General features: G+C 68.6%; 45 protein-coding genes and 1 riboswitch (2 of these 46 running past the window's edge). Of the genes, 20 read left to right on the forward strand and 25 right to left on the reverse strand.

Annotated features, from left to right (window positions below):
* The 3 genes from HUA78_RS20415 to HUA78_RS20425 all read left to right on the forward strand — a co-directional run.
* Positions 1–1,109, forward strand: partial view of a hypothetical protein gene (locus HUA78_RS20415; protein WP_174455470.1) — the 3' portion only. 127 nt of this gene lie to the left of the window's left edge; the window shows 1,109 of its 1,236 coding nt (coding positions 128–1,236); its start codon lies beyond the left edge, outside the window; the stop codon is at positions 1,107–1,109.
* 15 nt (positions 1,110–1,124) lie between these two features.
* Positions 1,125–1,460 (forward strand): FmdB family zinc ribbon protein, encoded by a 336-nt coding sequence (locus HUA78_RS20420; RefSeq protein WP_174455469.1) that lies wholly within the window; start codon positions 1,125–1,127, stop codon positions 1,458–1,460.
* A gap of 309 nt (positions 1,461–1,769) precedes the next feature.
* Positions 1,770–2,516: a hypothetical protein gene (locus HUA78_RS20425; RefSeq protein ID WP_174476958.1), complete on the forward strand. Its 747-nt coding sequence runs from the start codon at positions 1,770–1,772 to the stop codon at positions 2,514–2,516.
* A gap of 12 nt (positions 2,517–2,528) precedes the next feature.
* Here the strand turns inward: HUA78_RS20425 and HUA78_RS20430 are convergent, their stop codons facing one another.
* Together HUA78_RS20430 and HUA78_RS20435 are read right to left on the reverse strand one after the other, a co-directional pair.
* Entirely contained in the window at positions 2,529–3,278 is a 750-nt protein-coding gene (locus HUA78_RS20430; protein ID WP_174476959.1) for a PHP domain-containing protein, read from the reverse strand.
* 62 nt (positions 3,279–3,340) lie between these two features.
* Positions 3,341–3,616 (reverse strand): hypothetical protein, encoded by a 276-nt coding sequence (locus tag HUA78_RS20435; protein ID WP_046713894.1) that lies wholly within the window; start codon positions 3,614–3,616, stop codon positions 3,341–3,343.
* 226 nt (positions 3,617–3,842) lie between these two features.
* On the opposite strand from HUA78_RS20435, the gene HUA78_RS20440 reads away from it, so the two are divergent.
* Positions 3,843–4,055: a hypothetical protein gene (locus HUA78_RS20440; protein ID WP_141648720.1), complete on the forward strand. Its 213-nt coding sequence runs from the start codon at positions 3,843–3,845 to the stop codon at positions 4,053–4,055.
* A gap of 60 nt (positions 4,056–4,115) precedes the next feature.
* On the opposite strand, the gene HUA78_RS20445 is transcribed toward HUA78_RS20440, so the two are convergent.
* Positions 4,116–6,272: an alpha-amylase family glycosyl hydrolase gene (locus tag HUA78_RS20445; protein ID WP_174462200.1), complete on the reverse strand. Its 2,157-nt coding sequence runs from the start codon at positions 6,270–6,272 to the stop codon at positions 4,116–4,118.
* Between the two features lie 230 nt (positions 6,273–6,502).
* On the opposite strand from HUA78_RS20445, the gene HUA78_RS20450 reads away from it, so the two are divergent.
* Both HUA78_RS20450 and HUA78_RS20455 read left to right on the forward strand, forming a co-directional pair.
* On the forward strand, positions 6,503–7,876 hold the full coding sequence (locus HUA78_RS20450; protein ID WP_174462199.1) for a DUF4331 domain-containing protein: 1,374 nt from the start codon (positions 6,503–6,505) through the stop codon (positions 7,874–7,876).
* Positions 7,877–7,887: 11 nt separating this feature from the next.
* On the forward strand, positions 7,888–9,198 hold the full coding sequence (locus tag HUA78_RS20455; protein WP_174476960.1) for a tetratricopeptide repeat protein: 1,311 nt from the start codon (positions 7,888–7,890) through the stop codon (positions 9,196–9,198).
* A 76-nt stretch (positions 9,199–9,274) separates the two neighbouring features.
* Here HUA78_RS20455 and HUA78_RS47725 read toward each other — a convergent pair whose 3' ends face one another.
* The 4 genes from HUA78_RS47725 to HUA78_RS20475 all read right to left on the reverse strand — a co-directional run bounded on the left by HUA78_RS47725 (position 9,275) and on the right by HUA78_RS20475 (position 19,096).
* The gene (locus HUA78_RS47725; RefSeq protein WP_174462197.1) at positions 9,275–11,890 is read right to left on the reverse strand and encodes a protein kinase; all 2,616 of its coding nucleotides are present in this window, start codon (positions 11,888–11,890) and stop codon (positions 9,275–9,277) included.
* A gap of 80 nt (positions 11,891–11,970) precedes the next feature.
* Positions 11,971–14,436, reverse strand: a complete 2,466-nt coding sequence (locus tag HUA78_RS20465) for a serine/threonine-protein kinase (RefSeq protein WP_174476961.1) — start codon at positions 14,434–14,436, stop codon at positions 11,971–11,973.
* Positions 14,437–14,482: 46 nt separating this feature from the next.
* On the reverse strand, positions 14,483–16,882 hold the full coding sequence (locus HUA78_RS47730; protein WP_174476962.1) for a serine/threonine-protein kinase: 2,400 nt from the start codon (positions 16,880–16,882) through the stop codon (positions 14,483–14,485).
* 42 nt (positions 16,883–16,924) lie between these two features.
* Positions 16,925–19,096 (reverse strand): serine/threonine-protein kinase, encoded by a 2,172-nt coding sequence (locus HUA78_RS20475; protein ID WP_174476963.1) that lies wholly within the window; start codon positions 19,094–19,096, stop codon positions 16,925–16,927.
* A 60-nt stretch (positions 19,097–19,156) separates the two neighbouring features.
* Here HUA78_RS20475 and HUA78_RS20480 point away from each other — a divergent pair, with 60 nt between their 5' ends.
* The gene (locus tag HUA78_RS20480) at positions 19,157–20,536 is read left to right on the forward strand and encodes a sigma 54-interacting transcriptional regulator (protein WP_174468469.1); all 1,380 of its coding nucleotides are present in this window, start codon (positions 19,157–19,159) and stop codon (positions 20,534–20,536) included.
* 213 nt (positions 20,537–20,749) lie between these two features.
* Positions 20,750–21,679 (forward strand): DUF4382 domain-containing protein, encoded by a 930-nt coding sequence (locus HUA78_RS20485; RefSeq protein WP_174468470.1) that lies wholly within the window; start codon positions 20,750–20,752, stop codon positions 21,677–21,679.
* Between the two features lie 246 nt (positions 21,680–21,925).
* Here HUA78_RS20485 and HUA78_RS20490 read toward each other — a convergent pair whose 3' ends face one another.
* From HUA78_RS20490 to HUA78_RS20500, 3 genes are all read right to left on the reverse strand, one after another.
* Entirely contained in the window at positions 21,926–22,879 is a 954-nt protein-coding gene (locus HUA78_RS20490) for a hypothetical protein (protein WP_141642340.1), read from the reverse strand.
* 11 nt (positions 22,880–22,890) lie between these two features.
* A complete protein-coding gene (locus tag HUA78_RS20495; protein WP_254614429.1) occupies positions 22,891–23,583 on the reverse strand; it encodes a hypothetical protein in 693 nt (230 codons plus the stop codon).
* A 136-nt stretch (positions 23,584–23,719) separates the two neighbouring features.
* Positions 23,720–25,675, reverse strand: coding sequence for a patatin-like phospholipase family protein (locus tag HUA78_RS20500; protein ID WP_217442535.1), 1,956 nt, complete (start codon positions 25,673–25,675; stop codon positions 23,720–23,722).
* Between the two features lie 375 nt (positions 25,676–26,050).
* Here HUA78_RS20500 and HUA78_RS20505 point away from each other — a divergent pair, with 375 nt between their 5' ends.
* Together HUA78_RS20505 and HUA78_RS20510 are read left to right on the forward strand one after the other, a co-directional pair.
* The gene (locus HUA78_RS20505; protein ID WP_141642337.1) at positions 26,051–26,404 is read left to right on the forward strand and encodes a hypothetical protein; all 354 of its coding nucleotides are present in this window, start codon (positions 26,051–26,053) and stop codon (positions 26,402–26,404) included.
* A gap of 68 nt (positions 26,405–26,472) precedes the next feature.
* Positions 26,473–28,674, forward strand: coding sequence for an SMI1/KNR4 family protein (locus HUA78_RS20510; protein ID WP_174476965.1), 2,202 nt, complete (start codon positions 26,473–26,475; stop codon positions 28,672–28,674).
* Positions 28,675–28,686: 12 nt separating this feature from the next.
* Here HUA78_RS20510 and HUA78_RS20515 read toward each other — a convergent pair whose 3' ends face one another.
* From HUA78_RS20515 to HUA78_RS20525, 3 genes are all read right to left on the reverse strand, one after another.
* Entirely contained in the window at positions 28,687–30,486 is a 1,800-nt protein-coding gene (locus HUA78_RS20515) for a sensor histidine kinase (RefSeq protein WP_371745616.1), read from the reverse strand.
* Positions 30,483–31,157: a response regulator transcription factor gene (locus tag HUA78_RS20520; protein WP_174465174.1), complete on the reverse strand. Its 675-nt coding sequence runs from the start codon at positions 31,155–31,157 to the stop codon at positions 30,483–30,485. Before HUA78_RS20520 ends, HUA78_RS20515 begins: the two co-directional genes overlap by 4 nt.
* A gap of 112 nt (positions 31,158–31,269) precedes the next feature.
* On the reverse strand, positions 31,270–31,872 hold the full coding sequence (locus HUA78_RS20525) for a sigma-70 family RNA polymerase sigma factor (RefSeq protein ID WP_174455455.1): 603 nt from the start codon (positions 31,870–31,872) through the stop codon (positions 31,270–31,272).
* A gap of 220 nt (positions 31,873–32,092) precedes the next feature.
* On the opposite strand from HUA78_RS20525, the gene HUA78_RS20530 reads away from it, so the two are divergent.
* The 5 genes from HUA78_RS20530 (at position 32,093) to HUA78_RS20550 (ending at position 40,071) form a co-directional block, all read left to right on the forward strand.
* Complete coding sequence (locus HUA78_RS20530) at positions 32,093–34,087, forward strand: alpha-1,4-glucan--maltose-1-phosphate maltosyltransferase (protein ID WP_174465175.1); 1,995 nt, start codon at positions 32,093–32,095, stop codon at positions 34,085–34,087.
* Between the two features lie 15 nt (positions 34,088–34,102).
* The gene (treS, locus tag HUA78_RS20535) at positions 34,103–35,761 is read left to right on the forward strand and encodes a maltose alpha-D-glucosyltransferase (RefSeq protein ID WP_174455453.1); all 1,659 of its coding nucleotides are present in this window, start codon (positions 34,103–34,105) and stop codon (positions 35,759–35,761) included.
* Complete coding sequence (locus tag HUA78_RS20540) at positions 35,758–37,092, forward strand: phosphotransferase (protein WP_141642331.1); 1,335 nt, start codon at positions 35,758–35,760, stop codon at positions 37,090–37,092. Before treS ends, HUA78_RS20540 begins: the two co-directional genes overlap by 4 nt.
* Positions 37,089–39,293, forward strand: coding sequence for a 1,4-alpha-glucan branching protein GlgB (gene glgB, locus HUA78_RS20545; RefSeq protein WP_174476966.1), 2,205 nt, complete (start codon positions 37,089–37,091; stop codon positions 39,291–39,293). Before HUA78_RS20540 ends, glgB begins: the two co-directional genes overlap by 4 nt.
* Positions 39,294–39,861: 568 nt before the next feature.
* Positions 39,862–40,071, forward strand: a complete 210-nt coding sequence (locus HUA78_RS20550; protein WP_141642329.1) for a hypothetical protein — start codon at positions 39,862–39,864, stop codon at positions 40,069–40,071.
* 209 nt (positions 40,072–40,280) lie between these two features.
* On the opposite strand, the gene HUA78_RS20555 is transcribed toward HUA78_RS20550, so the two are convergent.
* Genes HUA78_RS20555 through HUA78_RS20565 form a run of 3 tightly spaced genes read right to left on the reverse strand, consistent with a single transcriptional unit; the run spans position 40,281 to position 42,405 of the window.
* The gene (locus HUA78_RS20555; RefSeq protein WP_174476967.1) at positions 40,281–40,805 is read right to left on the reverse strand and encodes a gamma-glutamylcyclotransferase; all 525 of its coding nucleotides are present in this window, start codon (positions 40,803–40,805) and stop codon (positions 40,281–40,283) included.
* Positions 40,806–40,816: 11 nt separating this feature from the next.
* Positions 40,817–41,410: a GbsR/MarR family transcriptional regulator gene (locus tag HUA78_RS20560; protein ID WP_141642327.1), complete on the reverse strand. Its 594-nt coding sequence runs from the start codon at positions 41,408–41,410 to the stop codon at positions 40,817–40,819.
* Complete coding sequence (locus HUA78_RS20565) at positions 41,407–42,405, reverse strand: polyprenyl synthetase family protein (RefSeq protein WP_141642326.1); 999 nt, start codon at positions 42,403–42,405, stop codon at positions 41,407–41,409. The genes HUA78_RS20560 and HUA78_RS20565 overlap by 4 nt, the downstream gene beginning before the upstream one ends.
* A 320-nt stretch (positions 42,406–42,725) precedes the next feature.
* Between HUA78_RS20565 and HUA78_RS20570 the strand changes: the two genes are divergently transcribed.
* Positions 42,726–44,120 (forward strand): MFS transporter, encoded by a 1,395-nt coding sequence (locus HUA78_RS20570; RefSeq protein ID WP_371745619.1) that lies wholly within the window; start codon positions 42,726–42,728, stop codon positions 44,118–44,120.
* A 26-nt stretch (positions 44,121–44,146) separates the two neighbouring features.
* Here the strand turns inward: HUA78_RS20570 and HUA78_RS20575 are convergent, their stop codons facing one another.
* Positions 44,147–45,679, reverse strand: a complete 1,533-nt coding sequence (locus HUA78_RS20575; protein ID WP_174455449.1) for a methyl-accepting chemotaxis protein — start codon at positions 45,677–45,679, stop codon at positions 44,147–44,149.
* A 197-nt stretch (positions 45,680–45,876) separates the two neighbouring features.
* Here HUA78_RS20575 and HUA78_RS20580 point away from each other — a divergent pair, with 197 nt between their 5' ends.
* Positions 45,877–46,833 carry an alpha/beta fold hydrolase gene (locus HUA78_RS20580; RefSeq protein WP_174476968.1) on the forward strand — a complete coding sequence of 319 codons (957 nt, stop codon included), beginning with the start codon at positions 45,877–45,879 and terminating at the stop codon, positions 46,831–46,833.
* A 10-nt stretch (positions 46,834–46,843) separates the two neighbouring features.
* Here HUA78_RS20580 and HUA78_RS20585 read toward each other — a convergent pair whose 3' ends face one another.
* Both HUA78_RS20585 and HUA78_RS20590 read right to left on the reverse strand, forming a co-directional pair.
* A complete protein-coding gene (locus HUA78_RS20585) occupies positions 46,844–47,140 on the reverse strand; it encodes a hypothetical protein (protein WP_141642322.1) in 297 nt (98 codons plus the stop codon).
* 115 nt (positions 47,141–47,255) lie between these two features.
* Positions 47,256–48,614, reverse strand: a complete 1,359-nt coding sequence (locus tag HUA78_RS20590; RefSeq protein ID WP_174476969.1) for an amidohydrolase — start codon at positions 48,612–48,614, stop codon at positions 47,256–47,258.
* 197 nt (positions 48,615–48,811) lie between these two features.
* Here HUA78_RS20590 and HUA78_RS20595 point away from each other — a divergent pair, with 197 nt between their 5' ends.
* Positions 48,812–49,873, forward strand: coding sequence for a hypothetical protein (locus HUA78_RS20595; protein WP_174455446.1), 1,062 nt, complete (start codon positions 48,812–48,814; stop codon positions 49,871–49,873).
* Between the two features lie 16 nt (positions 49,874–49,889).
* Here HUA78_RS20595 and HUA78_RS20600 read toward each other — a convergent pair whose 3' ends face one another.
* The 6 genes from HUA78_RS20600 to HUA78_RS20620 all read right to left on the reverse strand — a co-directional run bounded on the left by HUA78_RS20600 (position 49,890) and on the right by HUA78_RS20620 (position 55,464).
* Positions 49,890–50,345 (reverse strand): SMI1/KNR4 family protein, encoded by a 456-nt coding sequence (locus HUA78_RS20600; protein ID WP_174455445.1) that lies wholly within the window; start codon positions 50,343–50,345, stop codon positions 49,890–49,892.
* 3 nt (positions 50,346–50,348) lie between these two features.
* Positions 50,349–50,993, reverse strand: a complete 645-nt coding sequence (locus HUA78_RS45955) for a hypothetical protein (RefSeq protein ID WP_217442536.1) — start codon at positions 50,991–50,993, stop codon at positions 50,349–50,351.
* Positions 50,994–51,037: 44 nt separating this feature from the next.
* Positions 51,038–51,364 (reverse strand): quaternary ammonium compound efflux SMR transporter SugE, encoded by a 327-nt coding sequence (gene sugE / locus HUA78_RS20605; RefSeq protein ID WP_141642317.1) that lies wholly within the window; start codon positions 51,362–51,364, stop codon positions 51,038–51,040.
* 18 nt (positions 51,365–51,382) lie between these two features.
* Positions 51,383–51,452: riboswitch (guanidine-III (ykkC-III) riboswitch) on the reverse strand.
* Positions 51,453–51,521: 69 nt separating this feature from the next.
* Complete coding sequence (locus HUA78_RS20610; RefSeq protein ID WP_174455444.1) at positions 51,522–52,550, reverse strand: ATP-grasp domain-containing protein; 1,029 nt, start codon at positions 52,548–52,550, stop codon at positions 51,522–51,524.
* 2 nt (positions 52,551–52,552) lie between these two features.
* Positions 52,553–53,623: a putative zinc-binding metallopeptidase gene (locus tag HUA78_RS20615; RefSeq protein WP_141642315.1), complete on the reverse strand. Its 1,071-nt coding sequence runs from the start codon at positions 53,621–53,623 to the stop codon at positions 52,553–52,555.
* Between the two features lie 92 nt (positions 53,624–53,715).
* Positions 53,716–55,464 carry a SulP family inorganic anion transporter gene (locus HUA78_RS20620; RefSeq protein ID WP_174476970.1) on the reverse strand — a complete coding sequence of 583 codons (1,749 nt, stop codon included), beginning with the start codon at positions 55,462–55,464 and terminating at the stop codon, positions 53,716–53,718.
* A gap of 214 nt (positions 55,465–55,678) precedes the next feature.
* Between HUA78_RS20620 and HUA78_RS20625 the strand changes: the two genes are divergently transcribed.
* Together HUA78_RS20625 and HUA78_RS20630 are read left to right on the forward strand one after the other, a co-directional pair.
* Complete coding sequence (locus HUA78_RS20625; protein ID WP_174455442.1) at positions 55,679–56,395, forward strand: outer membrane beta-barrel protein; 717 nt, start codon at positions 55,679–55,681, stop codon at positions 56,393–56,395.
* Positions 56,396–56,543: 148 nt separating this feature from the next.
* Positions 56,544–57,291 carry the start of an aspartate:alanine exchanger family transporter gene (locus HUA78_RS20630; protein WP_174455441.1) on the forward strand. The gene runs 1,088 nt beyond the window's last position, so only the first 748 of its 1,836 coding nucleotides appear in the window; the start codon lies at positions 56,544–56,546; its stop codon lies off the right edge, out of view.

A 57,291-nucleotide genomic window follows, 5' to 3' on the forward strand; every position in this document is an offset into this window, starting at 1 on the left:
CCCTGCTGCTCGAGGACGACGACTTCCGGGTCCGGGCACTCACCGACGCGGAGCCGGAGACCACCCCCCTGGGGCCCTTCGCCGTCGTGGACATCCTCCGAGGTACCGCCCCCGCCGTTGCCGCCCAGCGTCAGAGCTGCGGCTACTACGACGTGGCCCGCGAATTGGCCTACGTGCGGGAGGAGAAGACGCCTCCCCGCGCCGTGGCCGCGGACCCGTCCATCCCCTCCTTCGCCCTGCCCGCCGCCAAGCCCGCTGGAGAATCCTCCGGCAAGGCGAAGAAGGGCGCCAAGGCGGATGAGGCCACCGTCCTGGAGCGCATCGCCCCGAAGAAGCGCTCCACCCTGGTGGACGAGGAGACGACCTCTCCCTCCGAGCAGGAGCTGGCGGCCCTGGATGACGGGCCGAGCTTCCTGCGCCGCGACCTGCCCCGTCCCCGGGGCCGCTTCACCCGCGTGGAAGCGCCCCGCACACCCTTCGTGGAGCTGACACGGGCCTCGGGCAAGGAAGTCCTGGAGGCGTTGCTGGAGGGCTCCGAGCACCGCTTCGCCCTGCTGCGCAACATGTCGCACCGGTTCAACGGCTCGCGCGGGGATTTGACCCTGGTGGACCTGGAGACGGTGCTGCGCGATCACGGCCTGCTCGACGCGCTGAAGGAGAAGGAGCGACTCCAGCTCCTGGACGCCTACACCCAGCAGCGTGGTGCGACGGGCCGGGTCGGCTGGGCGCTGGGCGTGAGTCCTCCGGAGCTGCAGCGGCTGGTGGCCTCCTGCGGATTGACCGAGGACGTGGAGGCCCTGCGCGAGCGCTTCCGTCGCGAGGCGCTGGCCACCTCGCACCTGACGCACCGGTTGGATCTGCTGGGCCGTGAGAAGTACCTCGCGGACCTGGGCATCCAGCGCAAGTTCAACGAGTCGCTCCGCAAGGACCTGGAGCGGCTGCTGCGTGATGAACTCCCCGGCGCCACGGATCTTCACGGACTCAGTGATGCCGTGGGCCGCAAGTATGGCTCGCCCAGCGAGCTGGTCTTCCGCGCCATCGAGCGCCTGGGGCTCGCCGAGGGGCTGCGCAAGCAGCTGCACCCCGGCGTCCCTCCCTCAACTCCCTGAAAAGGCACCGCAACCATGCCCATCTACGAGTACGCCTGTCAGAGCTGTGGAAAGATCATCGACGTGCTGCAGAAGTTCTCGGATCCTCCGCCCGCCACGTGCGCCACGTGTGGCGCGGAGGGCCCGCTGACCAAGATGCTCAGCCGCTCCAGCTTCGTCCTCAAGGGCGGCGGCTGGTACTCCGACCTGTACAGCTCCACGAAGAAGGACGGCTCGTCGTCCTCCTCCTCGGGTTCGTCGTCGAGCAGCAGCTCCTCCTCGAGCAGCACGTCGTCCACTCCGTCGACGCCCGCCGCGGCCTCGACGAGCAGCGCCCCCGCGCCGGCCGCGGCGTCGGGCGACAAGAAGTAGTCGGACGCGGAGGGGCGGAAAATTCGCGCGGGGTCCGGGAGCGACGCACACTCGCTCCCCGTGCCCTTCCCTCCCTCCAAGCGTCCTCCCCGCCAATGTGCTCTGTGCGGTCACCCGGAGCTCACGGATGCGCGCGGGCTCGGCCGCTTCCTGCTCGTGCCGGACCCGGCTGGACGGGGGCCGGTGTGTCCGTCGCAGCGAGGCTGCCGTGGCGGCAAGCGGGAAGCCTCCTCCCCGTCGACGCTGACGCAGGCATCGCGCTGAGCTAAGCAGGGAGCTCCCGCGCGTGCCTGTCGCGGAGGTGCCCCGATGCTCGCTCGACGCCCCCTTCCCTCGCTGTCCCTCCTCGCGCTGGCCGCGTTCGCGGTCGGCTGTGGCAACTACACCCGCATGGCGCCAGAGGCCCGCACGTCGCTCCAGCGCACCCTCACGGGGCCGGACGCGGAGCAGTACCTGCGCGTCTCCGGCAACGTCATCCCCTTCTTCGGGGACGGCTCCAAGCGGCTGCTCACGCCCTACGCGCCGGACGACGTGCGCCTCCTGGACGACAGCAACGGCAAGCCCATCAACCCCGGCGCCGTGGAGCGCACGCTCCCCGTGGGCACGAAGCTGCGCATCACCAAGGTGGAGTTCCCCACCGCCTGGGTCGTCGCCGAGCGCGTCCTCTACACGCCGCGCACCTGGCCGTGGGTCTACCTGGCCGAGGAAGGCAAGCCGGACTCGCCGCCGCTCGTGTTGGTGCTCCCGCCCAACCTGGAGCAGCCCAACGACTTCCGCGCGGAGGTGGAGAAGTACCTCTCCGCCCAGAATCCCAAGTCCCAGCTGGAGGCCCTGGCGCCGCCCGTGCGCGATGCCGTGCGCGAGAAGCGTCTGGTGGCCAACATGTCGGCGGATGCGGTGCGCATGGCCTGGGGGCCGCCGGAGCTGGTGCGGCGCACGCTGGAGGGCACCGCGAAGAACGAGGAGTGGACGTATCCGGGAGGCCGCCGCAAGGCCTTCATCACGGATGGCCGGCTCGCTCGGGCTGAAGAGGCAGGCGCTTCCGTCCTGCCTTGACCGCTCGGAGGACTACCGACGCCCGCCGCCGCCACCGCCGCGGCGGCGCTTCCCACCGCCGCCACCACCACCACCGCCCTGCTTGCGAGCCGCCTGGGCCTCGCCCGGGCGCGTGAGGCGGGGCAGCTCCCCGGCCATCACCGGCCAGAACTCGCCCTTGAGCAGCTCGGCCACCAACTGGGCCTGCGTCGCCACGGGGCGCTTGAAGAACGTGGCGCCCCGGCCCATCTCGTCCAGGGAGCCGCGCACGTCGCTGCCACCGGTGCACGGCAGCTTGAGCGCCTCCGCGGCCTCCACGGCCAGGTCGTTGGCGGTCTGCTTCACCCGGGCGTTGTAGCCCTCCAACGCGCTCAGCATGTTGAGCGAGCGCACGTAGTCCATGGCCGGGTTGGGCGAGTCCCTGTCAAAGGGCCGCGCCGCGATGATGGCGGCACCCATCGCCTTCACCTTGGGCAGACACTCCGCGGCGCTCCAGGGCTTCTCGCGGTTGCTGCCCCACATCTGCACGGGCTCGGGGGCAAGCTCCGGCTTCGGGAAGAAGCACAGATATTGGCCACGGTCCGTCACCAGCTCCAACCCGACGAACACCTTCACCTTCGACTTGGCGCCAATCTCGAACAGCTCGTCACAGCCGTCCTGGGTATTGGTTTCCGTGAAGGCCACCCCGTCCAGGCCGAACAGCGCGGCCCGTTCCAACACGGCGCGAGGGTCCAACTCGCACCCCTTGGACAGGTGGGAATGGGCGTGCAGGTCGATGAGCATGGGCGCCGCTCCCTAACAGGCTCCCCTGGGCCTGTCGAGCCCGCGCTGCCCCCCTGCGTCCCTCAGGCGAAGGCGTAGGACTGGAAGGTCCCCTGCTTGGCCTGCGTGTTCTTCTCCTCGTAGGTGCGGATGAGGTACCCCATCAGCATCAGCGAGGACGTGTTCTCCAGCACCCGGGATGGGTCCTTGGAGATGAGATTGGCGCTGTAGTTCAGGAAGAACTGCGCCAATTCCTCCCCCGCCTCCTTGACGATGAGCGCATTCAGCGCGGTGGGCTCCATCGTCCGGATGGTGTTGATGAAATCAACCGCCAGATCCTTCTTGGTCTTCACGTCCACGGGCCTGCCCCCTTCCCCAACACGCCGCCACTCGTGGCCCCCTGCCTCGAGCGCCCCCAAACGGGTGCGACTTGGGCAAACTAAGCACGCGCTTTCGCGTGCAAACCCCCGTCACGAGGCCAGCAACGCCCTACCCTCCAGGAAGCCGGGTTTTTGACACCTCTGAACACCCCGTGCGATAACGCCCCCTTGTCCTGTGTCGGGACCGCACAAGGAGTGGCTGGCGATGTTCACGGGCGTGAAGGTCTTCTCCGCCACCAAGGCGAAGGAGCGCGAGGAGCTGGGTGAGAACGTCACCCGTTGGATGAAGAGCAACTCCGATCTGGAGATCGTGGATCGCGTGGTGGCCCAGTCGTCCGATAACGAATTCCACTGCTACACCCTCGTGCTCTTCTACAAGCACAAGACGGCGCAGCAGCCCCCTCCGCAGCAGCCGTAGTTCGCGGGGCCGCGGTGGGAAGGGGGCGGCCTCTCCCCTTCCCTCAATCCCGCGGAAGCACTACTCGGTGCGAGGCACGTACACAGCGACGCTGCGCGGCGGGACCACCATCACGGTCTCCGTCCCGGCGAGCTGGAGCGTCCGCCCACTGAAGACGTCCTCGTACGTGGCGCTGCTCGCCGCGAGGCTTCCCAGGGGCTCCACCACCAGCGGGCGCTCCACGTCGCTCCGGTTGATGGCGATCACCGCGCCCTGCCCGTCCGGCAGCGAGCGCTGGAAGATGTACAAGTCCCTTTCAATCCGCAGCGTGTGTCGGGCTCCCGTCTGGAGCGCGGGATGGGCCAGGCGCGTCTGCCCCAGCTTCTGGACGACGGCGAGCAGCTCCGCCTCCAGCGGGGTGAGCGTGGAGCCAAAGCGCATCAACCGGCGGTTGTCCGGATCCCCCGCGCCCGGCAGGCCCACCTCGTCCCCGTAATAGACGAGCGGCACGCCCGGCTGCGTCAGCACGAAGGTGAAGGCGAACTTCGCCTTCTCGAAGGCCGCCGCGTCCGTCACCGAGGCCGAGGGGCGCGAGCTGCTCCAGGGGTCTCCCCCCTCCCCGTCCAGCTGCTTCGCCGCCTGGGAGATGAAGCGCGCCACGTCGTGGTTGCCGATGAAGGGCGAGTTGATGGTGCCCGGCGCGTAGAAGACCTCGTTCTCCCGCACCGCCTGGTCCACGCGCTCCAGGCCCTGGCCGTCCGCGAAGGCCTCGCGCACCGGCCAGTACAGGGGGAAGTCGAACTGACCATCCAACTCGCGGGGGCTGATGTAGCGGGCGATCTGCGAGCGGCCATCCGCGCCGACGAAGGTCTCACCCACCAGGTAGAACTCGGTGCCCGTCATCGCGGTGATGTCCCGCAGGCGACCGCGCAGGGTGCGGCCCGCCACCTGGTCCATGTGCTTCACGGCGTCCATGCGGAAGCCGTCGAAGTCCGCCGCCTCCAGCCACCACAGCGTGTCGTCGATGAACTGGTCCACCATGTTCGACGAGCGCCAGTTGAAGTCCGGCAGGTAGTTGGTGAACTTGCACGTCAGCCGCTTCTCTTCCCAGTCACAGTCCTGGGTGCCGCACACGCAGCTGGCGGAGGTGTTGAACCAGTCGTCGTTCCGGTGGCTCACCCAGTACGGGTGCTCCTCATGGACGTGGTTGAGCACCAGGTCGGCGATGACGCGGATGCCCTTGCGATGGGCCGCGGCGGTGAGGGCGCGCAGGTCCTCGATGGAACCGAAGCGGTGCTGCGTCGCGCGCGGTTGGGAGGGCCAGTAGCCGTGGTAGCCGGCGTAGTACTTGCCGCCCGTGCCGATGAAGCGCCCCTCGGGGTTCTGGTCCACCGGGGAGATCCACAGCGTGCGCACGCCGAGCGCGTCGAAGTAGCCGTCCTCGATCTTCTGGGTGATGCCGGCGAAGTCGCCACCCTGGTAGTTGGCGATGGGGTCCACGTCCGCCACGGCTCCGTCATTCTCCGAGCGCGCGTTGAGGAAGCGGTCCGTGAAGGCGAAGTACATCAGCCCCGACTCCCACCGGAACTTCTGGGGCTCCACCCAGAACGGCAGGTAGAGCGGCGGCGCCGCGCGGCCGGACGCGTCCACGGCCACCACCTTCACGTGGTGCTTGCCCTGGGCCAGTCCCTGGACCTGCAAGCGGAAGCGCCCCGTTCCCGCGTCGAAGGCGCCGGGCTTCTCCTCCCCGTCGAGGGACAGCATCACCTTGTCGGTGGCGGGCCCCACCTCGTCGGTTCCGTCGACGTACGCGACGTCCACGTCGAGCGAGCCTTCCGGCGTCGACACGAAGCGCCGCAGCTCCAGCACGGGCTCGCGGCAGTCCGGCACCGTCAGGCGCGAGTACTCCTCCGTGCGCACCCAGCGGGAGTACGGGTTCTGCGGGTCCAACAGCTCCTGCTTGCCCACCACGAAGCGGTAGCCGTAGTCGCGCGGCTCCAGTCCTTCCAGGCGCGCGGTGAACACGCCGTCACCCCGGTCCGCCATGCGCGCGGACGTGGCGGAGAAGCCATTCCATTCGCCCGTGATGGACACCGCGCCCTGGAGTGACTGCTGGGGCGCGTACGTCAGCGTCACCTCGCAGGTCCGGACGGGAATCGAGTCCTCGGAGTCACCGCAAGCCGCGGAGAGGAGCAACACCGGAAGCGCGAGCGAACGGACGATGCGGGAGTGCGTCATGCGGCTGCCTTTCTACGGGAGGGCCCCTCGCTTTTCCAAGCCCCCCTCCGCCAGCTTTATGACTCACCGCGACATGCCGGGCTGATGCCCACCGGACACTGGAGGCCCTCCGGCACCTTGGGACAGGAGCCAGGGACCCAACCTGCCGGGTACGGAGGGGGCCCTGGCGAACGAGCCCGCAGCTTCGTCCCGCGCCCGCCCTCGTGGTTTCCCCCCTCCCAGGAAAACGAATGAGAGCTCCCAATCCGGCGTGGCATCTCCTCGCGGTTCCGCTGTTCCTCGCAGCCAGCGTCGCGGTGGCGTCCAGCCATCGCGAGGCCCCGCTCATCAGCAACGACCCGGCGGCGGACGGGACGGACATGTACACCTGGAAGCAGGGCGGCAACCTGGTGCTGGTCGCCAACTACTACCCCATTGGCATTCCCTACGGCGGCCCCAACTACTACCTGTTCGACGACAACGTCCTCTACGAAATCCAGGTCGACCAGTCGGGAGACGGCGCGCCCGACATGCGCTTCCAGTTCCGCTTCCGCACGCAGATTCGGCCCAGCCCCCTGCCCTCCGTGGGCGCGGTGGCGGGGTATGACGCGTACAAGGACTCCTTCCTCTACGCCTTCTCGGGCGTGAAGACGGCCACGGCCCCGGAGATCCTCCGCTACCAGACGTACACGCTCACCAAGGTCGTGGGCGGCTCGCAGCAGGTCGTCGTCCGGGACGCACCGGTGGCCCCCAACAACGTGGGGCGACTGACGACGCCCGCCTATCCGCAGACCGCGGGGGCCTCCGTGCTGGACCCCATCACCCAGAGCGCCATCCAGACGGGGCTGGGCACCGCGGCCAAGTACAAGATCTTCGCGGGCCCTCGGGACGACCCGTTCTTCGTCAACCTCTCGAAGACGTTCGACTTCCTCAACTACGACGGCAAGCCGAACCGCGATGACCTGGCGGGGCTCAACGTGCTGTCGCTCGTCATCGAGCTGCCGCTGACGGAGTTCAGCTCACCGCACCTGGGAATCTGGACCACGTCCAGCCGGCCGAAGGTCACGACGCGCCGTACGGATGGCGGGGTGGATACGAGCGGCTCGTGGGTCCAGGTGTCCCGCCTGGGCAATCCGCTGGTGAACGAGGTGGTCGTCCCGATGAAGTTCAAGGACTTCTTCAACGCTTCCAAGCCGCAGAACGACCTGTCCACGCCGGCCATCGTCGCCATCATCTCCAATCCGGAGCTGCCCCAGCTCCTCCAGGCCAAGGGCTTCATTCCCCTGGCCCCACCCGCGCCGCGCACGGACCTGGCCACCATCTTCACTCGCAACACCCAGGGCAAGCCCACGGGCGAGATGCTCCACATCAACACGGGCACGGACTCCACGTTCCCCAACGGGCGGCTGCTGACCGACGACGTGACGGACGTGGCGCTCAAGGCGGTGGGCGGCGCCTTCTTCACGACCTTCGCGGACGGCGGTCCCGCCATTCTTCCCGACGGAGGCGGCACCTTCGCCGCGGCGGCCGCGGGGCTCAGTGATGGCGTGGCGGCCAACGACAAGGCCTTCCTCACGACCTTCCCGTACCTGGCGCCTCCCCACTCCGGCGACCCGACCCCCTGAGCCCGCGCGCCATGGCCTCTCGACAACTGCTCGCCCTCGGCGTCGCGGTGGTGGCGATCTCCGCGGGCGGGCTCACGCGGTGGTGGCTCGCGCCCGCACGGCAGACGCCCCCGGGCTCGCGGGCGTCCGAATCCACGGGGGAGCGACTGGCTCGGATGCAGCGCGAAGCCTCGCTGGACGATGCCCCGGCCCAGGCCCGACTCGCCACGGAGTGGATGCGGGAGGGGCTCCGCTCGGGGGATGAGCAACACCTCCTGCATGCGCGTGTCGCCGCACGACGCGCGTTGCTGGTGGACCCCGAGCGCGTGGACGCCCTCAAGGTGGAGCTGCTCCTGCTCCACCACGACCATCAGTTCCAGGACCTTCGCGACGCCGCGCGGCGACTGACGGAGTTGTTCCCGCACGACGCCTTCTTCCAGGGGCTGCTCGGAGACGCGGAGCTGGAGCTGGGGCGCTACGACGAGGCGGAGACGGCCTACGCGCGGATGATGGACTTGAAGCCCTCGCATGCGACGTACACCCGCGTGGGCTACTTGCGCCTCATGCGCGGAGACGTGGACGGGGCCATCTCCGTCCTCAAGCTGGCGGCGACGTCCGCGGACCCTCGGGATGGAGACACGGTGGCTCGGGCCTTGTGTGAGCTGGGCGATGCGTACCTCGCGCGAGGCGAGCCGGACACGGCCGTCGAGTACTTCACCGTGGCGCTCTCACATGCGCCCGGCCTGGACCGCGCGCACGCGGGACGGGGGCATGTGCTGCGCATGCGAGGACTCCCCGACGCGGCGGCGGTGGAGTACCGGGCGGCGATGACCGCTCGTCCCAAGTCGGGACATCGGGCCTTCCTGGCCGACGCGCTCATGGCCGCGGGGCGCGAGCAGGAGGCCCAGGCCGAATACACCCAGGCGTTCCAGGACACGGCCCAGGACGCGAGGGAGCAGGCGCGGCTGCTCCTGGACCTGGGACGAGACGTGGCCCAGGCGGAGGTGCTCGCGCGGCGTGAGCTGACACGCCGTCAGGACGTCTTCACGCAGGCGGTGCTGGCCTATGCGCTCGTCAGCGCCGGCAAGCTGGACGAGGCGCGTCCCCTGGCGGAGGCCGCGCTGCGGCTGGGGACTCGCAACGCGAGGCTGGAGTATGTCGCGGGACTCGTGGCCTCGGCGGACGGGGCCCGGGACGAGGCCCGGCTTCACCTGGACGCGGCGCTGCGAGGTTTCCCACCGCTTCCACCGAGACAGGTGGAGCGGGCGCGGGCGCTGCTCGGCGCCCTCGCTTCCCCTTCGCCGAATGTCAGCGCCCAGACCCTCGGCCAGCCCATGAAGTGAGGCCGTGCATCTCCGCGCCGGTGTCGCGACGGCTCGGAGCATGTCCCCTGGCCCTCGAACATCCGAGCCAGTCGCGCTACGGCTCGGAAGGTGAGCCCTGCATGGACTCGTACTCCTCCAGCACGCGCAGCACCTTGCTCGCCTGCGCATGAGATGACGGGGCCAGGTCGAGGAAGAGGCGGTAGTGCTTCGCACCCTCCTCCTTGCGGCCGAGCCGCGCCGCCACCGAGCCCAGGAACAGGTGGCACTCGAAGTTCTCCGGCTCCATCGCGACGCACTCGCGCGCCCGGGTCCTCGCGGACTCGAACTGCTTTGACTTGAACAGGGCCTTGGCCTGTTCGAGCGCCAGCTCGCCTCGACTCGCTTCCGGCGACTCCTCCGGCTCCACCACGATTTCCTGCTGCTTGCCGGATGTCGCCGGCTTGCTCGTGGTCGTACGCGTCCCCGTCGATACATGTCCCCCAGGGCGCGCTCCCGCATCCTCGTGCCCGATATTGGCGGACTCGACCTCGACCTCGACGGTTTCGGCCTCGGCACGCTCGGCGGCCGCGGCGGCGCGCTCCGCGGTGGCTCGGGCCGTCTCGATGCGGACCGACACCGCGCCCTGGTTGTCCGTCGGGTCATCGTCGATGAAGCCGCAGTACAACCCGTGGACGCCGCTGAGCTTCACGTCCTCGCCCCGCGACAGGAGGAAGCGCTGCGCCCGGGCCGGAGGCGTGCTCGGACCATCACGCTCCACCGACACCTGCTGCACGCACGCCACCGTCACCACCGGCCCTTGATCTCTTCCTCGCGTGAAGGCCCCACCCTCCACCGGCTCCAGCAACAGCGTGTACACCTCCATGGGGTCCAGGCCGTCCACGAAGAGGCTCCTGCTCAGGTCCGTGGTCATCCACTCCAGATGGATGGTGTGGCGGCGCTCCTCGTTCGTCCGCGTGTTCGTCACCGTGACGATGCGCTCGGGCAGGTCATCCTGGGGCGTGGGCGCGCCCACCGTGAAGATCATCACCGCCGATGCGCCCCGGAACGGCTCCGGCTTGCGCGTCACGAGGCCCACCGCCGCGTCCGCCGCGACGTTCTTCCCCGATAGCAGGAAGAAGATGCTCGGCATGGGCTTGCCGCGATCCGCCGGGGACAAGACCCCCGACTCGGAGATGCGATAGGTCACCTCCGGGTTCAGCGTCCCCAGCGCCGCACGCCCGGACGAGACGCCGAACAGGTGCCGCCGTGCATCCAGCCGGAAGGACTCCATGGGCATGTGCACTGTGTCCATCGCCTCGGGCGGCTTGCCCGCGGCCACCTGAGCGGGCTGCTGCCGCGGAGGTGCATCCGTTGGCCTGCGGGCATCCGCGTCCTTCAGCGGAGGCGTGGGCAGCGGCGGCCGGGCCGGCCCGCTCGACGAGGGCTTCGGCGGGACCCAGTCCGACTTGAGCTTGTCGAACGCCGACCACATGAACCCCGCGAGCACCAGCAGTCCCGCGGCCACCACGACGTGGTGCGTGGAGATGCGGAAGCCGTTCTCGAAGAAGCCTCCCCGGTCCGGAGAGTTGCCGTCCTCATCCTCGTCTTCGCCGTCCAGCCCCTCCCCTCCATCGGGCAGCTCTCCTGGATGGCTCTCGATGGTCTGCGGCTCCGTGCGCAGCTCCGGCGCGGAGATCTCCGTCGGCTTGGGCAGGAGGCTGTTGGTGGCACGCCAGACGGACAGCTCCTCCACGAACGAGGGCGGAACCTTGGTGTCCTTGCCCATCTCCGTCAGGTCGGGGCGGAATAGCTCCCGCAGGAGATAGGCCGCCGACATCGCGGAGAAGCGCGGCGCGGCCTTGAAGAGAAACCCCGCCAGCGCATCCCCGAAGGCATGCGCGGACTCGAAGCGGTCCTCCTTCTTCACCGCGAGCGCCTTCTGGAGGATGGCCTCCAGTCGCACCGGCAGGTCCGGCTTGATGTCGCGCGGACGCGGCAACGGCTGACGCGTGTGCAGCTTGTGCATCACCACGTACTCCGGCCCCTCCAACGGGAGCCGGCCACACACCATCTCGAAGAGCACCACGGCCGTGGCCCAGACGTCCGTGCGCGCATCCACGTCCTCGCCCCGCGCCTGCTCCGGGGAGAAGAAGAGGTACTTGCCCTTCACGACGCCCGGCGCGGTGTCGAAGCTGCGCAGCGAGCGCGCCTTGGCGATGCCGAAGTCGACGATCTTGACCTGGCCCTCGTAGCTGATGAGGACGTTGTCGGGGGAGATGTCCCGGTGGACGATGTTCAGCGGCTCGCCCTTGTCGTCCGCGCGCGTGTGCGCGTAGTGCAGCCCCCGGCACATCTCCAGGGCGATGTACGTGGCGATGGGCACCGGAAGGCTGGCGAAGTTGGAGCGCAGCGCCCGCTTCATGATGCGGTTGAGCGGCTGCCCGTCCACGTACTCCATGGCCAGGAAGTACTCGCCATCCACCTGCCCGAAGTCGAAGACCTGCGCGATGGCCCCATGCGACAGCGTGGCGGAGATGCGCGCCTCGCTGATGAACATGGAGACGAACGCCTCATCGTTGGCGAACTCCGGCAACACCTTTTTGATGAGGACTGGCTTGGTGACGCCCGCGGCCCCCAGAAGCTGCGCCCGCCACGTCTCCGCCATCCCTCCCCGGCCAATTCGGGATTGGAGCTCGTACCGGCCAAACTGTTCGTGCTGCTCATTCGCCATTGGGGCGTAGGGTATCGCGAGGGATTCCGATCAAAAAGGGTCGTCAGTGAATGCGGGTCTCAATGTCAGGATTCCCGCCGCTAGGGGGTGGACGCGGGTCGGGTCTGCCCATGGCCCGAGAGGAGTTCCTTCACGGTGGCGGCCTTGGGGTGGCTCGGGTAGCGCCGGAGGAAGGTCCGATAGCGCTCGAGGGCGCCGTCCATCCGGCCGAGCCGCGCCTGCATGACCCCCGAGAGGACCAGGCAGTCCGGCTGTTCCGGGACGGTGGAGAGGCAATCCTCGGCCAGCAGGAAGGCATCGTAGAACTGTCCAGCACGCGCCAGCCGCTGCCCTTGTGTGGCCAGCCTCGTGGCCTCCCCCGCGCGGGCATCCTCCACCGGGGGAGCCTTGGGGCGCTTGGGGTCCCACGGCGAGATGCGCACCTCGGCCTCGCCTTCGTTGTCGAAGACGGCATCGTCGATGAATCCGCAGCGCAGGCCCTGGATGCCGCGGACCCTCACCTCGCGCCACTCCGGCAGGAGGAACTGCAGCGGCTGCTCGGCATACCCGTCGACCTTCCGGACGGGCTCGAGGGCGGAGGGGAGCTCGGACCACTCGATGCAGGCCACCTGGCTCATTGGCGCGTAGGCCCTTCCTCTCAGGAAGACACCCTCCCCGACCGGATTCAGCGACAGGGTATAGGTCTGCCGGGCATCCAGGCCTCGAATCAGAAGCCCCTTGCTGGCGGAGACGCGCATGGGCTCGGGGTGGAAGGTGAAGCGCTGCTCGACGGCCGCATCCTCTTGCTTGAGGTACACCGACTGGTAGGCGAGGTCATCCTGGGTCGGCTCTCCAAGCGTGAACAGCGCGACGGCCCGGACGCCCTCTATCGAGATGGGACGGCGACCAACGACGCCCTCGCGCACCTCCGGTCTGACCGCCTCGCCCGAGAGCAGGAAGAAGACGGGAGGCTCCCGGCGCGGCGCGGGTTCCAGGACGGCCGGGTGGGCAAACCCATCCGACGGGCTCGAGCCCCAGAGGCGGTAGGTGACGGTCGAATCCAGACGCGGGAAGGCGACCAGGTCCAGCGGTACGCGCAGGACATGTCGTCGGGAGTCCAGACGGAAGGCCGTCGCGGCGGGATACTCCGGGACGGGCTCGGACTCGACGGAGTCGTCGGAGCCGGGCTCCGGACTGGACGCGTCCAGCGCCACCTGCTGGGCGGCCCGCGGGGTCGAGGCATCTGGAGCGGAGCGCGACACCGCGCCCCCCGCGTCGCCGGGCTCCGGGTAGTGCGCGAGCCGCGAGGGATGGGAAGAACGTTCCGGTAGCTCGAGTTCCCTCGCCGGCCGCAGCCAGTGAAGGGTCCCCCAGAGCGCGAGGAGTCCTGTGCCCGCGACCAGCCCCAGTCGACCCCACTTGGGGACCTTCGAGGGACCCGCGACCGAAGGCGTGCGCACGGTGGGGGCATTGTGTGCGCCGCGCCTCGGGGAAGACACCTTGGACACGGGCGCGGGCCCTGGCGTCGGTGGCCGTGCGTGGGGACGGGGCGGAGGTGCGTCCGTTCCACGCCAGGCGGCCAGCTCCTCGAGGAACGAGGGCGGCACGGTCAGCTCGCGGCCCTCCTGGAGCAGGTCCGGCTTGAACAGTTCCCGGACGAGATACGCCAGGTTCATGGTCGAGAACCGAGGCGCGAACGGATAGAGGAACGAGGCCAGCGCGTCGCCAAACGCATTCGCCGACTCGTAGCGAATCGAGGCATCCACGGACAGCGCTCGCATCACAATCTCATTCAGCGCGGACGGCAGCTCCTTGCGCACCTCCCGGGGCGAGGAGAACTCCCCATGCACCATCCGAGACATCACCGCCGCCTGCGTGCCGGTGACGGGGAGCTGTCCACACAGCATCTCGTAGAGCACCAGGCCCGTTGCCCAGACATCCGTGCGGGCATCCACCTCGCGGCCTCGCGCCTGCTCGGGAGAGAAGTACAGGTACTTCCCTCTCACGACGCCGGGCTCGGTGTTGAAGTTGCGCAGCATGCGCGCCTTGGCGATGCCGAAGTCGACGATCTTGACCTGACCCTCGTAGCTGATGAGGACATTGTCCGGAGAGATGTCCCGGTGGACGATGTGCAGGGGCGCGCCCTTCTCGTCCGTGCGCGTGTGGGCATAGTGAAGCCCCCGGCACATCTCCAAGGCGATGTACGTCGCCAGGGGAATGGGCATCTGCTGCAGGCCCGTCTTCGCCGCGCGCCTCAGGAGTCGGTGGAGCGGCTGGCCATCCACCAGCTCCATGGCCAGGAAGTACTGTCCATCCATCCGTCCAAAGTCGAAGACCTGGGCGATGTTCCCGTGCGACAGCGTGGCGGAGATGCGCGCCTCGCTGATGAACATGGAGACGAACGCCTCGTCGTTGGCGAACTCCGGCAACACCTTCTTGATGAGGACCGGCTTGGTGACGCCCGCGGCGCCGACCAACCGCGCGCGCCACGTCTCCGCCATGCCTCCTCGACCCAACTGGGTGAGGAGCTCGTAGCGTCCAAGGTGCTCATGCGGATCGTGGGTCATGGGGGTAACCCGTGGCGGGCGCGCAAATCATGTCGCGGTGGCGCCGTCATTTCGGGGCCGAGGCGCCCTCGATTTCCATCAGGAGCCCCTCCACGATGTTCGCTTGTGTGTGTTCCGGATAGAGCTGGTGAAAGCGTTGGTACAGTCGCGCGCCCTCTTCCGTCCGGCCCGCGTAGCCCAGCGCCGTGCCTGACAGGAGCAGGCATTCGGGGTGGCTGGGAATCAAGGCCAGGCATTTCTCCCCCACGGCCACGGCCTCCTCGTACTTCTTCTCGCGAAGGTGTTGCTTCAGGTCCTTGAGCAGCTGCGTGACGTCCGGGGTGCGAGGCTTCTTGGCGGGCGGACGCTTGACGGCGGCCTCCGCGTCGATGCGCATCCGGAGCGCCCCCTCGTTGCCGTCGGCGCCGTCGTCGACGAAGCCACACACCAGTCCGAGGACGCCTCGCACGCGGCGCTCCTCGCCTTGTCGGAGCAGGAACTGGAGGGGCAAGGCCTCCTTGTCCCGGGAGACTCCGCGCGGCGAGGGGTTCTCTTCGGGCGATGGCACCCACTGGGCACAGATGACCGTGGTGGCGGGGCCCGCGCCGCGACCATGAAGGAATGCGCCCTGGGGCGTCGCCTCCAGGTTCAGCGCGTAGGTCGTCATCGGATCGAGCCCCTTGAGGACGAGTCCGCGCTTCAGCAGCAGCCCCTCCGCGTCAGGGCGGAAGACGAAGGACTTCGATGCCGCGACGCTCGCGCCGGACAGTTGGATGAGCCGCTCGGGGATCGACTCCTTGCTGCCAGGTCCGAGACGGAAGAGCGAGATATCGCGGGCCTTCTCGATGGCTTGGGGCTCGCCCGCGAGTTCCCCCAGACGGGCCCCCTCGGGGAGGAGCGAGGCGTCGCCGGACAGCAGGAAGAAGACCGTTGGAGGAAGGCCCTGGGACGGACTGAGGATGAAGGGCGCACCCCGGCCGGGCGAGGTCGTGTCGACGAGCACGAAGGAGCGCTCCGGGGCGAGCGGTCCAAACGCCTTGAAGGTCCGGGGGACGATGATGACGTCGCGGTCTGCCTCGAGCAGGAACTCCGTCACGGGGTACTGGACGAAGGTGGGCGGACGCAGGGTGCCGGAGTCCAGCCGGGGTCGGGCTTCGGGCGCGGGCATGGCACCGGACGTGGCCGGGCGCCGCGTGGAAAGGGCGAGCCCCACGCAGGCCGCGACGACCACGACGCCGCAGGCGATGCCCGCGAGCCGCTTCCAGTTTCGCTGCTGGGGGATGCTGGGGAGGAAGAGCTCCGTGGCGCTGTCGAGCAGCTGGGTGGGCCGCTCCGACAGGGGAATCACGACCTCGGAGCGCCTCCGCTTGCGAGCCGGATCCTGAGGCGCGGCGTCTCGGGCCGAAGGAAGCTCCTCGGTTTGAACGGGGGGCGGCTTCGGGGGTGGGCGGACCCTGGCGGCGTGGGAGCGCCAGACCTCGAGTTCCTCGTGGAAGGCGCTTGTCACGGACAGCGCGCGGCCCTCTTCGGCGAGGTCTTCCTGGAACAGCACCCGGACCAACTGCGCCAGGTCCATGGTCGAGAACGGTGGAGAGACCGAATACAGGAAGCCAGCCAGCGCGTCGGCGAAGGCATTCGCGGACTCGTAGCGGGTCGACAGCTCCACCGACAGCGCCTTCATGATCAGCTCATCCAGCGCGACGGGAAGATCTCCGCGCACCTGCCGTGGGGAGGGGAACTCGCCATAGGCCATGCGCAGCATCACCGAGGCCTGCGTGCCGGTGATGGGCGGCTGTCCACAGAGCATCTCGTACAGCACGAGGCCGGTGGACCAGACATCGGAGCGGGCGTCCACCTCGCGCCCCTTCGCCTGCTCCGGGGAGAAGTACAGGTACTTCCCTCTCACGATGCCGGGCTCGGTCTTGAAGCTGCGCGACATGCGCGCCTTGGCGATGCCGAAGTCGACGATCTTGACCTGGCCCTCGTAGCTGATGAGGACGTTGTCGGGGGAGATGTCCCGGTGGACGATGTTCAGCGGCGCGCCCTTGTCGTCCGTGCGCGTGTGCGCGTAGTGCAGCCCCCGGCACATCTCCAGGGCGATGTACGTGGCCAGGGGCACCGGCAACTGGGACAGGCCCAGCTTCGCCGCGCGCTTCTGGACGCGGTGGAGGGGCTGGCCATCCACCAGTTCCATGGCGAGGAAGTACTGGCCGTCCACCCGGCCGAACTCGAAGACCTGGGCGATGTTGCCGTGGGACAGCGTGGAGGAGATGCGGGCCTCGCGGACGAACATCGAGATGAAGTCCTCGTTGTTCACGTGCTCGAGGAGGACCTTCTTGATGAGGACGGGCTTGGTGACGCCCGCCGCGCCAACGAGCCTCGCGCGCCACGTCTCGGCCATGCCTCCACGCCCCAGCAGGGCCAGGAGTTCGTACCGACCGAAGCGTGCGTTGCGGTCCTGGGCCATGACTGGAGTCGTCGGATGTCCTGACGGGAGAAGGGGCTCAGGTCATTTTGATGAGTCGTACTGCTTGAGCAGGTTCTCGACGCCTGGCCGAGCCGGATGGTCGAGCGGGGCCAGACCGAGAAAGCGTCTGTAGTGCCCTGCCCCCTCTTCCAGGTTGTTCAGGCGGGCGTTGGCGATACCCATCAACAAGAAGCAGTCAGGGTTCCTTCGTGCCAGCACATGGCATTGCTCGGCCGACTGAAGCGCGGCACGGTAATCCTGCTCCTTGAGGAACTGACGTGCGCGAGTAATCAACCTGTCCGGATTGTCGTGGCTCAGGCCCGCGGCGGCATTGCTTTTCGTGGACGGAGGCGTCTTCTGACTCCTGGAGTAATGGTTGATTCTCACGGCCTGGTTCCTCGCGAGACTGGCGGACGGATGTCCCGCATACAGGATGGCCACGCTCAGATAGGCCTGGACTGCCTTGTCGAACTCCTCCAACTGCTCAAACCTCTCGGCAGTCGCCATCAGACAGTCCAGATCGTTGGGATCGACGCCTTGGCATTTCTTCGGCACGGCCGACGTCGTTCCTGATCTGCCCTGTTCGATATTCCGCTCGGCCTTCATCTCCTCCAGGAGCGTGAGAGCCGTCTCGGCAAGAGGATGATCGCGGTGCGCAGTGATGAGTCGTTTGAAGTGCATCTCGGCCTCGGGCAATTGCTTGAGGCGGGCCATGCTGGCCCCCGCGATCCACAGACAGTCTGGGTGATTCGGTGCGACCGCCAGGCACTTCTCCGCCAGGGAGTACGCTGTCGGAAAATCGCCCCGGTCGAGCAAGACTCTTGCGTGGAGCACGTCGGCCCTTGTCGCGCCCGGGGGATATCCCTCAGGGGGACGGTGCGGAGCCACGGGATCCGGGGTCGGCATCACCGTCGACCGGGCCGCGATGTAGTACTCGGGAAACGCCACGGTCCCGACCACCAGCACCGCTGCGATTCCCAGCATCAGCCCCCAACCCCAAAGGCCTCCGCTGGACGGGGCGGGCACCTCCGGCACATGGGTCTCCGGAGTCTCCTCCGTGGCATGGGTGGAGCCGACTCCCATGGCGGGCAACAGCCTTCGCGTCGTCCGTTGCTGATTGGACCGCAGGTCCAGGTCCATCTCCGTCTCGGCCCGCGACGCGGTCTTCTTCCCTCGCTCCTTCTTCGGCGGCACCTCCGGCGGCGCCCCACTCGCCCGCCACAAGGTCAGCTCATCGATGAACGAGGCCGGAACGGATAGCTCCCTCCCCTCCACCGCCATGTCCCCCCGGAACAGCACCCGGACCAGGTACGCCAGATTCATCGTCGAGAACCGCGGGGCGTGGGAATAGAGGAACGCAGCCAGCGCATCCGCGAACGCATTCGCGGACTCGTACCGGGCCGACAGGTCCACCGACAGCGCCCTCATGACGAGCTCATCCAGTTCGACAGGCAGGTCCTCGCGCACCTCCCGTGGCGAGGGAAACTCCCCATGCGCCATGCGCATCATCACCGCCGCCGGTGTGCCGCTGACGGGGGGCTGCCCGCACAACATCTCGTACAGCACCAGGCCCGTCGACCAGACATCGGAGCGGGCGTCCACCTCGTATCCCCTCGCCTGCTCGGGAGAGAAGTACAGGTACTTGCCCTTCACCACCCCGGGCTCCGTCATGAAGTTGCGCGCCAGCTGCGCCTTGGCGATGCCGAAGTCGACGATCTTGACCTGACCCTCGTAGCTGATGAGGACATTGTCCGGAGAGATGTCGCGATGGACGATGCCCAGGGGCTTGCCCTTGTCATCCGTGCGCGTGTGCGCGTAGTGCAACCCCCGGCACATCTCCAACGTGATGTACGTCGCCAGGGGAATGGGCATCCGCGACAGGCCCGTCTTCAGCGCGCGCTTCAGGACGTGGTGGAGCGGCTGCCCATCCACCAACTCCATGGCCAGATAGTACTGGCCTTCCACCCGACCAAAGTCGAAGACCTGGGCAATGCAGCCATGGGACAGCGTGGCGGAGATGCGCGCCTCGTTGATGAACATCGACACGAAGGCGTCGTCCGCCACGAACTCCGGAAGCACTTTCTTGATGAGGACGGACTTGGTGACGCCAGCGTCGCCCATCCACCGGGCCCGCCACGTCTCCGCCATTCCCCCCCGACCAAGCCATGACACCAGCTCGTATCGGCCGAACCTGTCGCCGGGCTGCAAGGCCATATCAATCCGGAACCTACCGCAGAATCCTGGGAGCCCGAACTTCCTGGGTCTCCCCGTGCTATGTTGTGCACCGTGGCAAGTCTGGGAGACGAGGACGGGGATGACGCGCTGGTTCGAACCGATGCCCTACCGGCACTCAGGAGCCCCCGCTTCCGGGTGAAACTGGCGGTGCTGTCGGGGCCGGACGCAGGAAAGACGTACCCGCTGGCGCCCGGGCGCTATCGCGTGGGCTCCGAAGCGACGTCGGACATCGTCCTGCCGGATCGCTCCGTGTCCAGGCAGCACCTCGTCCTGGAGGTCCGCGAGGATGGCGTGCGCGCGGTGGACCCTGGATCACGCAACGGCTCCTTCTGCGAGGGTATGCGCTTCTCCGAATTGGAGGTTCGTCCAGGGGCAACTCTGACCCTGGGTACCACCGAGTTGAAGCTGGTTCCGGAAGGAGAGAAGACGAGAGCCCTCCCCCTTTCCTCCCGCAGCAGCTTCGGGGGGCTGGTGGGCAACAGCCGACGCATGCGGGAGGTCTTCACGCTGCTGGAGCGGCTGGCCCAGGGCGAGTCGGACGTGCTCATCCAGGGTGAAACGGGCACGGGCAAGGAGCTGTGCGCGGAGGCCATCCACACACATGGAATGCGCAGCAAGGGCCCCTTCGTCATCGCCGACCTGGCGGGGATTCCGCCGCAGCTGCTCGAAAGCGAACTGTTTGGCCATGTGAAGGGAGCCTTCACGGGGGCGCACGGTGATCGCGCCGGCGCCTTCGAGCGGGCCCACGGCGGCACCCTCTTCCTGGACGAAGTCGGAGAGCTTCCGCTGGAAGTCCAGCCTCGCCTCCTGCGCGTGCTGGAGCGCCGACAGGTGAAGCGCGTGGGCGCCAATGACTACCGCACCTTCCACGTGCGCGTCGTGGCCGCCACGCATCAGGACCTGGAGGGCGCGGTGAAGCAGGGCCGCTTTCGCGGCGACTTGTTCCACCGGCTCGCGGTGCTGCGCGTCGTCCTGCCGCCCCTGCGCGAGCGGCCCGACGACATCCCGCTCCTCATCGACACCGTGCTGGCGCGACTGGGCAAGCCTCCCAGCGCGCTGTCGGACGTCACCCGCGCGCTGCTGACGCAGTACCCGTGGCCCGGCAACGTGCGCGAGCTGCGCAACGTGGTGGACCGCGTGGTGAGCCTGGGTGAAGAGGCCCTGCCGGACATTCCGGACGTGCCCGCGCCCGTGCCACCTCCGGAGGACGACTCCGAGTCGACCCAGTCGTTGGCGCTCGACCTGCCGTTCAAGGAAGCCAAGGAGCGGCTCATCGAGGGCTTCGAGCGCGACTACCTGCGCAACCTCGTCGAGCGCTGCGAGGGCAACGTGTCGCGCGCCGCACGCGAGGCGGGGATTGATCGCGTCTATCTGCGCAAGCTGCTCCGCAAGCACGGGCTCGACTCGGGCGGCCCCTGAGTCGACGGGCGACTCTCGCCCACCGTGAGCCCTGGCTCCACGGTGGGTGAGCCTGACGACTCGCCTGCCCAGGACATCCCGGAATTCTCCACCTACAGCCCCTGCGGGCAGCCAAGGCTGAAATTCCGCGTGTGGCCGATGGGCGCCGGCGTGAGTCATTTTCGGTCGAAACGGCCCGTTGTCTTCACGGCCCCCTGCCGGAGCAAGCCCCCCATGTTGACTCATGCTCGCCGTGCGAACCTCATCGCGGGGTTCGCCATCGCATTGCTGTTGCCACTGATGGGCTGTGGTAGCGGAGACGGAAAAGTCTCCATCCTGCTGACCGATGCCCCCGGCGACGGCGTGGAGACCGCGGTGGTCACCATCTCGCAGATCTATCTCCAGGGTGGCGACGAGGAAGGCGGCCGCGTCGTCCTGCGCGACGAGCCCGTCACCGTCAGCCTGTTGGACCTGGCCAACTCGACCTCCGAGCTCGTCTCCGAAGCCGTCGTTCCCGACGGGGACTACTCCCAGCTCCGCTTCGTCATCACCGGCGGCTACCTGGAGACGAAGAACGCGGATGGCTCCACGTCCATCTTCGCCACCTCCAACAACTACGCGGGACTTCCCGAGGGCGCCGTCGTCGCCGGCCAGCTCCACATGCCGAGCTACGGCTCGTCGGGGCTGAAGGTGAAGTTCGACGAGAAGCTGACCATCGAGGGCGAGCAGAAGATCCTCCTGGTCGACTTCGACGTGGCGCAGAGCTTTGGCAAGGAGGCGGGCAACTCCGGCCGGTGGGTGATGAGCCCCGTCATCAAGGCCGCCGAGGTGACGGCGTCCGCGAGCATCACCGTCGAGGTGAAGCTCGGCGCCGGCGTGGTGCTCCCCACGGTGGAAGGAACCGCGGTGACGCTCGCGGACTTCCACGCGGTGCTCATCAACGACGCGGGCAGCCGCGAGACGCTTCCGCTGACCGATGAAAACGCGGACGGCACCTTCGAGGCCACCTTCAAGTTCCTCATCCCGGGCACGTTCCAGGTGGACGTGGAGTCCCCGGCGAGCGTGAGCATCTCCACCACGCCCGGTGATCCGGTGACGGTGCAGCTCGCCTCCGGCCGTGACAGCACCCAGGCCTTCGTCGTGAGTGGCGCCCAGCCCCAGTAGGCCCCGCGAACACTCCCGCGCCTACCCTTGCCCACAGGGGCTCCGGGCACGGCCCTCACGTGGGAAGGAAAAATCCACGTGCAGCGTGGCCGATCCCCGGGGGCGGAGGTCTCCCGCCTGAAGGCCCAGATTTTCTCCGAGGGTTTTCGAATCAGGTGGGGTTGGCGCGGGGCCAGCTCCCCAGGCGAGGCGTCGGGACATGTTCCCGGCGCCTCGTTTTTTATCCGCGCTCGAAGCGACAGCGGCTCAGTAGACGACGAGCGGCTGGGGCGAGTGGTAGCTGACGATGGTCAGCACCGGGATGCGGGGCGCCTCGGCATCGTCATCGGTGCCTCCCGACGTGAGCCGCACACCGTCGAACCGCGCCAGGAACACGTAGTCGCGGCGGGCCTCCAGGAATGGATCCGCGCCCTGCAGCCGCCCCAGGGCCTCCTGGCCCGTCTCGTCGGAGATGTTGTCGTAGTGCTTGCGCGTCGTGGAGCTGTTGCCGCGCTCCCGCGTGCTCACGCTGCCGCCCAGCCGGCCCGGCCCGGTGAGCTGCGTCTGCCCGCCCAGGTCTCCCGACGTCGTGGTGGTGGTGTCGTAGCTCTCGCCATAACCCACCGGCGCATTCGTCTCCACCGAGGCCAGCGTGTGCTCCACGAGCCACACGGTGGGCTTCTCCCCTTCGGAGCGCTGGTCCGCCACGCGGGCGCGCAGCAGCACGTAGCGACCCTTGTACGTGTCGGGACGCTCGACCGCGGACGCGAGCGAGAAGATGGGGATCTTCCGCTCCTGGAGGTACTGGAGCTCGCCGGACACGCTGCCTCCGCGCTGGGCCACGACCCGGGCGATGAGCGAGGCGGCCTCGGGACGTACGCGCAGGTCCTCCGACCAGGCGCCGCTCAGCAGCGCGCGAATCTGGGTGAAGGGCGTCAGCTCGATGCAGGCCTTGAGACCCGCCCAGCCTTCGTCCCGCGACTCCGCCTGGAGCCTGCGCGCGGCGGCTTCACACAGCGCCGGATTCGGGTAGCGCGCGGCGAAGGCCTTGGGGTCGGCGGACGCGCTGGGCGGCGGCGCCTCCGCGGCCTTCGGGGTGAGCGGGGCGTCCTCGCGAGGCTGGGAGTCCGCCCACGTGACGTGGGAGTGGGATGCCCCGCAACCGGCGGCGAGCGAGCCCAACAGGGCCCAGGTCGGAAGCGTCCAGGGATGGTGGCGCATGGAGCTGACTCCTAGAGCGAGGCGGAGCCCGAGCGCGAGGAGCGCTGCTGCTCACGGGCGGTGGGCGAGGCGGAAGAAGCGCCGGTCGGCGCGGGCAGCACGACGGAGCACACGTCCTCGCAGCGCTCACTCAGGCACGCGAGCGTCGCGGGCGAGGTCTGCTGCTGGGACACGTCCGCGTAGCACCGGTCTCCCGTGCCGGGGCACCCTCGACGCGCGGCGCACTCGCAGCACGGCGCGGCCACCGTGGCCATGAGCTGGACTTCCTGCAGGACGCTGGAGAGTCCGCGGTAGCAGGTCCGGGCCCCAGGAGCGAAACGGCCCTTGGCGTCCACGATGGGCGTGCCTCCCGCGAGCCCGCACTGGTCCGCGGCGGCGACGTAGCGGCGCTCACAGAGCGCGATGAGCGTCGCGTCGGTGCGACCCTCACGGGCATTGCCCACCGCCTCCGTGCACAGGGCGCGGGAGATGTCCTTGAGCAGCTTGCGGTTCGCGGTGGCCTGTTCGGCACCGGACGCGCTGGCGGCGGCGTCCGATTCGAAGACGCACTCCTTGCCCTCGCGAAGCGTGTCGACGGTGCAGGCCCAGGCCGTCGGAGAGTCGTCGGAGATGGGCGGCGCCGCGAGCGCTTCCGGCGGGAGCGCCGGCGTGGAGGCTTCGGGAGTGGAGCCCAACAGGAAGAGGGAGACGAGGATCGCCTTCATGGACATGGCAGGTTAGGCCGTTGGCGGGCGCCACACAAACCGCGCCGTTCCGCACTGTTCCTCGGATGGCGCAAGCCGCCATCGGGTGTCTTCTCCTGGGCACCCTTCCCCACCTGGGTCGAAGATGTCCTCTGACTCACGCCTGGGCCCGTGGCTCCTCTGGCTCGTGGGCCTCCAGCACGACCTCACGGGTGCTGCCCCACTGGGCCCGCGGTGCGTACCGTTCCCACAGCGGCCCCAGGAAGAACCGGCCGAAGCGATCCATGGCCGTGGTCCCCGCGCCCTCGCGCCGAGCGGGCTGCATGCTGGAGATGAGCGACAGGAGCTGCCCCACCCCGAGCGTCAGGACTCCGGCCCCCACCACGGGCCCCTGGGCGTTCATCCCCGCGTGGAGCTGGCAGTGCAGCCGCGTCGAGCCCTTCCACGCGTCCCCGCCCCGTCGATCATCGACGACCTTCGTCCCCTCCAGGAAGTAGTCGCGCCCTTGATGCGGGAAGCGCAGCCCATACGTCATCACCCTCGAACTGGGAGCGTCCGAGGGGCGGAAGATGTTGAAGCTTCCTCGTCGCACCGGCAGGTCCTCGCCGAACGGCGCGAAGCTCAACCGCGCCACCAGTCGCGCCGAGCACTTCACATCACTGACAAAGGCATCCAGGTCACCGACGCTGATGGTGCAGTGGATGGTCATCGGCTGGGCGCCTGGATGCAGGGCCCCTTGCGTGGGGTCGGTGACGCCCATCGAGAAGAGGCCGGTGAGGGACTCCACGAAGGTGAGGTCGGGTGAGGGCTCCGTGGTCCGGGTCATCTCCGGCGTGAGCGGCAGCCCCTGCTCACCGCATACGTCGAGGTAGCGCCACGTGTCCGAATAGCCCATGTCGATGAGGGCCGCCGCCGTGGCGCGCCCCGCGTAGAGGTCCGGGTCGAGCGCGAGCGGACGCTCGGGCTTGATGAGGTGGACGGCGATGGGACGCTGGTGGCCGGGCACGACCTCCCCTGCGTCGATGCGCTCGTTGAGGTCCTGGATGACGCGAAGCTGCGCGAACAGCGCGCCGTTGGTGCTCATCTCCACCAGGTAGGCGTATTGCTCGTAGAGGCCATCGTCGTAGACGGGCGTGTTGCCCAGGCACCACAGCACCCAGAGTTCGTTCGCGCCCCGGCGGATGGCATCGAGCAGGTGCGTGTCCTGAGTCCACAAGGCATCCGTGTAGAGCGTGCCGTCCCGCTCCACCGGTGGCATGAGGATGGGGGGAGAGATGGCCGCCAGCAGCAGCTCCCGGTCCAGGTCCCGATGCGGAATGGCCACGTCCGTCTTCCGCTCGAAGTCGCAGACATGGAAGGTGCCTTCCACGAGGGAGCTGGCGCGGATGGCTCCAAGGTCGATTCCCAGATGGGGGAAGACTCGACGGAGCACCTTCTCCGGGTCTCCGAGCGGCTCGACATGAAGCACGTCCAGCGTCTTCCTTGGCACCGCATGGGCGAGGAAGTCCTCCACGGACAGCGTCCTCCACCGCGCGCACGCCTCCCCGGGCGACGCTCCGGACAACAGCATCGCCAGATTGAGGGACCCCGCCGACGTCGCATCCGCGAAATGAAAACCCAGGTCCGCGTCCTCCAGCGCTCGAATCGCCCCCGCCTGCCATGCCGCGCGCAGTCCCCCGCCAATCAGGATGAGCGCGCGCTTCCGGGGACCTGGCGTGTCCACGAAGCCCGCGCCAGTGGCCGTCGAGGACGTCTCGCCCCTGTCCTGGGTGGAGAAGCGTGGGTCCTCCTCCGAGGAGGAAGCGACCTGCTCCGCCCGTGCCTCGGCCACGCCGTCGGGTGACGACGATTCGAGAGCGCGTTCCTCGGGCCGCATTCCGTCCTCGCGCCGCCACCTCCAGGGCGCCTTCCGGGTCGACATCTCCCAGGCGCCGCGCTCCGTGAGGAGGAGGTAGCCGAACACGAGCACGCCACCGACCAGACACACGAGCGCGAGGACGAGCAGCATCGACAGCCGCCTTCCCACCAGCACGCTCAGGTACAGCTCCGCGGCCACCGCGATGAGGATGGCGGAGAGGATGGCGAGTGCTCGGCGCCATGCCGGCCCCTGCATGCGCCACTGACGGTCTCGCTTTTCGGGCGACCGGATGGGCGATGGCGAGCGCGATGGATTGGACGGTTCGACTGGCATGACGCGGGCCCCCTCGTCTCGACTCGACCAGGGGCCTCACGCTCGTGACGGACTGAACGCGAGACCCGCCCCCTCCGGCGGCACTGCGTCAGCCAGGGGAACCTATGGAAAACGTGGGCCGGCGCGGGGGGACGCGCAACCCGCGGATGGGTTGCGATGGCCAGCGATGGGACTTCCGACCGGGCACCGATGCACCCGCGAAGCGCCACCTCGGCCACTCGGGTGATGTGCCCCGGCTCGCGCCTTCGTGAAACACTGTTCGCGTGGAGTGCCCACCCAGGCTCCCGAGGAGAAGCGATGTCACCACAACCGAGCGCCCCCTGGACCTCCTATGACGGCGGCACGTCCCTGGGCTGGATGGGCACCCAGGGCGGCACCATCGCTCGGGATGAGGACCAGGAGGGCCAGCTGCGCCTCACGTACGAAGTGGACGACTCCCGCTCCTTCCACGCCATCACCTGCTCTGTCACGGGGTGGCTCCTCCACCACCGGTTCTTCGACAACGCCGAGCAGGCCATGGAGGCCTTCGAGGCCATGAAGCCCGCGATGGAAGACCTTCGCGCCCAGCTCCGGGAAGGAGGGCCGGGCTCACCCGAGGAGGCTCGACGTGGAGGGCCCGTGCTCGCGGCGTTCCTCGCGCGCTTCTCCTGAGGCCGTTTCCACCGCGACATTTCCGACGGGGAAGCGTTGAGAAGGACGACTGCCCTGGAGCGCCCCCCATGTCACCCAAGAAGAAGCTGTCGAAGCCAGACGCCGCGCTGCTCTCCGCCGTCAAGAAGTCGAACGCCAAGGCGGTGGCCAGGCACCTGGCGGATGGGGCCGACCCCAACGTGAGCGACGACGAGGGTTATCCCGTGCTCCATACGGCGTGCTCCGAGGGAAACCTCGACGTCGCCCGACTCCTGCTGGACGCGGGCGCGGATGTGAAGGGGCTGGATTCGGACTCCGCCACGCCCCTCGGCTTCGCCACCGCTCAAACAGGTGACGACGGCGTGGAGCTGGTGAAGCTGCTGATCGCCAGGGGCTCCGACGTCAACCACCAGTGGAAGGACGAGGCCCGCTCCACGGTGCTCACCGACCTGCTCAACCAGGAGACCAACGAGGAGCCCTCCGCGGAGGTCCTGAAGACGCTGCTGCGCGCGGGCGCGAACCCGAATATTCCCAACGGTCGTGGCGAGACGCCGCTGATGTTATCCGTCGACTACAAGGAGCAACCCGAGCTGTTCGAGCTGCTGCTGGAGCACGGCGCCCAGGTGAACGCGGTCGACGCCAACGGCAGGTCGGTGCTGATGCAGGCCGTCCGCTACGGGAACGTCCCGGTGGCCGAGCGGCTCATCTCCAAGGGCGTCGACGTCAAAGTCAGGACGACGGATAGCGATGGCAACACGGCGCTGACGATGGCGCTCGATCTGGATGAGATCTTCGGAGATCCATCCCTGGTGGTGCTGGGCGCGCTGCTCCGCGCGGGAGCGAAGCCGAACCAGCCCAACGCGCGCGGCTGGTACGCCCTCCATTACGCGGCCAGCCTCGAGGACGTGAAGTTCACCACGCTGCTGCTCGAAGCGGGAGCGGACCCGAAGGCCGCGAACGCGGGGGGCTACTACCCCATCGATACCGCGAACGTCCGTGGGAACACGCGGGTGGAGAAGCGCCTGCTCGCCGCGGGAAGCCCCACGCTGGAGCAGGCGGCTTCGCTTCGCGCGGAGAGCGTCTGGAAGCGCATTGGCGCGTGGGCCGCCAGACGCAACCCGACCTACGCGGAGCAACTCGCGAGTACGCGCCCCTCGACCGAGGCACGCGTCGTTGCCCTGGAGAAGGCGCTTGGGACCCCGCTGCCCCTGGACTTCCGCGCGTTCCTCCTCCGCTTCGGAGGCGGTGCACCGGCGGGGTCGCCCGGCCTGTCCGTCTCCGAGTACGAAGTGCTTCCCGTCGACCAGATTCTGAGCACCTGGAAGGGGCTTCGGAAGCTGGTGGAGAAAGGCACCTTCAAGAAGGCCGAGCCCCATGAACTGTCCAAGTCCCAGAAGGACGTGAAGTGGACCTGGTGGCACCCCGGCTGGGTGCCTTTCGCGCAGGACGGTGGGGGCAACCTCAAGTGCGTGGACCTGGACCCCGGCCCGGAAGGAAAGCGTGGACAGGTCATCGGCTGGGAGATTCGCGGCGGCCCCCTGAGCCCCTATGCCCCGTCCATGGACGCATTCTTCGAGCACTACCTGGAGGGACTCGAGACCGGACGCATCGAACTGTACGGCGACGAGGAGCCGGATGATCCCGAGGCAACCGCGACTGCCCCGGTGACGGCTCCCGAGCCGTCGAGGGTGGGCACCGCCGCCGAGCGCGTGGAGGCGCTCTCGAACCAACTGGGAGCCTGGTACGAGGAGCACCACGCGCCCTATGCGCAGCGATTCGCCCGCACGAAATCCGCGTCCCAGCAGCAGGTGGACGCGCTGGAGAAGAGCGTGGGGGCGGAGCTGCCCGCGGACCTCCAGGCGTTCCTGCTCCGCTTCGGCGGGGGCGCACCGGACAAGAAGCAGGGCCTGTCCTTCTTCACGTATCAGGTGCTGAGCGTGAAGGAGATCACCGACCTCTGGACACAGTTGGAGACCCAACGTGAGAGCGGAGCGTTCGCGAAGTCCAAGCCCTTGGATCTCACCAAGGGCCAGAAGGAGCTCACCCGGACGTGGTGGAGCGCGGGTTGGATTCCGTTCGCGAAGAACGACCACGGCGAGGCGCTCTGCGTGGACCTCACCCCGGGCCCGGCCGGTCGGCGTGGACAGGTGCTGCGCTGGTCCGAATACGCGGGGCCCCTCGATGAGGCGAAGGCACCCTCGTTGGAGGATTACCTCACCGACTACCTGAAGCGGCTTCGCGACAAGCGCTGGTACGTCCGCAGCGACAGTGACGACCTGCTCAGCTCCTGACGCCGCGTCCCCTCAGGCGTGCGGAGCGCGCGGCGCCGAGTCCTTGTCAGGAGCCAGCATCTCCCCCGAGAAGCACACCTCGAGCCCGCCATACTCGGACGGGTTCAACGTCAGGGCCCAGCCGTGGACCTGCGCGACGTGGTGGGCGATGTGCAGGCCCAGCCCCTGTCCTTCCGGGGCCCGGGTGCGCGCGACGTTTCCTCGGACGCCTCGCTCGAGGATTCGCGCTCGCTCCTCTTCGGAGATGCCGGGCCCGTCGTCGATGACGCGGAGCACGAAGCGTCCCTCACGGGTGCTCTCCAGCACGACGGCCACGTGCCCCTCCTCGCGGCCGTAGCGCACGCCGTTGCCCACGACGTTGCTGATGGCCTGCTCGATGAGCGTCACGTCGCCGAGCACTCGAACGGGCGTCGCGGGGACACCGCTCTCCAGGGAGATGCGCTGTTGCCGGGCGATGGGCTGATGGCGACCGAGGACTCGAGCAATCACGTCGTTGAGGTCCACGGGCGCGCGCTGGACGTGCGGCGCGCCAGCCTCCAATCGCGTCGCCGCGGTGAGGTTGTGGACCAGCGAGGCCATGTAGTGCGCCTCGCTCATGGCGGAGGACACCTCGGCCGCGTTCACGGGCTCGCCTCGGGAGAGGTGCTGCTGCATCGCGGAAAGGGTGCCCTGGAGCACGGTGAGCGGCGTCATCACGTCGTGGGTCGTGTTGGCGAGGAAGTCCCGCAGGCCTTGCTCGCGTGCTTCCTGTTGCGCCATCCGCGCCTGGATTTCCGCGCGAGCCTCCTGGAAGGCCCGGGCGAGGTCGGCGATCTCATCATGGCCGCGCACGGACACGGGCTGCTCGTAGCCACTGCGCGCGGACGCACGCACGTCTTCGGTGAGCATGCGGATGCGGCGCACCACCGGGCCCAGGGCCAGCACCACCGCCGCGACGACAATGGACACGAGCAGGCTCCAGTCCTTGAGCGGTGGGAGGAAGAACGGCGAAGGCCCCGGAGGCTCCACACGACGGGCGAGGACGAAGGCGCACGGACCTTCGTCCCAGGACATGCGCACCAGCAGGTCGAGGACCCGCCGCCCATCCAGCTCCGAGCGCCAGGCGACCGTCGCCCCTTCGAGCGCGTCCTCACGGACCTCCGCTGTCAGCGCGGGCGCCCGAGGGTTCCGGGAAGTGAGCTGAGCGTCATAGGGAAAATAGAGCACCCGAGGAGGGGCCCGCCCTTCCCTTCCAGGCGGTGGTGGCCCATCGAAGGCGTCGCTTCCTCCCGGACGAGGCGGTGGTCCATCGAAGGCGTCGCTGCCTCCTGGACGAGGGGGTGGTGGACGCTCGAAGGCGTCGCTGCCGCTTGGACGCGGCGGTCGGCCTGGGGGCCTTGTCGGGGGAGGCTCCTCGTCGAGTGGACGTGCCTCGTCGAGCCCCGTGGCTCTCGGCACCGGCTCCCCACGAGACGGGAGTGCCTCATCCCTCCCTGATGCACCCGGCGATTCCCCGCGCGGTGGCAGCGCATCATCGTTCCCAGCCCTCCTCGGAGGCGGTGGTGGTCGTCCGTCGTCAACTCCACCTCGAGGCCCCAGGCCATCCGGCGGCGGACGCCCGGGCGGCGCGGGTCGCTCGAACGGGCGAGGTCGCCACGTCTCGGGCGAGGCCTCGCAGCGCGTGCGCTCCACCTGCATCTGCGCCAGCGTGGAGGCTTCGAGCACTTCCTCCTGCGAGCGTTCCCGGAGCGATTGCTGGAAGTACGCCATCGCCACCACGACAGGCAGCACCGCCGCCATCGCCGTGAGCGCCAGGCGCAAGCGGAGCTTCACGAACCGTCTCCCGCGACCAGTCGATAACCCACGCCCCACACCGTCTCCACACACTGCGCCGGCGCCAGCTTTCGCCGCAGCCGCGAGACGTGCACGTCCAGCGTCCGCTCCGTCCCCTCGCGCTCCGGATCCAACACGTGCTCGACCAGCCACTGCCGCGTCACCGCCTCGCGAGGCCTGCGGGCCAGCGCCGCGAGCACCTCGAACTCCACCCGCGTCAGCTCCACCACCCGCCCTTCCACGCGGACCTCCCGCGCCTGGAAGTCGACGCGCAACAGCCCCAACTCCAGCACCGCGTCCGCCTTCTGGAGCACCGGCCGGCGCAGCCGCGCGCGCACCCGCTCGATGAGCTCCTCCGGCCAGAAGGGCTTCGTCAGGTAGTCATCCGCGCCCAGCTTCAGCGCACGCACCTTGTCCAGCGTGTCGTTGCGCGCGCTCAGGATGAGCACCGGCACCTCCGAGAAGCCCCGGAGCGCCTTGAGCATGTCCAGGCCGTACGTCCCCGGCAGCATCAGGTCCAGCACCACCAGGCCCACGTCGGGAAGCTCCCCGGGCAGCAGCGCGCGGCCTTCCGTCCACCACAGCGGCTCGAAGCCCGCGCCCCTCAACTGCTCGACAATCTGCGCGCCGAGCCGAGCGTCGTCCTCCACCAGCAGGATTCGCTCCCCCATGTCCCGCTCGCCTCCTCCCACCCGGTCACCACGGTGCCGTCATGAATGGATGAATGAACGCCCACGGTATACCGAGGACCTTAAGACTCCCTTAACGGGAGCCGGCCGCGCCTCAGTCCGCCGGGCCGCGCTCGTCCCGGAGCAGGTCCGCGAGCTTCTCCAGGGCCAGCCGCGCCCGGGTCTTCACCGTGCCCAGGGGGTCTCCAGTGCGCTCGGAGATCTCCCGCTGCGACAGGCCCTCGAAGTAGGCCAGCTCCACCACTTCGCGCTGCTCGGGAGGCAGCGTCATCATCGCCCTGCGCACCCGCACGCGGTCCTGGCCCTGGGACGTCGCGTCGTCCGGAGCGGGAGGCGTCGCGCTCATCGGAGGCGGCTCGTGGGCGGAGCCCTCGGCGACTCGGGCGGCGGTGCCCATGGAGCGCAGCCGGTCGATGGCGCGCGTGCGAGCGATGGTCGCCACCCAGGTCTCCAGCCCGCCGCGGTCCGGGTCGAAGTCTCGGGCGCGCCGCCAGACCTCGAGGAAGGCCTCCTGAAGCACCTCCTCCGCGTCCGCTCGGGAAGGCAACAGCCGCAGCATCACCGCGAAGGCCCGGGCTCCGCAGCGCGCGTAGACCTCCCGCATGGCCACGCCGCTGCCCAGGGCGACCTGCTGGAGCAGGGCCCTGTCGGCGGCGGGGTCGCTCGCCCGCTGAGCGGAGGGTGGAGGAAGCGCCATGTATTTCCCGGATACCGCAACCCGAGGTGCGGATCCCAGCTTCAAGTATGGGCAGCCGGGCGGTCAGCCCCTTTGAAGCCAACGGGTGGGCGTCCCCAGACCCCGTCCCTAACGTTCACGAGCCAACGCGGCCGACGCGCCAGTCGTCCTTCATCAACGCACCCCGCGACACGCCGCCCAGCTTCACCCCACCTCAGACCTATAAGGGCCGCGAGCCGATATGAAAGATCGAATCGGGAGCGTGTTCATCGAGGGAGTCAAGCCCCAGCTCGACGGCGGCCGCCACGCCGTCAAGCGTGTCGCCGGGGAGAGCCTCACCGTCCGCGCCGACATCTTCAAGGAGGGCCATGACGTCCTCGTCGCCGTCGTCCGCTGGCGACAGGCCTCTCCCCAGGAACAGCAGACCGACTGGCGCGAGGTCCCCATGCGCCCGCTCGGCAACGACGCCTGGGAGGCGGAGTTCCCCCTGGCTCGCAATGGCCGCTACCAGTACACGATTGAAGCCTGGCCGGATCTCTTCCGGACCTGGACGTCGGAGCTGAAGCGCAAGGTCGATGCGGGCCGGGACGTGCGCAGCGAGCTGTTGGAGGGCGCGGCCCTGCTGGAAGGCGCGGCGGCCCGAGCGCGCCCGGTGGACGCGGCCGACGCGCGGGTGCTCACCGAGGCCGCGGTGCGGATGCGTCAGCCCCCGACACCGGACCTGGTGGCCGTGGCGCTGGCGCCGGAGCTGGCCACGGTGGCGTCCACGTATCCCGACCGCGCGCTGGCGCGGCGGCACGAGCCGGAGCTGGAGGTGTTCGCGGACCGGCTCAAGGCGCGCTTCGGGGCCTGGTACGAGTTCTTCCCGCGCTCGGCGAAGCGCGATGGGCGCACGCATGGGACGTTCCAGGATTCAGAGGCCTGGCTGCCGTACATCCAGGGCCTGGGCTTCGACGTCATCTACCTGCCGCCCATCCACCCCATTGGCCGCACCGCGCGCAAGGGGAAGAACAACAGCCTCAAGGCGGGCCCGGAGGACGTAGGCAGTCCGTGGGCCATCGGCGCGGCCGAGGGGGGCCACAAGGCGGTGCACCCGAGCCTGGGCACGCTGGCGGACTTCCGTCACTTCGTGCAGGCCGCGCAGTCGTACGGCATCGAGGTGGCGTTGGACCTCGCGTACCAGTGCTCTCCGGACCACCCTTATGTGAAGGAGCATCCGGAGTGGTTCCAGCGCCGTCCGGACGGCACCATCAAGACGGCGGAGAACCCGCCCAAGCGCTACGAGGACATCGTCAACTTCGACTGGATGGGCCCCGCGCGCGAGTCGCTGTGGACGGAGCTGGAGTCCGTCGTACTGCACTGGGTGCAGCAGGGCGTGCGGACCTTCCGCGTGGACAATCCGCACACCAAGCCCATCCAGTTCTGGGAGTGGCTCATCCGCCGCGTGCAGGAGCGCCACCCCGATGTGCTCTTCCTCTCCGAGGCCTTCACCCGGCCCAAGGTGATGAAGGCCCTGGCCAAGGTGGGCTTCACCCAGTCGTACACGTACTTCACGTGGCGCAACTTCAAGGGCGAGCTCCAGGAGTACCTGGAGGAGATCACCCAGCCGCCCGTATCCGACTACTTCCGCGGCAACCTCTGGCCCAACACGCCGGACATCTTGCCGGAGCTGTTGCAGAACGCGGGGCCCGGTGCGTTCCGGTTGCGCGCGGCGCTTGCCGCGACGCTCTCCTCGGTCTACGGGATGTATTGCGGCTTCGAGCTGTGCGAGGGCCGCCCGCTGCCTGGCAAGGAGGAGTACCTGGACTCGGAGAAGTACCAGCTCGTCGCGTGGGACGCGGACCGGCCGGGCAACATCCGGGACTGGATTGCGCGGCTCAACAACGCGCGCCTGACGCAGCCCGCGCTGCACACCTACGACAGCTTGCGCTTCTTCGAGTCCGACAACGAGCGGGTCCTCTTCTACGGAAAGCGCACCCCGGACGGCACCAGCACCGTGCTGGTCGCGGTGAGTCTGGATCCGTACGCGCCGCAGGAGGCGCTGTTGCGACTTCCGCTGGAATGGCTTGGCGCGAACGCGGACGAGACCTATCAGGTGCACGAGCTGATGACGGATCAGCGCTCCCTGTGGCAAGGCTCGGACGTGCAGGTGCGCCTGACGCCCGAACAGCCCGCGGCCGTCTGGGCCGTCTACCGCTTCCGCCGTACCGAGCACGCGTTCGACTACTACGAGTGACAACCCGAGAGGCGTATGGACCTGGATCCCCTCTGGTACAAGAAGGCCCTCATCTACGAGCTGCACCTCCGAGCATTCCACGACTCCAACGGCGACGGGCATGGCGACATCCCGGGCCTCATCGAGAAGCTCCCGTACCTCCAGGACCTGGGCATCGACTGCCTGTGGATCCTCCCCCACTACCCTTCTCCGCTGCGCGATGACGGCTACGACATCGCGGACTACTACGGCGTCCACCCGGACTACGGCACGCTCGCCGACTTCCAGCGGATGGTGGAGGAGGCGCACAAGCGCGGCATCCGCATCATCACCGAGCTGGTGGTCAACCACACCAGCGACCAGCACCCCTGGTTCCAGGAGGCGCGCAGCGACCCGAAGAGCCCCAAGCGCGACTGGTACGTCTGGAGCGACACGGATGAGAAGTACAAGGGCGCGCGCATCATCTTCACGGACACCGAGCGCTCCAACTGGACGTGGGATCCGGTGGCCAAGCAGTACTTCTGGCACCGCTTCTTCAGCCACCAGCCGGACCTGAACTACGACAATCCTCAGGTGCAGGAAGCGATGCTGGACGCGATGCGCTTCTGGCTCAACATGGGCGTGGACGGCTTCCGCTGCGACGCGGTGCCCTACCTGTTCGAGCGCGAGGGCACCAACTGCGAGAACCTTCCGGAGACGCACGCCTTCCTCAAGCGCCTGCGGAAGACCATCGACGCCGAGTACCCCGGGAAGATGCTGCTCGCGGAGGCCAACCAGTGGCCCGCCGACGTGCGCGTCTATTTCGGCGACGGCGACGAGTTCAACATGGGCTTCCACTTCCCGGTGATGCCGCGCCTGTTCATGGCCATCCGCCGCGAGGACCGCACGCCCATCGTCGAAATCATGCAGCAGACGCCGGACATCCCGGAGTCGTGTCAGTGGGCCCTCTTCCTGCGCAACCACGACGAGCTGACGCTGGAGATGGTGACGGACGAGGACCGGGACTACATGTACCGGGAGTACGCCACGGACCCTCGGATGCGCATCAACCTGGGCATCCGCCGCAGGCTCGCGCCGCTGATGGACAACGGGCGCCGGCGCATCGAGCTGATGCACAGCCTGCTGTTCACCCTGCCCGGCACGCCGGTCCTCTACTACGGCGACGAGATTGGAATGGGGGACAACATCTACCTGGGCGACCGCAACGGCGTGCGCACGCCCATGCAGTGGACGGGAGACCGCAACGCGGGCTTCAGCCGGGCGGACTACGCGCGCCTGTACGCGCCCGTCATCGCGGACCCCGTCTATGGCTACCAGTCCATCAACGTGGAGGCGCAGGAGCGGGTGAAGTCCAGCCTCCTGCACTGGGTGAAGCGGATGATTCGCATCCGCCAGCGCTACCCCGTGTTCTCCCTGGGGACGCTGCGCTTCTTGCCCATGGAGAACCGCAAGGTGATGGCCTTCGTGCGGGAGTGGGAAGGCCAGACGGTGCTGGTGGTGTGCAACCTGTCACGCTTCGCGCAGCCCGCCGTGATGGACCTGCGTGACTGGGAAGGCAAGGTGCCCGTGGAGATGATTGGCGAAACGCCCTTCCCGCGGATCAGCGACCTGCCCTACCAGCTGTCGATGGGCCCCTACATGTTCTTGTGGTTTCGGCTGGACCAGCCGCTGCCGGGAGGAGGAAGCCGCGCATGACGACCTTGGACCTGACGAAGCTGCCGGAGTACCTCAAGAGCCAGCGGTGGTTCGCCGGCAAGGCCTGGCCCATCAAGCAGGTCAGCGTGGTGGACCACGCGAACCTGGACGCCACGCCGTGCAGTCTGTCGCTCGCCGTGGTGGAGGTCGTCTACGAGCTGGGCCAACCCGAGCGCTACCTCCTGCCGGTGAAACCCTCGGCGGAGGGCGTCAAGGACGCGCTGGAGGACGATGGCTGTCTGCGCGCCCTGTTCGACCTCATCCGCGACGGCGCCCAGCTCCCCTCCGCGTCGGGCCGCGTGGTGGGGGAATGGATTGGAGGGCCGGAGGGCCTGCTGGGCCTCCCCTCCCCGCTCTCGGTGCGCCGGCTGATGGTCGAGCAGAGCAACACCTCCATCGTGCTGGGTGAGAAGGTCATCGTGAAGGTCATCCGCAAGCTGGAGGCGGGGGTGAACCCGGAGCACGAGGTCGGGCGCTTCCTCGCCACGCGGACGACGTTCCGGGCCACGCCCGCGCTGCTGGGGGCGCTGCGATTGGAGGGCGCCGCCAGCGCCACGCTCGCGCTGGCACATCGCTTCGTCCCCGACGCGGTGGATGGGTGGAAGTACACGCTGGACCGGCTGCGCCAGGAGCGCCCCCTGGGCGAGCGCTTTCTCAGCGAGATGGAGGAGCTGGGCGGGCGACTGGGAGACCTGCACCAGGCCTTCGGCTCCGCGCCCATGGACGACGCGGCCTTCGCTCCGGAGCCGTTACTTCAGGAGGACCTGCAGCGCTGGAGCGCGTCCATCGTCGGAGAGCTGGGCGTGACGCTGGCCGAGGCCGGCCGGCTGCACCCGGACCTGGAGGGGCGCCGCGAGGGCCTCATCGAATACGCGAGGCGGCTGGCCCACGTGGCGCCCTCCGGACAGAAGATTCGCATCCACGGGGATTTGCACCTGGGTCAGGTGCTGCGGGCCAACGAGCAGTGGCTCATCTTCGACTTCGAGGGGGAGCCGGCGCGCAGCTTCACGTCGCGGCGCGAGAAGTACAGCCCGCTGCGGGACGTGGCGGGGATGCTCCGCTCGTTCGACTACGCGGAGGCCACGGTGGCGCTGGAGGGAGGCGCGCCGCGAGGACGCGTGGGCCCCAGCCGGGAGGCGTTCCTGGAGGGTTATCGCAAGGCAACCCAGGGAGCGACCTTCCTGCCCACGGACACGGCGGCATTCGAGACGATGTTGCGCGCGTTCGAGCTGGAGAAGCTCCTGTACGAAGTGAGGTATGAGATGCAGAACCGGCCTGACTGGGTGCGCATCCCCGTCGAGGCCCTCTTGAGGATGGAGGAGGCCCAGTGAGGAAGCCGGCGGACAAGGCACAGGTCGACGCGGAGCTTCGGCGCGTGGTGGAGCTGCGGCACCCGGAGCCCCACTCCGTGCTGGGCATCCACCCGGACGGTGACGGCGTGGTGATTCGCGCCTTCCGCCCGGACGCCGTGGCCATCCACGTCCTCCCGGAGTTCGGAGGCCGTGTCCCGATGACGCACCGTCAGGACGGCGTCTTCGAGGCCCGCGTCAACGGACGCGACAAGACCTTCGGCTATCTGCTGGAGGTGGAGTACCCCGGCAAGCGCGTCTTCACCCTGCGGGACTCGTACAGCTTCCTGCCCACGCTGGGGGAGATGGACCTGTACTACGCCGGTGAGGGGCGCCACGAGCGGCTCTGGGAGCGCATGGGCGCGCACCTCATCCACCACAACGGCACGCGCGGCGTGTCCTTCGCGGTGTGGGCGCCCACGGCGGCGGGCGTCTCCGTCGTCGGTGACTTCAACAGCTGGGATGGACGGCTGCACTCGATGCGGCGCATGGGTGCGTCGGGCATCTGGGAGCTGTTCGTTCCGGAGGTCGGAGAAGGCGCGCGCTACAAGTTCGAGATTCGTCCCGGCCAGGGTGGGCCGCGCGTGCTGAAGTCGGACCCGTTCGCCTTCCGCGCCGAGGTGCCTCCAGCCACCGCGTCCGTGGTGCATGACCTGGGACGGTACGGGTGGGGAGATGGCGCGTGGTTGGAGTCGCGCACCCAGAAGTCCGACGTCGCGCACCAGCCGTGGAGCGTCTACGAGGTCCACCTGGGCAGTTGGCGCCGGGTGGTGGAGGACGGGGACCGCCCCATGACGTACCGGGAGCTGGCGCCCGCGCTGGCCGAGTACGTCAAGCACATGGGCTTCACGCACGTGGAGCTGCTGCCCGTGTCGGAGCATCCCTACGGAGGCTCGTGGGGCTACCAGGTCAGTGGCTATTACGCGCCCACCGCGCGCTTCGGCCACCCCGACGACTTCCGCTTCATGGTGGACCACCTGCACCAGGAGGGCATTGGCGTCATCGTCGACTGGGTGCCCGGCCACTTCCCCCGGGACGCGCACGCGTTGGGCGACTTCGACGGCACGGCGTTGTACGAGCACGCGGATCCGCGCAAGGGCGCGCAGCCGGACTGGGGCACGCTGGTCTTCAACTTCGGCCGCAACGAGGTGCGCAACTTCCTCATCGCCAACGCGCTGTTCTGGATTGAGGAGTACCACATCGATGGGCTGCGCGTGGACGCGGTGGCGTCGATGCTCTACCTCGACTACAGCCGCAAGCAGGGCGAATGGATCCCCAACCGCTGGGGCGGCCGGGAGAACGAAGAGGCCATCCAGTTCCTGCGCGAGCTCAACGACACCGTGCGCCGCAAGCACCCGGGCGTCGTGGTCATCGCCGAGGAGTCCACCGCGTGGCCCAAGGTCTCCTCCCCCGTCAGCGAGGGCGGACTGGGCTTCCACTTCAAGTGGAACATGGGGTGGATGCACGACACGCTGTCGTACTTCTCCAAGGACCCCATCTACCGGCAGTACCACCACAACCAGCTGACGTTCGGCCTGCTGTACGCCTTCAGCGAGCACTTCATGTTGCCACTGAGCCATGACGAGGTGGTGCACGGCAAGGGCAGCCTGTACGGGCGCATGCCGGGAGACCCGTGGCAGAAGCGCGCCAACCTGCGCTCGCTGTTCGCGTGGATGTGGGCGCACCCGGGCAAGAAGCTGCTCTTCATGGGCGGCGAGTTCGGCCAGCCGGCCGAGTGGAACCACGACAAGAGCCTGGACTGGCACCTGACGCAGGACCCGGGGCACCAGGGCATCCAGCGCCTCGTCGCGAGGCTGAACCGCATCTACAAGGAGCTGCCGGCGCTGTACGACGCGGACAGCGAGCCCGTGGGCTTCCAGTGGCTCCAGCCGGACTCCGCGTCGTCGAACGTGCTGGCCTTCGTCCGCCGCTCGCGACAGCCCGGCCGTCATGTGGTGTGCGTGGCCAACCTGTCCCCCACCGTGCGCGAGAAATACCGCGTCGGCTTCCCTCTCCAGGCCAACTACGTCGAGGTGCTCAACTCCGACGCGGGCGAGTACGGCGGCTCCAACACGGGCAACATGGGGCAGCTCCACACGGAGGCCACGGGCTGGGATGGACAGCCGGCTTCCGCATTGCTCACCCTCCCTCCGCTGTCTGTCTTGTGGTTCACGCCGGGATAAAGACAGACATCCAATTGCAAACAAGTCAATCATAGACGCGCGTGCCGTGTCTGTGATTGACTTTTTTGTTTCATGGCGTCGAGCGTGGCGGCCCTGGGAAATCCCTGAACATCCAGGCATGTAGGCACAGCCATTCGACCGAGCCCTCGCTTGGGCGTGAAAGGCCTGAGCAGTGGGGCGAAAACCACTGATCATCAGAGCATGTAGGCACGAGAATTTTCGTGCCGCCGATCATGACGTGATCGGTTGGCTTCGGCTTGCGGAGGAACTTCGGACCCACTGCTGATGCGTTCAGGTCTCCGCAAGCTCCCGATTTCACGCCAAGGACACCTCAACTCCTGATGATTCCTCGACAATCCGTGCGGGGCCAGGGGCTGGAAACCACTGTCCTTGTGTTCATGTAGGCATGGGTCTTGAGATCGGAGCGTGATCTGAGCGGCGAGGCCCGGCGCCCGGTCCCCCTCCAGGCCACCCGAGCCAGGGCAGGCGCCATGACGCGGCCATGCATTGCGGACCCGCTTGGTCGCCCCCAGCGTATGGGACGACACCCCAGCGAGAGGAACGCACGATGGCCCGAAAGAAGATCGCCGAGGGATATGGCGGCACCAGCGAGCAACGCCAGCGACAGCTTCAGGGCGACAGCTTCTCCGAGCGTGCGCCACACACCCCGGCTGAATCCGAGGCCACCCGGAGCACCCCGGACAAGGATGGAACGATGGTCACCGTCCACCCGCTCGAGAACGAGGACGAGGACGACCTCTGGCGCGGAAAACCGTGACCGACGGGCCTGCACCACCCTCTGACGATTGGCGAGCTCAAGCGCGCATGAAGAGGAAGTACAGCAGCGCGCTCAGCACCACGGAAACGAGGATGCTGCCCAGACAGCCCAGTCGGTTCGAGAAGAAGAAGAACATGGACGCGGGAAGAACCTAGGCACCGCCGCCCGGAATGGCACGGTGCCCATCCTCCGCTCGCGTCCGGCCGCCCTCAGGCCCCGCCGCGCTTCAGCCGCTCCACGTAGTCCGCCGGGAGCCCGGCCGCCTGCGCGCCCCGCACCAGGGCTTCCACGAAGCGAGGGCTCACCGGGCCGTCCTGCGCGGCACGCCTCGGGTTGGTGACGAAGGCCGTGGCCTCCACCTCCTGCCCGTCCACGAGCACCTTCACCGTGCGCTCGACGCACATGCCCGTCACGAAGCCTTCCTTGTGCTGGACGATGGGCCAGTCCTGGCCGCGAATCTCGAACAGGCGCCCGAACACCTGGCCTCCCGTCGCATCCGCCAGCCCCGCCACCCGGCCGCCCCACCAGCGCGACGGGAAGTCGTAGACCAGGTCCACGTCCACCGCCTCCGCCAGCCGCCCTTCCGGCAACTCGAAGAACCCGTACGAGTGCTGCTGCTTCCACTCGTCGAACGCGGCCCGGTCCAGGATGGTCGAATACGCGAAGTACAGCCGCTTCGCGTTCGGGTCCGCGCCCTCGCGGGCCTTCATCACCTGGTCGTAATGCGAATCCATGTGTGTCCCCTCTACCGCTCGTTCCGGCGCGACGCGCCGTCCCGGAACACCGCCAACACCCCGGACACGTCCAGCCGCGACGTCTTGATGAACAGCCTCAGCGCCCGCTCCACGTGCTCGGCCAGCGTGGCCATCTTCTCCAGCCGCTCCAGCCGCTCGCTCGGAACTTCGCCCGCCATCTCCGCCAGCCGCCGTGCCTCGGAGAGGTCCGCGCGGATGCGCGCCACGAAGCCCGCCTCGCGCTCCTCGATGACGTGGCGGACCATCCGCACCAGGTCCGTCTCCGCGCCGTAGCGCCAGACGGTGTCCTGCGGCAGCCGCACCCGCTGGATGACACCCCAGCGCTCCAAGTCTCGGAGCAGCATGGAGACGCCACCCTTGGACAAGTCGAGCTCGCGCTCGATTTCGCCCGCCGTCAGCGGCTCGCCCCGCAGATACAAGAGCGCCCACACCCGGCCCTGGTTGCGCTTGAAACCCCAGAACTCGATGACATTGCCCACCGCGTCCACCGCGATGGCTTCCCACGGCGCCAGCCGGCCCTCGATGACCGGTGCGTCTGGGCTGCCCGGACTCCCGTGTCCCCCCGTCCACAGGTAGCCCTTCATGCGGCCCGCCCCTGGACTTGCTCGGCGATTCCCGCCGACAGCTTGCGCGCCCAGCCCACCAGCTCCGCGCCCGCGGGCTCGTGGGCGAAGTGGCCCAGCTTGTCCAGCGCCGCTTCAATCTCCACGTTCATCCGCGCCATGGACGCCTCCACCGCGCCGGTGGCCTCGATCGCCGAGCCAATCTCCTTCGTCCGGTCGGGAGTGATCGTGGAGAAGGCCCACGCGTCCTTCAGCTTGCGACGCAGGCTCTCGTCCTTGGCCACCGCCAGCAGGATGGGCATCGACGGCGTGCGCGAGTGCACGTCCGCGTACCGCGGCTTGCCCACGTCCGTGCCCAGGATGTCGCGGATGTCGTCGGCGATCTGGAACGCCACGCCCAGGTGACGGCCGAACCCGTCGAAGCGGTCTACCGCCTCTGGCAGGTTGGCCAGCGTCGCCGCCGCGTGCCCGCACCAGCCGAACAACGAGCCCGTCTTGCCCTCGGCGATGAAGCGCAGCCGGTTGAGCGGCAGGTCCAGGTCGCCGCGCGCCTCCACCTCCGCGATGGCCGCGCGGGTCATCTCGGAGACGACCGACAGCGCGGACAAGGTCAGCCGGGAGTCGAGCTGCGCCAGGTGGTGCAGGCCGGTGGACAGGATGAGGTCTCCGCTCATCACCGCCACGATGTTGCCCCAGCGCGCGTTCACCGTCGGGCGGCCCCGGCGGAACATGCCCGCGTCCACCACGTCGTCATGCAGCAGGCTGGCCGAATGGATGAGCTCCGCGGCGACCGCCACGTCCACCAGCCGCTCCGGCGCGACACCCACCGCGCCGCCGAACAGCCGCACCAGCATGGGACGCGCGCGCTTGCCACCCGTGCCCACGCACAGGTGCCGGGCCGCTTCCATCAGCGTGTCGCCCTTCACGTCGGGACCGGCGTTGCCATCCACCAGCATGCCGTTGAGCCGCTGCTCCACCGCCGCCAGAAAGTCCGTGAGCTCCCGAGCCAGTTCCATGTGCGCCGTTCTCCTCGGACGTTCATATAGTTCAAGACCGCTTGAACTGCACCTGATTCCAGCGTCCCCTCCGGCCAGGGGGGCAGGCGGCTGAAGTCGCTCGGGGTCCGAGCGGGCGACCCAGGGGGAGACGGGGTCGGATTGAGGCGCCTGGCCGAGCCGTGCGACAGACGGAGGGCCCCCGCTCCCTCGTTGCAAGGACCGCGTTGAGCCCCCCCGCTGCCTTTCGTCGCTACGTCCTGAGCAGCTTCGCCTCGCTCGCCTCCGCCGTTCCCCTCTTCCGGCCGGGCTCGTCACTGCCCGGGTCGGCCGCGCCGCTCATGGGCGCGCCCCCGGCGGACAGTCCGGACGGCCTCTCGCACACCCCCGCTCGAAGGTTGCGCGCGACGCTGGGCGCCTCCGTGGTGGAGGGCATGTTCACGGAGGTCTTCACCGCGTGCGCGGGTGCCACCGTGCTGACGGCGTGGGCCATCGCCTTGAAGCTGGGGCCCCTGCTGGTGGGCGTGATGACCGCCCTGCCCTTTCTTGCCCAGTTCGTGCAGTTCCCGGCGGCGTGGCTGACGTCCGCGTTCGGTCACCGGCGCGTGGCCCTGACGGCGGTGTGCCTGTCGCGGCTGGTGATGTTCCCGCTGGCGATTCTCCCCTGGCTGGAGCTGGAGCTCGCGGCGCGGCAACACGTGCTGCTCGTGGTGGCCGGGGCGTCCGCGCTGCTGGGCGTGGTGGGCAACAACGCGTGGGTGGCGTGGATGGGGGAGCTGGTGCCTCGCGCGGTGCGGGGACGCTTCTTCGGACGGCGCACCGCGCTCACCACCCTGGCGGGCACCCTGGCCTCGCTCTGCGCGGGCCTGTTGATGGACCGCCTGCGGCCCAGCGAGGGCCTGGGCGTGGCGCTGCCCCTGCTGGCGCTCGGCGCCTGCGTCATGGGCGTGGTGACGACGCTGCTCATGGCCAGCCAGCATGACCCCGCGCCGCCGGGCACCACGCCCCGGCTGGAGCTCAAGGGCGCGCTGGTGCCGCTGAAGGACCCGCTGGCGCGGCGCGTGCTGACCTACCAGGTCGCCTGGAACGCGGCGGTGGGCGTGTCCGCGCCGTTCTTCGCGCTGCACAGCCTCCAGAACCTCAAGATGACCTTCGTCATCATGGCGCTGCACGCCGCGGCCGTCGCGGGGGTGCGCATCCTCACCGCGCCGCTGTGGGGGAAGATGATCGACAAGGTCGGCGCGCAGCCCGTGCTGATGGCGTGCTCGCTGGGCATCGGCGTCATCCCCGCGCTGTGGCTGCTGCCCTCGGCGGGGACGCTGTGGCCCCTGCTCTTCGACGTGCTGCTCGCGGGCGCGCTGTGGAGCGGCCACGGCCTGGCCATCTTCGCCCTGCCGCTCAGCGTCGCGCCGCGCAAGGGTCGGCCCTTCTATCTCGCCGCCTTCGCCACGGCCGGAGGACTGGCCTACTCCGTCGCCGCCGCGCTGGGAGGCGCCATCGCCTCCGCCCTGCCGGAGACGTTCATCCTCGGCGGCAAGCCCTGGGTGAACCTGCACGTCCTCTTCGTCGTGTCCTCGGTGGCCCGGCTCGCCGCGGGCCTGCTCGCAGCGCGCCTCCCCGAGCCCGGCGCCCACCCCGTGACGTCGATGGGCGCGCTCGTGTCCCGGCTGTTGCCTCGAACACGCGCCTCCCGCGTGCTGGCCCCGCCGAGCACCGGGAGTCACCGCCCGGGCTGAGCCTCATGCCTCGCACCCGTCGCTGCTCAGACGCGATAGGCCCGCACCACCTCGGCCACACGCTCGGAGAGCAGCTTCAGGGACACCGCGGATTCATTGGTGGCGGAGATGCGCGTCACGGTATCCCCCATCAGCGAGTTCAGCTCGTTGACGGCGGTGAAGATCTGCTCGATGCCCGTGGCCTGCTGGCTCACCGTCTGCGCAATCTGCCGCGCGGCGGCGGTGCTGTCCTGGACGATGGTGCTGAGCTGTCGCAGCGTGTCTCCGGATGCGCGCGCCTGCGTCAGCCCCGCCTCCATCCGCTGGGTTCCCTCGGCGGTGATCTGCACCGTGCCGGCGATGGCCTCGCCGATGTCGGAGAGGATCTTCCGCACCTGGTTCGTCGCGCGGATGGACTGGTCCGCCAGGGCGCGAATCTCCCGCGCCACCACCGCGAAGCCCTTGCCGTGCTCGCCCGAGCGCGCCGCCTCGATGGCCGCGTTCACCGCCAGCAGGTGCGACTGGTCCGCCAGGTCCTTCACCGTCTCGGTGATTCCGCCAATCTGCTGCGTGCGCTCGCTCAGCGACATGATGCGCAGGGTGATCTGCTCCACCTGGGAGCGCAGATCCACCATGCCTTCGATGCTCGCGGAGACTGCGTCCTCGCCAGACTTCCCCAGCGCCTCCGCGCGTTCGGCGACCTCGATGACGGACTGCGCGGAGCTGGAGGCCAGCAACGCCGTCTGGCGGATCTCCTGCGCCGTCACCTGCGTCTCCTGGAGCGCGGCGGCCTGTCGCGTGACCATCTGGTTCTGCTCGGTCGCGGACTCGTTCAGCCCCATCACCGAGTCGCTGAGCAGCTCCGTCGACGAGTGGAGCTGATGCAAGAGGTCCTTCAGCTTGCCCACCAGCAACCCCACCGCGCGCGCCAGGTCGCCGACCTCGTCCTGGGTCGAGACATGCACCGGCTCTCGCAAATCGCCGTGCTCGGCGATGCGCCGCACGGCCCCGGTGAGCGCGATGAGCGGCGCGACGATGCGGCGGCTGATCACCCACGCCAACCCCATCAGCACCACCAGCGCGGCCAGCAGCACGATTCGCAGGTTGCCCACGATGCCGTTGATGTGGCCCCGGGCCTCCGTGCGATTGAAGCCCACGTGCACGGTGCCCAGGCCGCCGGGCACCGGCGCCGCCATGTCCAGCAGCTCCACGTCCTCGGCTCGCAGCGGCGTGCCCTCCTTCGTCGCGGCCAGCTCGGAGACGTGGTCGCGCAACATCTGCGCGTGGCGCCCCGACACGCCCACCAGCGCGCCCTTCGCGTCCACCAGCGCCACGTACGCCAGCGCGCCCTCCTGAGCCACCGCGTCCAGCGTGGGCTGCACCTCTCCCTGCTCGCGATTGCGCAGCAGGTCCGCCATCGCCGCGGCGAGCGCCGTCGGCACCGCCGCGCTCATCGAATGGCCTTGCTCCTCGAAGGCCTCGCGAAGGCGCGGAATCGTGTACCCCACCGAAAGCAGGGCGAAGAACAGCGCCACGACGAGCGGCGCGAGGATGATTTTTTGAGAGAGAGTGAATCGCATCCGAGCACGAGGGAATGCAGGGCGAACGCGGCGCGGCCATTGTGGACGCGTGACTGGCAATGGCGCAACCCCACCCGCCGTTTCATGAAGACACACATTGAAGCAAGGGTCCGTCGGCACCCCAATCCGTGCTCGCCGGTGCCTGACTCGCCGTCTATCTTTCGCGGCGGCTCGCCGCTCCAGGAGAAAATTGCACCATGAAGCTTCGTCGCAAGGTCCTCATCACCGTGCTCGTGCTCCTCGCGGGGGTTCTCGCGGCCAGTCTTCGTCTGGACGTTTCTCCCCAGGAGCTGGAGGCGCGCTACGCGACAGCGCCTTCCCGCTTCGTGGAGGTGGATGGGTTGCGCATCCACTACCGGGACCAGGGCCAGGGACCCACGCTGCTGCTGCTCCATGGCTCCAATGCCTCTCTTTTCACCTGGGAGGGCTGGGTGCGTGAGCTGTCCGAAAACTACCGCGTCATCACCCTGGACCTTCCAGGGCACGGACTCACCGGGCCGGACGCGCGGGGGCGATACACCGCCGACGCCATGGTGGAGGTGGTAGAGGCATTTCGCGCGCGCCTGGGGTTGGAGCAGTTCGTCCTGGGAGGCAACTCCATGGGTGGCTCCATCTCCTGGCGCTATGCCCTGCTCCATCCGCGGCGGGTGACGCGGCTGGTGCTGGTGGACGCGGCGGGTTTTCCGCGCGACACGCCCGCGCCGCTCGTCTTCCGGCTCATGCGCGCGCCCATCGTGGGAGAGGTGCTGTCACTCTTCTCCCCGCGCTGGGTCATCGACCGGAACCTGCGGGCCGTCTACGGAGAACCCTCGCGCGTGACGGAGGCTTTGGTGGAGCAGTACCACGCGCTCCTGCTGCGAGAAGGCAACCGGACCGCCACTCGCGAACGGATGCGGGCCGGCGGAGACGACGCGCGCTGGAAGCAGTTGGGGGAGCTGCGCATGCCCACGCTCATCCTCTGGGGCGCGAAGGACGCGTGGATTCCGCTGGAGCACGGCCAGCGCTTCGCCCGGGCCATTCCTGGCGCGCGGCTCATCGTCTATCCGGAATTGGGGCACGTCCCCATGGAGGAAGACGCCGCTCGCACCGCGAGGGAGCTGCGCGGCTTCATCGAGGCGTCCGCGCCCGCGCCGACCGGGCACGGCACGCTCTGAGCGAAGGCCCTCAACCCGGGGAGCGCGTCGTCGGAGGCCGCGAGGCGCCCTTCGCGGAGGCGCTTCGCTCGCGGGTGATATCCAGCAGCGTCACCAGCCGGCGCCGTGCGTCCACGACGTAGTGGACCGTCAGCTCCTCCACCTGGAACGTGGCCGGCTCCGGCGTGGGTGTCGCCAGGGCCGCCACGCCCTCCAACCGGGCTTGGATGTCGCGGTAGCGTTCCTGGGAGAGCCGAGCGACCTGGCTCCAGGCCGCCGCGGCGATTTCCACGGTGTAGGGTCGATGGGTGTTCCGCTGAGACTTCATGGCGGTGGTGGCATAGAGCAGGCCGCGTGCCACCCCACCTTTGAGGAAAACCGGACGGTTGGCGCCAGGACTTCTTGCGTCCCTGTAGAAACATCAGTCAGCGCCCCCGTGATTTTCAGTGCAGGCCCCGGGGCTCGGCTCCCTTCTTCGGCTCTTCATCCAGGCAGGCAAGGGCCGCCAGCAGCATGGACTCACAGCCGAAGCGCAGGCTGTCGACCGAGGGGTCGAAGCGGGAGGAGTGGTTCGGCGGCAGGTTCCGGAGCTTCTCCCAGAGCGTCTTGCCCGGGGCCCGTTTCCACGCCTCGTGGGACGTCCCCCCGAAGTACCAGTAGACGAGCGGCACCGTGGCGCCGTGGCTCTCGCCGGACACGCGCCCGTCGAAGTAGGGAAAGTCCTCGCTGCCACTCTGCATGCCGGTGTCGATGATGCGGTCCTCTCCGAACCAGGCCGCGTGCGCGGAGCGAACCCGGGTGAAGTAGGAGTCGTCATTCACCATCACCCGCGTGTGGTGCATCACCTCGATTTCCGGCGGCTTGGGGGAGCGCCCCGCTTCGCACTCCGCCTTCGCCATGCGGGAGATGGCCTCGAGCAACTGCCCCTGGAGGTCATCGGTCGGCGTGCGCACCGTCAGCTCCAGCACCGCCTCGTCCGGAATCACGTTGGAGCGGGAGCCCGCGTGCAGGCTCCCCACGGAGATCACCGCGCCGCCGCGGGTGATGTCCACCTCGCGGGAGACGATGGTCTGCAGCCTCGTCACCAGGTAGGCGGCGATGACGACGGGGTCCACCGTCAGGTGTGGCTGTGAGCCGTGGCCGCCCTTGCCGAAGATGCGCACCCGCACGTTGGCGGAGGCCATCATGCTGGCGCCCGGATGGTGCCCCACGATTCCCACCTGGAGCGGGCCCACGTGCTGGGCGAGCGCGACGTCGGGCTTGCCGAAGCGCTCATAGAGTCCGTCGCGCAGCATCGCCCGCGCGCCCTCGAGCGTCTCCTCCGCGGGCTGGGCGACCATCATCAGCGTGCCGCGCCAATGATGCTGTGAGTGGGCGAGCAGCTCCGCCACCCCCATCAGACAGGTGATGTGGACGTCATGTCCGCACGCGTGCATCACCGGCACCGTGCCGCCGTGCGAGTCCTTCACCCGCACGCGGCTCGCATCCGGGCGGCCCGTCTTCTCCTCCACCGGCAGCGCGTCCATGTCCGCGCGCAGCAGCACGGTGGGCCCCGGGCCGTTGCGCAGCACGCCCACGACGCCGTGACGGCCCACCTCCTCCGTCACTTCATAGCCGCTGTGCCGCAGCCACTTCGCCACCTTCGCCGCCGTCTGCTGCTCCTGCATGGACAGCTCTGGGTGCGCGTGCAGATCCCGATAGAACGCCTCCAACCGTGGAGCGAGCTGCTCGTGCGCGAGCGTCAGGTCGGGACGCCATGCGTGCGTGGGCTCGGTCCGTTGCAAGGTCTCAGTCACTTCCATTCCACATCCTCCCCGATAGCGGCGGGAAGATGCCCCTCGCCTGGCGGACGGAGAGCGACAGGCACACGAAGCGTTGGCTTCAATGTCCGTGGACCAACGGGCTTGCCGTCAGGCGTCGGTTCGCTGTCCTCGCCGCGACGCAGACCGGGCGCGCGGGGCAATGGTCTTGGGTGGCTGTGTTCCCCACGTTGCCGTAGATGAAGACCGCCATCTTGAGTCTGGGAGTGTTGTTGAGCCTCGGCGCGAGTCCCGCGCTGGGAAAGTCCAAGAAGGACGAGGCCTGCACCGAGCCATGCGGCGCGCGCTCTCGCCAGCTCAAGGACCACACGTTCCTCTTCCCCATGCTTCAGGGAAGTGCGTTCGTCACCACCAACGTGGGCATCCGGGAAGGTCTCGCGCGCTATGACGTCCCGGATGTCCCGGTGAACGAACTCGAGCCGCGGGACGTCCTGCTCACCGGTATCCAGCAGACGCTGGACCTGAGCCTGGGCATCACGGACTGGCTCGGCTTCACGGGCTTTGGCAGGGCGACCATCATCACCGGCTCCAACGCGGATGGGCTGCTGGCCTCGGGCGCCTCGGTCGACCTCGTCGGACAGCTTGGGGGCGTCGTGCGGATTCTGCGCAGCGACACGAGTGGAACGCAGCTCTCGTTCCGAGCGAACTACGGCTACAACCGGGGTCGGGAGATCACCCTGCTCCCGCTCATCAGCGCCATCGTGGATTCGCCCGGGGTAACGGTGGGGGGCATCATCGATGGAGACCTGGGTCAGCTGCTCTTCGTGCCCCGGAAGGAATCCAGCACCAAGGGCGGCCTCTACGTGGCGCAGTCTTTCGGACGGGTGTTCTCGCTCCAGGCCTCCGGGGCGGCGGAGTATGCGTGGCAGACGCGCCGCCCGTTCGACAGTGTCGCGGGAGGGCGGTTCGAGCAGAACACCCACGCGCTTCGCGTCTCCCTCTCGCTGGCCGCGACGCTGGACATCTACCCGGTGACGGCGGTGCCGCTGGCGGTGATGGGCGAGTACGTCTTCCGCACGGGGTTCCAGGAGCGGGTGGGCCAGGATGACCGGACCCTGAAGGACAGCACGGCGGCGCTGGGCATCTACTACTCCGGCCGAGCCAACCTCCAACTCGGCCTGGGCGCGGTGAGGACCTTCAACGCCGAACCGCACCCGGGCCTGGGTGCGAGAGGCCGCACCCTCGAATCCGGCGAGCCCTCCTTGTCCTACGGAGAACTCATCCTTCGCTACGTCTGGTGAGCACGGACCTCAGTCGTCAACCCGGCAACCACCAGAGCTGATTGTTGCCGCGCAGTGTGCGCTCGAGCCAATCCGCGAAGCGTGGCGCAATTCGAACCACCTTCCGAGGATACGACTCATGGAAGGCGTCGAGGATGGGAAATCGGTCTGCATGCTCTGGGGCAACGTCCACCAGGCAGTAATCGGAGTCCCCCAAATAGACGAGCGTCCACCACGCGGGGGAACCCATCGAATCATCATCCTTCCCGCGCATCGCGACGCGCGCACGCTGAATCTCCGCCAGCGGCAGAATCCGGAAGTTCTCATCCGGCCGAGGGTGGAACAGCGTCGCGCCATCGCACCACGAATAGAACTCCCGCAGGTCCGCATCCAGATGCCATCCCGTACGCAGCTCGAACGCGGCAAGTTGCGCCGGCGTCGCGGGGGCGTTGGGAAAGTGGCGGGCTGAGATTTCATCGAGGAGATGGCGCATGCGCTAATCCGAGTATGGCCGGTCCGGGCCAATGGTGCGCCACCGCACGTCACCCGCATAGCACTGGGGGTACACGGTATTGATCGTCTCGTGGATTTCTGGCGGGACGGGCAGGAGGTTGGCTCGTGCAACCGGGTCGCCTCCATGGAGCAGGTCGTGGATGTGGTGCCCTGGCCACATGTCCCCGCCTGGCACCCGAGGCCAGGCCCCGAACTCCTCGGCCCACTGGTTGCGAAATCCGCGTCGCGCGTTGTTCCAGATACGCCTCGACGCGGCGCCATCCGTTTCGGGGTAGTCGCAACAGCAGTGAGTGATAGCCAGACGTCCACCGGCCGCGGCGGGAAGCCCGAGGAAACGTCCGCTCCAATCCCCCTTGATGTCGGCCAGCCAGATGCAGCCTTGAAGCAAGCGTCCCGCAGCGGCGCAACGCCGCTCACAACGCGTCATGAAGTCCGCGCTGCAGCTCCATGGGCCGTAATAGATGCTCGTCGTCACGTGACCGCCGTCGGGGCTTGGCACGGCCGGCCCCGTCCACTTCGCGGAAGCAGGAGGCCCCACTGAACCCACCGTGGCCGAACCGCACGCAACAAGCACCAGCGCGGACGCGGCAAGCCACACCGCGCCACGCGCCTCAGGCTCTCTAATCATGGAAAAACTGGATACCACACGCAACTGCTGCTCGCGAACGGACCTCAGTGCCCCGCGCCGCTGGTGGCCTTCAGTCCGATGATGGCGACCAGGAGCATGGAGAGGAAGAGGATGCGCAGCGGGGAGATGGGCTCGTGGAAGAGCACCACGCCCAGCACCGCCGCACCGAGCGCTCCGATGCCCACCCACACCGCGTAGGCCGTGCCGATGGGCAGGGTCTTCGCCGCCGTGGACAGCAGGAACATGCTGGCGACGATGGCCACGCCCGTGAGGACGCTGGGGACAAGACGGGTGAAGCCCTCGGTGTACTTGAGGCCCACGGCCCAGCACACCTCGAGCAGCCCCGCGATGAGGAGAATGATCCACGCCATGACGTACGACTCCTGAGATGAGCGTCGTCTTGTCGTGACCGGGTACGGCGCACCTCGTCCGGGCCCGCCGTCCCCTCCCTGGGAACAACGGACGGCGAGGTCTATAGCGCCTCGCCCCTCCGGCTTCAACGTCCTCTGGCCCCCGGAGATTCCCCCCTCACACCCGCGGCACGGACTGCGCCTCCGTCACGGGCACGGCCTTCATGCGCGGGGACACCTGCCGCTGCATCGCGGTGTCGGCGATATGACGGATGAGCGCGGGATACGACAGCCCCCGCTCCCGCGCGCCGAGCGCCACCTCGCACTGCGCCTCCAGGTAGGGATTCGGATTCACCTCCAGGAGATAGGGGTCCTTCGTCCCACTGGAGAGCCTGAAGTCGATGCGAGCGTAGTCGCGCAGCTTGAGCGCCCGGAACGCGGTGATGGCGGCGCGGGAGACGCGCCCCAGCAGCTCATCCGACAAATCCGTGGGCAGCACCAGCCTCGGGCTGCCCGCGGTCTCCGGGCCGAACTTCACCTCGCGGTTGGCGATCTTCATCCGCTTGCGGCCCCACTTCGCGCCGAAGTCCAGCTCCACCACCGGCAGCACTTCCGGCCGCGAGGGGTCGCCCAGCACGCCCACGTACAGCTCGCGCCCTTCGATGAACTCCTCCGCGAGCGCCTCGTCACCGAACTCTTCTCGAATCTTCCGCACGCGCCGCGCCAGCCCCTCCAGGTCCTTCTCCACGCCCAGCCCCAGCGACGCATCCGAGCGGGCCGGCTTCACCACCACCGGGAAGCGCAAATCGCCGCTCGTCTGCAGGGACGCCCCATCGAAGGTGGCGAACCGGGGCGTGAGCACCCCGTGGTACTGGAGGAGCTGCTTGGTGAGGATCTTGTCCTGCGCCAGCAGCAGCCCCGCCGTCCCAGAGCCCGTGAAGGGCACCCGCGCCAGCTCCAACATCGCGGCGACGTTGACCTCCAGCCGGTAGTCGTCGGCGAACGTCTCGCAGATGTTGAAGACCAGGTCGGCGCGACTGCGGCCCACCATGCGGACCAGGTCGGACACGCTCTCGTCCACGCCAATGGCCACGGTCTCGTGTCCGCCCTCCTCGAGCGCCGAGCGGACCTGCCCCATGACAGCGTCCGCCGGCTCGCCCTTCGGCTGATAGTGGAGGACCGCGATGCGCCAGGGGCCCGGGGCCATGTTCACTCCTCGAAGAAGCGGTCGGTGTAGAGGTGATTCATCGCCAGGGCCGTCACGAGCGAGGCGATGCGCAGCGCCGCCTCCCTGCTGTCATCCGGGTGCAGCGTGAGCCCCAGCGACGCGGTCCTGTCCCCCAGGTGGTCCAGCAGCGCCCGCACCACGCTGGGACTGACCCCCGTGTAGTGGCTCACGCTCGACAAGAGCCGCTGCCGCTCGGCGCGAACCAACGTCTCCGCGCGCACCGGCGCCACGCCGGGCCCCTCGAAGATATCCTCCAGGAACTGGTCGAACGCGTCGCGCAGCTCCAGGTCCACCTTCTGGTCCAGCTCCCGCTGCCGATAGTGGTCGAGGACCGTGCCCTCCATCTCCTCCGTCGTCAGGTCCGGCTGGGCCAACTGGACTCGCGGTGGCGTACGGCCCAGCCGCCCCACCGTGTCCTCCACGTACTGGAGCTTTCGCAGCGCGCCCCAGCCCTGGTAGCGCTTGCGCCAGTCGCTGTCCGGCGTGAGCCACACCGCGAAGGTCTCCGCGAAGTCCTCGTCCGGGTGCTTCTGCGCGTACCAGCCCGCGATGTGGTGGACGTAGCGCCGCGAGAAGGGCCGCGCCTTGTAGTCGTCGCGGTACGGTCGCGAGTAGTCGCCGAACTGCTTGCGCCACTCCTCCGTTTCGTAGAGCTGGTGGGCGTAGTTGAAGGCGTGCCCGGCCTCGTGGCGCAGGTACATGAGGATCTCCCCTTCCGTCTCCACACCGCCGCCCAGCTCCGCCTCGATGGAGTGCAGGTCCGGGTCCGCCAGGTAGAACGGCACGCCGATGACGGGCACGCCGGAAGGACAGCCCCACTCGTCGGACAGGTAGCACTGGGGCTTGAAGGAGATGCCTCGCGACTCCAGCTCCGCGTAGAGCTGGTCGATGTGCCGCTCCAGCGGCGTCCCCGCCAGTCGCAGCGACAGGTCCTTGATGCGGGCCTGCAGCAACTGCTCACGTCGAGGAGGCAGTCCGCCGCGTCCGTCGCCCTGTTGCGCCGGGTGCTTCTCACGCAGGGGGAAGGCGGGATGGGAGGGAGGAGTCCACATGCCCTCTTCTAGATAAGAAGCCCCGGGCCAGGCGGGCAGCCCTTCAGCGCGCGCCAGGCGGGCAGCCAACCAAGGCCCCGCTGAGCCGCGCGTCAGTGGGAGGCGGGGGGCGAAGGTGGCTCGGACTCGGGGCTCGTGCCTGGTCCGCGTTTCTGGAAGCGGGCCACGGCGGCCTCGACGGTGAGATAGACGTTCTCCTCGCCCAGCCGCTCCATCATCCCCGTGCGACGCAGCATCCCGCGCAGCGGCGCGTTCGCATCCGCGATGACCAGGACGATGCCCTGGGCCTCCAACTCGCGGCGCAGCTTCTCCAGGCCGTCGGCGGCGGTGACGTCCAGGTCGAACACCGCGCTCGCGTCCAACACGACTTCCTGCACGGGGGGCTTCGCCCGAGCGACCAGCGCGCGAAGCTGCTCCCGGAGGTGGCGGGCATTGGCGAAGAACATGGGCGCGTCGAAGCGATAGACGAGGAGGCCCGGAATCGTGTGCGTGCCCGTGTGTCGGCTGACGTCGTGCCAGCCGGGCACGCCTTCACGCTCGCCCAGGACGGCGTCGTGCGGATGCGCCGCGCGACGGATGAGGTCGCCCAGGGCCAGCGCCACGGCGATGAGGATGCCCTGGAGGATGCCCAGTACCAACACGCCGAGCGTCGTCACCACCGCGAGCACCGCTTCCACGCGCCGCACCCGCCACAGCGCGACGACGGCGGCCACATCCATCAGGTACACCGCCGCGACGATGACGATGCCCCCGAGCGTCACCAGCGGGAGGTTCTTGAGCAGCGGCGTGAGGAAGAGCGCGAACACGGTGACCAGCACGGCGGCGACGACCCCCACCAGCTGTGACTTGCCGCCCATGGCGTCATTGACCGCGGTGCGAGAGTCGCTCCCTGTCACCGGGAACCCCTGCGTGAAGGCATTGGCCAGGTTCGCGGCCGCCTGCCCGAGGAACTCCTGGTTGCCGTCCAGGTGGTACCGGTGCTTGTCCGCGTAGAGGCGGCCGGTGAGCACGGAGCCGGCGTAGTTGACCAGCGCGAGGCTCAGCGCGGCCGGGAGCAGGGCCCGGACATCGGAGAAGCCCACCGAGGGCAGGCCCAGGGACGGCGGTGCGGCGGCGACGGGCCCGACGACCTTCACCCCTCCGTGATGGAGCTGGAACACCTCCGCGGCCACGGTGGTGAGCACCACGAGGATCAGCGGCCCGGGCAGCTTCGGCAGGAAGCGCCGCAGGAGCACGAGGACGACGATGATTCCCAGCCCGAGCAGCAGCGTGGGCAGATGCGTCTTTCCCAGGTTCTGCCCCACCTCCAGCACCTGCCCCGGAAAGTCGTTGGCCTTGCGCTCCAGGCCGAACATCCGCGCCAGCTGGCTGCCGATGATGATGAGCGCCGCGCCGTTGGTGTAGCCGATGAGGATGGGTTTGGAGAGGAAGTCCGCGAGCGCGCCCGTCTTGAACAGCCCGGCCGCCAGGCTGATGAGGCCCACCATCAACGCCAGGAGCGCGGCGAGCGAGGCGTAGCGGGCGGGGTCCGTGCCCGCGACACCCGCCAGCGCGCTCGCGGCGATGATGGCGGCACCCGCCTCCGGTCCGAGCAGCATGTGTCGGGAGGGCCCGAACAGCGCATAGGCCAGCATGGCGATGGCGCCCGCGTACAACCCGGCGACAGGCCTGACGCCGACGATCTGCGCGTAGGCCAGCCCTTGTGGCACCAGCATGGCGCCAATGGTCAGCGCGGAGAGCAGGTCCGGACGCAGCCAGGACTTCTGATAGCCCCGCACCCAGCTCAGTCCCGGAACGAACCGCCGCGCGCTTCGCCATCCGTCTGTCGCCGTGAGCTTCATCGTCTCGTCTCGCTCCGGTGGGAACCCGCGCTCTGACGGTGCGTCGCCCGTGAATCGTCCGCATGGGCTTCCGGGGAGGGGCAGGCGCCCGGCGGGGCTTCTGCTCGAAGGACGACGGACAAGCCCCACGTAAGGGAGCGACGAGCCCGAAGCGCTCCGGGCCCGCGCGTGGCCACGTCCCCAGCTTCATCCGACTCAGTCAGGAGGACGTCTCATGTCTCGGTTCTTCGTCATGTCCCTGATGCTGACCACGCTGCTCACCGCTCCGCCCGCCCTGGGAGGTGCGTTGAGACAGGCGGCCGAATCCAAGGAGGACTTCATCGAACAGGAGCCACCCGTGGCTGGCAGCTTCACGTTCAACCTGGGCGTGGGCGTCGTCTTCCCACTCTTTGAAACCCACAGCCGGTTCAAGGAGGGCTGGGGATTCCTGCTCGGCGCGGGCTACCACCTCACCGAGCGCGTCAGCCTCCACGCGGAATACCAGTACAGCGACTACGACGTGAAAGAGGGCCTGCTGGCGGACACCAGCCTCTCCGGCGACCACATCATGCAGTACGGAGATCTCAACCTGCTCATCGGCGTCGCGCCGAAAGGACGGTTCGGTCTCTACATCACCGGTGGCCCGGGCCTGTACTACCGCAAGGTGGAGCTCACCCAGTTCGCGGGCGCGGCGCTCGTCCCGGTCTGCGACCCGTGGTTGCTCTACTGCACCAGCGACGTCGTCCCGGTGGACACCGTCATCGGCTCGCGCAGCACGACGGACTTCGGGTTGAACGGCGGTGTGGGCGTCTCCTATCGCGTCTACGGCCCGATGCGCGTCTATCTGGAAGCGCGCTACCACTACATCTTCGGCCCTGAGTACGACACGCCGACGGGCTCGCGACGGGCGAACGGCCAGTACCTGCCCATCAACCTGGGCGTCCGCTTCTGAGGCCCGCGCCATGACGCCCCGGAGGCCCCGGCGTCCCCGGCGGCCTCCCGGGGCGGGCGCACGATTCCACGCCCGCCTCCCCCCGCGGGGCTCCTCCTGAGAGGAGGGCCACGCACTACCCTGGATTGATATCTGGAGGGACGCTCGCATGAGAAGCCAAGCGCGCCATGCCGCCATTCTCGCAGGAGCCGCCGTCGTCGGGCTGGCTGTCATCGCCTTCGCACAGGGACAGCCGCCGCCTGCCATGCAGCCGCATCCCCACGGCGTCTTCGGCGCCATCCTGGACTACCTGCGCCGTCAGCCCTTCATCCTGCTGTTCCTCGTCGTGGCCGCGGGTTACGCGCTCGGTGAGGTGAAGGTGAAGGGCGTGGGCATGGGCTCCACGGCCGCGACCTTGCTGCTCGCCCTCATCGTCAGCTTCTGGGCCTTCCAGGCCTACAACATCGAGTACACCCTGCCGGAGTTCACCAGCACGGTGTTCTTCAATCTCTTCATCTTCGCCATCGGCATGAAGGTGGGGCCCCAGTTCCTCGGCGGTATCCACCGGGAGGGCAAGCACCTCATCATCCTGGCGCTGCTGGTACCGCTGCTGTCGTCGGCGCTCGTCTATGCGTCGCGCTTCTTCACGCACCTGGCGCCGGGGTTGCTGGCGGGTATCCTCTCGGGTGCGAACACGGCCACCCCGGGTTTCGGCGCGGCGCAGGCGGCGCTGGCCAGTGGCTCCGCGGCCCTGTCCGGGGAAGCCGCGCGCCAGGCACCGGGCAACCTCACCACGTCCTACGCGTTCCTCTACTGCATCAGCATGGTTGTCTTCACCGTGTTGATGTCGGTGATGCCGAAGATGTTCGGCAAGGACGCGGTGGCGGACGGCAAGGCGATGGAGAAGGAGCTGGCGG

This window comes from Myxococcus sp. CA033, assembly GCF_013336625.1.
GTDB lineage: Bacteria > Myxococcota > Myxococcia > Myxococcales > Myxococcaceae > Myxococcus > Myxococcus llanfairpwllgwyngyllgogerychwyrndrobwllllantysiliogogogochensis.

What these genes read in the sequence shown, in the direction of transcription:
- HUA78_RS20420 (WP_174455469.1), top strand. Translation starts at nt 1,125, where the DNA reads ATGCCCATCTACGAGTACGCCTGTCAGAGCTGTGGAAAGATCATCGAC.
- HUA78_RS20425 (WP_174476958.1), top strand. Translation starts at nt 1,770, where the DNA reads ATGCTCGCTCGACGCCCCCTTCCCTCGCTGTCCCTCCTCGCGCTGGCC.
- HUA78_RS20430 (WP_174476959.1), bottom strand. Translation starts at nt 3,278, where the DNA reads ATGCTCATCGACCTGCACGCCCATTCCCACCTGTCCAAGGGGTGCGAG.
- HUA78_RS20440 (WP_141648720.1), top strand. Translation starts at nt 3,843, where the DNA reads ATGTTCACGGGCGTGAAGGTCTTCTCCGCCACCAAGGCGAAGGAGCGC.
- HUA78_RS20445 (WP_174462200.1), bottom strand. Translation starts at nt 6,272, where the DNA reads ATGACGCACTCCCGCATCGTCCGTTCGCTCGCGCTTCCGGTGTTGCTC.
- HUA78_RS20450 (WP_174462199.1), top strand. Translation starts at nt 6,503, where the DNA reads ATGAGAGCTCCCAATCCGGCGTGGCATCTCCTCGCGGTTCCGCTGTTC.
- HUA78_RS20455 (WP_174476960.1), top strand. Translation starts at nt 7,888, where the DNA reads ATGGCCTCTCGACAACTGCTCGCCCTCGGCGTCGCGGTGGTGGCGATC.
- HUA78_RS47725 (WP_174462197.1), bottom strand. Translation starts at nt 11,890, where the DNA reads ATGGCGAATGAGCAGCACGAACAGTTTGGCCGGTACGAGCTCCAATCC.
- HUA78_RS20465 (WP_174476961.1), bottom strand. Translation starts at nt 14,436, where the DNA reads ATGACCCACGATCCGCATGAGCACCTTGGACGCTACGAGCTCCTCACC.
- HUA78_RS47730 (WP_174476962.1), bottom strand. Translation starts at nt 16,882, where the DNA reads ATGGCCCAGGACCGCAACGCACGCTTCGGTCGGTACGAACTCCTGGCC.
- HUA78_RS20475 (WP_174476963.1), bottom strand. Translation starts at nt 19,096, where the DNA reads ATGGCCTTGCAGCCCGGCGACAGGTTCGGCCGATACGAGCTGGTGTCA.
- HUA78_RS20480 (WP_174468469.1), top strand. Translation starts at nt 19,157, where the DNA reads ATGTTGTGCACCGTGGCAAGTCTGGGAGACGAGGACGGGGATGACGCG.
- HUA78_RS20485 (WP_174468470.1), top strand. Translation starts at nt 20,750, where the DNA reads ATGTTGACTCATGCTCGCCGTGCGAACCTCATCGCGGGGTTCGCCATC.
- HUA78_RS20490 (WP_141642340.1), bottom strand. Translation starts at nt 22,879, where the DNA reads ATGCGCCACCATCCCTGGACGCTTCCGACCTGGGCCCTGTTGGGCTCG.
- HUA78_RS20495 (WP_254614429.1), bottom strand. Translation starts at nt 23,583, where the DNA reads ATGAAGGCGATCCTCGTCTCCCTCTTCCTGTTGGGCTCCACTCCCGAA.
- HUA78_RS20500 (WP_217442535.1), bottom strand. Translation starts at nt 25,675, where the DNA reads ATGCAGGGGCCGGCATGGCGCCGAGCACTCGCCATCCTCTCCGCCATC.
- HUA78_RS20505 (WP_141642337.1), top strand. Translation starts at nt 26,051, where the DNA reads ATGTCACCACAACCGAGCGCCCCCTGGACCTCCTATGACGGCGGCACG.
- HUA78_RS20510 (WP_174476965.1), top strand. Translation starts at nt 26,473, where the DNA reads ATGTCACCCAAGAAGAAGCTGTCGAAGCCAGACGCCGCGCTGCTCTCC.
- HUA78_RS20520 (WP_174465174.1), bottom strand. Translation starts at nt 31,157, where the DNA reads ATGGGGGAGCGAATCCTGCTGGTGGAGGACGACGCTCGGCTCGGCGCG.
- HUA78_RS20525 (WP_174455455.1), bottom strand. Translation starts at nt 31,872, where the DNA reads ATGGCGCTTCCTCCACCCTCCGCTCAGCGGGCGAGCGACCCCGCCGCC.
- HUA78_RS20530 (WP_174465175.1), top strand. Translation starts at nt 32,093, where the DNA reads ATGAAAGATCGAATCGGGAGCGTGTTCATCGAGGGAGTCAAGCCCCAG.
- treS (WP_174455453.1), top strand. Translation starts at nt 34,103, where the DNA reads ATGGACCTGGATCCCCTCTGGTACAAGAAGGCCCTCATCTACGAGCTG.
- HUA78_RS20540 (WP_141642331.1), top strand. Translation starts at nt 35,758, where the DNA reads ATGACGACCTTGGACCTGACGAAGCTGCCGGAGTACCTCAAGAGCCAG.
- HUA78_RS20550 (WP_141642329.1), top strand. Translation starts at nt 39,862, where the DNA reads ATGGCCCGAAAGAAGATCGCCGAGGGATATGGCGGCACCAGCGAGCAA.
- HUA78_RS20555 (WP_174476967.1), bottom strand. Translation starts at nt 40,805, where the DNA reads ATGGATTCGCATTACGACCAGGTGATGAAGGCCCGCGAGGGCGCGGAC.
- HUA78_RS20560 (WP_141642327.1), bottom strand. Translation starts at nt 41,410, where the DNA reads ATGAAGGGCTACCTGTGGACGGGGGGACACGGGAGTCCGGGCAGCCCA.
- HUA78_RS20565 (WP_141642326.1), bottom strand. Translation starts at nt 42,405, where the DNA reads ATGGAACTGGCTCGGGAGCTCACGGACTTTCTGGCGGCGGTGGAGCAG.
- HUA78_RS20570 (WP_371745619.1), top strand. Translation starts at nt 42,726, where the DNA reads ATGGGCGCGCCCCCGGCGGACAGTCCGGACGGCCTCTCGCACACCCCC.
- HUA78_RS20575 (WP_174455449.1), bottom strand. Translation starts at nt 45,679, where the DNA reads ATGCGATTCACTCTCTCTCAAAAAATCATCCTCGCGCCGCTCGTCGTG.
- HUA78_RS20580 (WP_174476968.1), top strand. Translation starts at nt 45,877, where the DNA reads ATGAAGCTTCGTCGCAAGGTCCTCATCACCGTGCTCGTGCTCCTCGCG.
- HUA78_RS20585 (WP_141642322.1), bottom strand. Translation starts at nt 47,140, where the DNA reads ATGAAGTCTCAGCGGAACACCCATCGACCCTACACCGTGGAAATCGCC.
- HUA78_RS20590 (WP_174476969.1), bottom strand. Translation starts at nt 48,614, where the DNA reads ATGGAAGTGACTGAGACCTTGCAACGGACCGAGCCCACGCACGCATGG.
- HUA78_RS20595 (WP_174455446.1), top strand. Translation starts at nt 48,812, where the DNA reads ATGAAGACCGCCATCTTGAGTCTGGGAGTGTTGTTGAGCCTCGGCGCG.
- HUA78_RS20600 (WP_174455445.1), bottom strand. Translation starts at nt 50,345, where the DNA reads ATGCGCCATCTCCTCGATGAAATCTCAGCCCGCCACTTTCCCAACGCC.
- HUA78_RS45955 (WP_217442536.1), bottom strand. Translation starts at nt 50,993, where the DNA reads ATGATTAGAGAGCCTGAGGCGCGTGGCGCGGTGTGGCTTGCCGCGTCC.
- sugE (WP_141642317.1), bottom strand. Translation starts at nt 51,364, where the DNA reads ATGGCGTGGATCATTCTCCTCATCGCGGGGCTGCTCGAGGTGTGCTGG.
- HUA78_RS20610 (WP_174455444.1), bottom strand. Translation starts at nt 52,550, where the DNA reads ATGGCCCCGGGCCCCTGGCGCATCGCGGTCCTCCACTATCAGCCGAAG.
- HUA78_RS20615 (WP_141642315.1), bottom strand. Translation starts at nt 53,623, where the DNA reads ATGTGGACTCCTCCCTCCCATCCCGCCTTCCCCCTGCGTGAGAAGCAC.
- HUA78_RS20620 (WP_174476970.1), bottom strand. Translation starts at nt 55,464, where the DNA reads ATGAAGCTCACGGCGACAGACGGATGGCGAAGCGCGCGGCGGTTCGTT.
- HUA78_RS20625 (WP_174455442.1), top strand. Translation starts at nt 55,679, where the DNA reads ATGTCTCGGTTCTTCGTCATGTCCCTGATGCTGACCACGCTGCTCACC.